Annotated in this window: 37 protein-coding genes, 2 tRNA genes and 1 pseudogene; 12 read left to right on the forward strand and 28 right to left on the reverse strand. The window is 43.5% G+C overall.

Annotation, left to right across the window (positions count from 1 at the left end; translation table 11 throughout):
- Window positions 1-43 precede the first annotated feature (43 nt).
- Together ACG95_RS14540 and ACG95_RS14045 are read left to right on the forward strand one after the other, a co-directional pair.
- Window positions 44-220, forward strand: coding sequence for a hypothetical protein (locus ACG95_RS14540; RefSeq protein ID WP_160300366.1), 177 nt, complete (start codon window positions 44-46; stop codon window positions 218-220).
- An 11-nt stretch (window positions 221-231) separates the two neighbouring features.
- Window positions 232-831, forward strand: coding sequence for a TetR/AcrR family transcriptional regulator (locus ACG95_RS14045; protein WP_053072781.1), 600 nt, complete (start codon window positions 232-234; stop codon window positions 829-831).
- A 181-nt stretch (window positions 832-1,012) separates the two neighbouring features.
- Here ACG95_RS14045 and ACG95_RS11110 read toward each other — a convergent pair whose 3' ends face one another.
- Together ACG95_RS11110 and ACG95_RS11115 are read right to left on the reverse strand one after the other, a co-directional pair.
- Window positions 1,013-1,834, reverse strand: coding sequence for an alpha/beta hydrolase (locus tag ACG95_RS11110; RefSeq protein WP_048000583.1), 822 nt, complete (start codon window positions 1,832-1,834; stop codon window positions 1,013-1,015).
- Entirely contained in the window at window positions 1,824-3,137 is a 1,314-nt protein-coding gene (locus ACG95_RS11115) for a PTS sugar transporter subunit IIC (protein WP_152668335.1), read from the reverse strand. Before ACG95_RS11115 ends, ACG95_RS11110 begins: the two co-directional genes overlap by 11 nt.
- 408 nt (window positions 3,138-3,545) lie before the next feature.
- On the opposite strand from ACG95_RS11115, the gene ACG95_RS11120 reads away from it, so the two are divergent.
- Together ACG95_RS11120 and ACG95_RS14050 are read left to right on the forward strand one after the other, a co-directional pair.
- Window positions 3,546-4,190 (forward strand): VTT domain-containing protein, encoded by a 645-nt coding sequence (locus tag ACG95_RS11120; protein ID WP_048000585.1) that lies wholly within the window; start codon window positions 3,546-3,548, stop codon window positions 4,188-4,190.
- A 422-nt stretch (window positions 4,191-4,612) separates the two neighbouring features.
- Window positions 4,613-5,233 (forward strand): TetR/AcrR family transcriptional regulator, encoded by a 621-nt coding sequence (locus ACG95_RS14050; RefSeq protein WP_053072783.1) that lies wholly within the window; start codon window positions 4,613-4,615, stop codon window positions 5,231-5,233.
- 330 nt (window positions 5,234-5,563) lie between these two features.
- On the opposite strand, the gene ACG95_RS11130 is transcribed toward ACG95_RS14050, so the two are convergent.
- The 3 genes from ACG95_RS11130 to ACG95_RS14545 all read right to left on the reverse strand — a co-directional run bounded on the left by ACG95_RS11130 (window position 5,564) and on the right by ACG95_RS14545 (window position 7,588).
- Window positions 5,564-6,508, reverse strand: a complete 945-nt coding sequence (locus ACG95_RS11130) for a glycosyltransferase family 2 protein (RefSeq protein ID WP_048000586.1) — start codon at window positions 6,506-6,508, stop codon at window positions 5,564-5,566.
- A 28-nt stretch (window positions 6,509-6,536) separates the two neighbouring features.
- A complete protein-coding gene (locus tag ACG95_RS11135) occupies window positions 6,537-7,202 on the reverse strand; it encodes a phosphatase PAP2 family protein (protein WP_048000587.1) in 666 nt (221 codons plus the stop codon).
- 239 nt (window positions 7,203-7,441) lie between these two features.
- Window positions 7,442-7,588, reverse strand: a complete 147-nt coding sequence (locus tag ACG95_RS14545; protein ID WP_160300367.1) for a hypothetical protein — start codon at window positions 7,586-7,588, stop codon at window positions 7,442-7,444.
- Between the two features lie 283 nt (window positions 7,589-7,871).
- Here ACG95_RS14545 and ACG95_RS11140 point away from each other — a divergent pair, with 283 nt between their 5' ends.
- The 3 genes from ACG95_RS11140 (at window position 7,872) to ACG95_RS11150 (ending at window position 10,475) form a co-directional block, all read left to right on the forward strand.
- On the forward strand, window positions 7,872-8,564 hold the full coding sequence (locus tag ACG95_RS11140; RefSeq protein WP_048000588.1) for a response regulator transcription factor: 693 nt from the start codon (window positions 7,872-7,874) through the stop codon (window positions 8,562-8,564).
- Window positions 8,557-9,930 carry a sensor histidine kinase gene (locus ACG95_RS11145; RefSeq protein WP_048000589.1) on the forward strand — a complete coding sequence of 458 codons (1,374 nt, stop codon included), beginning with the start codon at window positions 8,557-8,559 and terminating at the stop codon, window positions 9,928-9,930. Before ACG95_RS11140 ends, ACG95_RS11145 begins: the two co-directional genes overlap by 8 nt.
- A 104-nt stretch (window positions 9,931-10,034) precedes the next feature.
- Window positions 10,035-10,475, forward strand: a complete 441-nt coding sequence (locus tag ACG95_RS11150) for a nucleoside 2-deoxyribosyltransferase (protein ID WP_048000590.1) — start codon at window positions 10,035-10,037, stop codon at window positions 10,473-10,475.
- Between the two features lie 172 nt (window positions 10,476-10,647).
- On the opposite strand, the gene ACG95_RS11155 is transcribed toward ACG95_RS11150, so the two are convergent.
- Window positions 10,648-11,220, reverse strand: a complete 573-nt coding sequence (locus ACG95_RS11155) for a hypothetical protein (RefSeq protein WP_048000591.1) — start codon at window positions 11,218-11,220, stop codon at window positions 10,648-10,650.
- A 257-nt stretch (window positions 11,221-11,477) separates the two neighbouring features.
- Between ACG95_RS11155 and ACG95_RS14055 the strand changes: the two genes are divergently transcribed.
- Complete coding sequence (locus ACG95_RS14055; RefSeq protein WP_053072785.1) at window positions 11,478-12,392, forward strand: zinc-binding dehydrogenase; 915 nt, start codon at window positions 11,478-11,480, stop codon at window positions 12,390-12,392.
- A 101-nt stretch (window positions 12,393-12,493) separates the two neighbouring features.
- Here ACG95_RS14055 and ACG95_RS11165 read toward each other — a convergent pair whose 3' ends face one another.
- From ACG95_RS11165 to ACG95_RS11200, 9 genes and pseudogenes are all read right to left on the reverse strand, one after another.
- Complete coding sequence (locus ACG95_RS11165) at window positions 12,494-13,477, reverse strand: 3'-5' exoribonuclease YhaM family protein (protein WP_048000592.1); 984 nt, start codon at window positions 13,475-13,477, stop codon at window positions 12,494-12,496.
- A gap of 14 nt (window positions 13,478-13,491) precedes the next feature.
- Window positions 13,492-15,981 (reverse strand): ATP-binding protein, encoded by a 2,490-nt coding sequence (locus tag ACG95_RS11170; protein WP_048000593.1) that lies wholly within the window; start codon window positions 15,979-15,981, stop codon window positions 13,492-13,494.
- The gene (locus tag ACG95_RS11175; protein WP_048000594.1) at window positions 15,971-17,182 is read right to left on the reverse strand and encodes a metallophosphoesterase family protein; all 1,212 of its coding nucleotides are present in this window, start codon (window positions 17,180-17,182) and stop codon (window positions 15,971-15,973) included. The genes ACG95_RS11170 and ACG95_RS11175 overlap by 11 nt, the downstream gene beginning before the upstream one ends.
- Window positions 17,183-17,252: 70 nt before the next feature.
- Window positions 17,253-17,597, reverse strand: a complete 345-nt coding sequence (locus ACG95_RS11180) for a YlbF/YmcA family competence regulator (protein WP_048000595.1) — start codon at window positions 17,595-17,597, stop codon at window positions 17,253-17,255.
- A gap of 96 nt (window positions 17,598-17,693) precedes the next feature.
- On the reverse strand, window positions 17,694-19,811 hold the full coding sequence (locus tag ACG95_RS11185) for a PBP1A family penicillin-binding protein (RefSeq protein WP_048000596.1): 2,118 nt from the start codon (window positions 19,809-19,811) through the stop codon (window positions 17,694-17,696).
- A gap of 517 nt (window positions 19,812-20,328) precedes the next feature.
- Window positions 20,329-20,451 (reverse strand): hypothetical protein, encoded by a 123-nt coding sequence (locus ACG95_RS14920; RefSeq protein ID WP_152668336.1) that lies wholly within the window; start codon window positions 20,449-20,451, stop codon window positions 20,329-20,331.
- A 62-nt stretch (window positions 20,452-20,513) separates the two neighbouring features.
- Window positions 20,514-20,987: an arginine repressor gene (argR, locus tag ACG95_RS11190; RefSeq protein WP_048000597.1), complete on the reverse strand. Its 474-nt coding sequence runs from the start codon at window positions 20,985-20,987 to the stop codon at window positions 20,514-20,516.
- A 205-nt stretch (window positions 20,988-21,192) separates the two neighbouring features.
- Window positions 21,193-22,321: pseudogene (locus ACG95_RS11195) on the reverse strand (aminotransferase).
- Between the two features lie 66 nt (window positions 22,322-22,387).
- Complete coding sequence (locus ACG95_RS11200; RefSeq protein ID WP_048000598.1) at window positions 22,388-22,996, reverse strand: LysE/ArgO family amino acid transporter; 609 nt, start codon at window positions 22,994-22,996, stop codon at window positions 22,388-22,390.
- A 248-nt stretch (window positions 22,997-23,244) separates the two neighbouring features.
- On the opposite strand from ACG95_RS11200, the gene ACG95_RS11205 reads away from it, so the two are divergent.
- Both ACG95_RS11205 and dltC read left to right on the forward strand, forming a co-directional pair.
- The gene (locus ACG95_RS11205) at window positions 23,245-24,696 is read left to right on the forward strand and encodes an aminotransferase-like domain-containing protein (RefSeq protein WP_048000599.1); all 1,452 of its coding nucleotides are present in this window, start codon (window positions 23,245-23,247) and stop codon (window positions 24,694-24,696) included.
- Window positions 24,697-24,806: 110 nt separating this feature from the next.
- Window positions 24,807-25,043 carry a D-alanine--poly(phosphoribitol) ligase subunit DltC gene (gene dltC, locus ACG95_RS11210; RefSeq protein ID WP_048000600.1) on the forward strand — a complete coding sequence of 79 codons (237 nt, stop codon included), beginning with the start codon at window positions 24,807-24,809 and terminating at the stop codon, window positions 25,041-25,043.
- 111 nt (window positions 25,044-25,154) lie between these two features.
- On the opposite strand, the gene ACG95_RS11215 is transcribed toward dltC, so the two are convergent.
- Entirely contained in the window at window positions 25,155-25,538 is a 384-nt protein-coding gene (locus ACG95_RS11215) for an NUDIX hydrolase (protein WP_048000685.1), read from the reverse strand.
- A 164-nt stretch (window positions 25,539-25,702) separates the two neighbouring features.
- On the opposite strand from ACG95_RS11215, the gene ACG95_RS11220 reads away from it, so the two are divergent.
- Window positions 25,703-26,314 carry a L,D-transpeptidase gene (locus ACG95_RS11220; RefSeq protein WP_048000601.1) on the forward strand — a complete coding sequence of 204 codons (612 nt, stop codon included), beginning with the start codon at window positions 25,703-25,705 and terminating at the stop codon, window positions 26,312-26,314.
- Window positions 26,314-27,465 (forward strand): MFS transporter, encoded by a 1,152-nt coding sequence (locus ACG95_RS11225; protein WP_048000602.1) that lies wholly within the window; start codon window positions 26,314-26,316, stop codon window positions 27,463-27,465. Before ACG95_RS11220 ends, ACG95_RS11225 begins: the two co-directional genes overlap by 1 nt.
- Before the next feature lie 52 nt (window positions 27,466-27,517).
- On the opposite strand, the gene ACG95_RS11230 is transcribed toward ACG95_RS11225, so the two are convergent.
- The 12 genes from ACG95_RS11230 to ACG95_RS11285 form a co-directional block, all read right to left on the reverse strand.
- Window positions 27,518-28,174, reverse strand: coding sequence for a hypothetical protein (locus ACG95_RS11230; protein WP_048000603.1), 657 nt, complete (start codon window positions 28,172-28,174; stop codon window positions 27,518-27,520).
- A gap of 437 nt (window positions 28,175-28,611) precedes the next feature.
- Entirely contained in the window at window positions 28,612-30,300 is a 1,689-nt protein-coding gene (gene argS, locus ACG95_RS11235) for an arginine--tRNA ligase (protein WP_048000604.1), read from the reverse strand.
- Window positions 30,301-30,571: 271 nt separating this feature from the next.
- Window positions 30,572-31,018: a GNAT family N-acetyltransferase gene (locus ACG95_RS11240; RefSeq protein ID WP_048000605.1), complete on the reverse strand. Its 447-nt coding sequence runs from the start codon at window positions 31,016-31,018 to the stop codon at window positions 30,572-30,574.
- 30 nt (window positions 31,019-31,048) lie between these two features.
- On the reverse strand, window positions 31,049-32,542 hold the full coding sequence (zwf, locus tag ACG95_RS11245; protein WP_048000606.1) for a glucose-6-phosphate dehydrogenase: 1,494 nt from the start codon (window positions 32,540-32,542) through the stop codon (window positions 31,049-31,051).
- 24 nt (window positions 32,543-32,566) lie between these two features.
- Window positions 32,567-33,019: a heme-binding protein gene (locus ACG95_RS11250; RefSeq protein ID WP_237756501.1), complete on the reverse strand. Its 453-nt coding sequence runs from the start codon at window positions 33,017-33,019 to the stop codon at window positions 32,567-32,569.
- A 283-nt stretch (window positions 33,020-33,302) separates the two neighbouring features.
- Window positions 33,303-35,177 carry a subtype A tannase gene (locus tag ACG95_RS11255; protein WP_048000607.1) on the reverse strand — a complete coding sequence of 625 codons (1,875 nt, stop codon included), beginning with the start codon at window positions 35,175-35,177 and terminating at the stop codon, window positions 33,303-33,305.
- A gap of 512 nt (window positions 35,178-35,689) precedes the next feature.
- On the reverse strand, window positions 35,690-37,483 hold the full coding sequence (gene lepA, locus ACG95_RS11260; RefSeq protein ID WP_048000608.1) for a translation elongation factor 4: 1,794 nt from the start codon (window positions 37,481-37,483) through the stop codon (window positions 35,690-35,692).
- Window positions 37,484-37,485: 2 nt separating this feature from the next.
- Window positions 37,486-38,154, reverse strand: coding sequence for a TetR/AcrR family transcriptional regulator (locus ACG95_RS11265; RefSeq protein WP_237756502.1), 669 nt, complete (start codon window positions 38,152-38,154; stop codon window positions 37,486-37,488).
- Window positions 38,155-38,451: 297 nt separating this feature from the next.
- Window positions 38,452-38,526 (reverse strand) — tRNA-Asp (locus tag ACG95_RS11270).
- Between the two features lie 62 nt (window positions 38,527-38,588).
- A tRNA-Gly gene (locus tag ACG95_RS11275) sits at window positions 38,589-38,659 on the reverse strand.
- 55 nt (window positions 38,660-38,714) lie between these two features.
- On the reverse strand, window positions 38,715-38,966 hold the full coding sequence (locus ACG95_RS11280) for a hypothetical protein (RefSeq protein ID WP_048000610.1): 252 nt from the start codon (window positions 38,964-38,966) through the stop codon (window positions 38,715-38,717).
- 120 nt (window positions 38,967-39,086) lie between these two features.
- The gene (locus tag ACG95_RS11285) at window positions 39,087-40,478 is read right to left on the reverse strand and encodes an MATE family efflux transporter (protein WP_048000611.1); all 1,392 of its coding nucleotides are present in this window, start codon (window positions 40,476-40,478) and stop codon (window positions 39,087-39,089) included.
- Window positions 40,479-40,765: the final 287 nt, after the last annotated feature.

Genomic DNA, 40,765 nt, shown 5'->3' on the forward strand with positions numbered 1-40,765 from the left:
CTCTTGAAAAGATTCTAAACACGTTCTCAGTCCTTATCTACCAATGACTTATCTCATTGATGGCTTGCGGAACGCCATTTCACTAGGTGGCGGTATTAGATACGATGTTATCCTATTAGCGATTTTTATTGCAGTTGCCAATATTATCGTCATCCTCAAGTTTGAACTCGATATTCGCAGAGAAAAATTCGCATTCTTAGATGAACCAGATAAAGACTAAGAGGTGCACTCATGCTTACTAACTCAAGATCAGAACTCACTAAAATTCGCATTCAACATGCCTTATTCACATTACTCAAGCAACAAGCTTTTAGCCGCCTAACCACCAACGATATTTTAAGCGTTGCGCACGTCTCACGGGGCACTTTTTATCGCTACTATCATGATAAATACATGCTATTAACCTCGTGTGAAAGCCACTTAATCCATGATGTCAAAGCGATATTTACTAAGGATGGCAAACCTAACTTATCCAAGTTAACAGCCGCTAACCATCACAACGCCTTCTACGACCTGTTCCAGTACATTTACACACACGGAACGGAGCTAGCAGTATTACTCAACTGTTCTGAATCGCAAATCACCACTCGCATCCACGACTTGTTGGACGAAACGGTGAGACTTAGAAATCCACAACCGCTTAAACTACCGGAAACACCAAAAATCTGCCCCGCACTAGCAGAAGAATTAATTGATCAAAATATCATTACGATTTTAAAATTTTGGATCAATAGTGACTTTTCAGTCAGCCCGTCTAAAGCCTATCAGGATTTCTTAGAAAGTCGATCACTCTCACCACTCAACTTATCAACACTTTTAAATGCCAGTTAGTCTGAAGTCGATCAACAACTGTCTAAAAGGACCTTTAAAGATTGAATCATAGTGGTAACATTGTGACTTCACTTTAAAGGTCCTTTTACTATGACTTCAATAATAATTACGGTTAGCTCAACTACTCGCTTGCTTCAGAAAACAATCATCAAATACGACAGTCATAGACTTATCTGCTGGTCTAATCTTCATCAACAATGAAGTTTTTAATCAATTGAATGATCTGGCTATTCTGCGGTAATTTTGAATGTTCCGATTGACTACCGGTGACCGTCAACTCCGTAAAGTGCCGGACTTGACCTTGATAGACGTAGCGGCCAGCTAAAACGCTATATAGTGGTACTAACCCATCCGTATTGAAGTTCTGTGACCCCGCAACCGAATAAACTGTTAAATCACGCGGAATTCTAGTTCGATACGTCACTAAACTCCTGAGCATGGCTGTCTCACCATGACTATTGGCATCATTTAAATTATAAGGGGCTGCAATTGTCATAAGCTTCTTAATATGCAAATCACGTGATTTCAACGTATGTTCTAACGCATACGTTGAAATCAGACCACCATTAGAATGACCCACAATTTTGACATTTTTAAATCGATAACGGACCATCAAAGCCTGCATCGCATGATTGAACCATCCCGCTTGATGTTGAATATTATTGAAGCCATCCTTATTATCCTGAAAGCCAATCACAATAATTGGCTCATTATCATTTGCACGGATCGCTCCCGAATAGCTGAGTGAGTTATCCTTGTGTACCAACACTCGCAACAGACTGTGTTGCTCTTGCGACGTCTGATTAAGCTCTGTAACAAGCTGATTAAACCTATTTTGACTAGCGTTACTACCAGGTACCATAATAATGGGCGACAATTTGGAAGCTTGTTGTGTTTCCAATGCCTGCACATTTCTTTTGGCCCATTGACCAGACATGACGGCTAACAGGACAATCACAACACTTAAACTTCCAATCAATAAGATTTTTCTACTAATTTTCATGTTGGTTTACCTCAGCTAGTGGCGTGCCCATGTGAAACTCATCTAGCAGCTGTTCCTCCAGTTTTAGAAACGGGTAATAAACTAGCATTGACGTGCCAAAACAGACTAAGCTAAAAATTAAAGTGCCCCAATCTCCCCCAGTACTGATGAACGCCATTAGGATTCCCGGCGTTCCAGCAGGAATCGGATAGACTGGCGCCGGTATCAGATGCAGCGCTAACACGATCCAAGCAAGCATCATGTTAACCACTGGCGCAAAGACAAATGGAATTAAGTATGTTGATAGATACAATATTGGGAAGCCCACCATGATTGGGCCATCGAGGTTAAAAAAAGCTGGCAGTAACGATAGTCGACTAAGGTTACGTAAATTTTTATGCTTGCCAACAAGCAGAATCAGTACGACTAAGCTCAATAACATACCCTGACCCCCAACGTTGCCAAAAATCACAAACAAATTATGAAAATTCTCACTATTCGGAACATGTAAGGCACTGTGTTTGCTCAGCGCTGCATTCAGATTAATAATTTGGGTACTCTGATCAATGTTGTTCCATAAATTACCACTAAAACCTAAGAACTCTGCTAACTGCGAAAAGACACCCATTAATAACAGCCAAATAACTTTAAAATGACTGTTAGCAATCAATTGCTGCACTTGACCAGTGAGATGAGTACCGATGCTTGCAAAGTTGAGTTGTCCCATTCCAATTTTCAATAACACGATGATGATCACAATCATCGCAATCGGCAATACCTCACTCATGGCTTCCTCGACAACGTCCCCCGGCTTTAACTTAGCCCTTCTTGCTGGTCGACCAAGGAACCGAAACCCAATACCAACCGCAAAGCCAAGTATCATTGCCCATGTCAGACCTTGCGTAGTCAGAATTAGCCCATAAAATCTAAATTCATCATCCGTATAATGCGCTGCTAAGAACAACAGACTTAGTGCTGCCGTCCCGCCACTCAACCGCGATTCACAATGATGCACTTGGGTGTATTTTTTAGCAACTAAAAACGCCGCCATCACTACAGTTGTTGCGTTAATCAGCTTGGTTAAGCTCAACATCAGTTCATCAATGCCACGATTGGTCAACGCCCAATGTTGCAACCCCAACACACTGACCAAGAAACCGTTACTCGTGAATAGATTCAACCGGATCATCTGACAGAAACTACCTAATAATACGAAGGGGAAGATACTAATCAGTGTCGGTTTAACCAATTTAAAAAATTCAGTCTGTCTCAACTTGATAAGCATGGCAATGAACATATTCAAGTTATCTGCTTTTTTTATCAATATATCCCCCCACTATAAGAAATCACCTCATTTTGATTACACTAGAAGAGGCTTAATACGCTGCAAACTTGTCTACTGATTTGCGGATGAATTGCAAAGCTAGCCCTAGCGTAACGTACCCCTAAAGGTAAAAACAATTATTTAAGCATTGTCGAATAAGTACCGGTATATAACTAATTAAATCCGGCTCATCCTATTTAGAGCCCTTCAAAAACATTAGCTTCCATAGTTTTTTATCAATTGACAAGCATCCATTTGCTAGAGCTGGCGCTGATTAACCACCGATTTAACCGACCAAGCACACGCACCATGTGCCAAAATGAGAATTTTTCAGGATTCTTTCAGCGAACATAGGGGGCGTCACCTCGGGAATTCCCTTATGATAATAAAAAAAAGTGAGGTATCGACATGACAACTTTCTTCGCCCTATTCTTTCATTTAAACACGGTCCTGCCCCAATTAATCGCTAGTTTCGGCATCTGGATCTACGTGCTTCTATTCTTAATCATCTTTATCGAAACTGGCTTGGTGATTTTTCCATTCCTACCCGGTGATTCAATACTCTTCCTATGTGGCTCATTAGCCGCTATGGCAGCACAAAGTCTTAACTTTTGGGCCTTACTAATAACTTTAATGATTGCCGCCATTCTGGGTGATCTATGTAACTTTGAAATCGGTAAACGCTTTGGTCACCACGTTCTGCATAGCGAACGCTTAAAACGCTTTATCAAGCCACAATACGTTGAAGAATCACAAGCATTCTTTGATCGCCACGGCAGCCTAGCAATCTTCCTTGGTCGCTTCGTTCCAATCATCCGTACCTTAGTACCATTCACAGCCGGGATGAGCTCAATGCACTATCCAACTTTCGCCCGTTACAATATTTTAGGTGGGATCACTTGGATTTTGGTCACATTAGGTGCTGGCTTCCTCTTCGGTAACATTAGCTTCGTACAACAACATTTTGAATTGATCATGCTCGCTATCGTCTTCATCTCCCTAATTCCAGTTGGAATCGGTGTCCTTAACCGTCGGCGGTCATCAGTAGACTAACATAATTGAATCCAGTCAATCAGGAGCCCCTTCACAGCAATTGTGGATGGGCTTCTTTTTGCTATCATCCGCTGATACTTGGCATTAGCCATTGAAACCAATTAGCTACCTTCTAAATCTCCCGAATGTTAGGCAGGTGTCCTAAGCTTGAACCACGTCGCTTGTATTAATAGGTCAACAAATACCGTTATCTCCGTATTTATACCTAAATTAGCCGCTAAGCAAATACAAATCGGATCACCTTATTCCTTGAACTACTCTAATTACCACTTTACACTGGCGTTAAACAGCTACTTCAGACGCTTTTAGTCAGCCCTATATCCACCTAAAAGGTCGTGCACCTCATAACTTTATACTCAATTTCTTTAGTAAACAGTTGGTCTTTATAGACAAGCCAATTCAAAAAGTCAGGAGGAACCTAGATGTTAAGCCAATCCAGATCAGATGCAACTAAAGTGACCATTCAGCACGCGCTATTCACATTACTCAAACAAGATGACTTTAGCCGCTTAACCACACAAAACATCCTGTCAGTTGCCCACATCTCACGGGGAACGTTCTACCGCTACTATCATGATAAATACATGCTATTAAATTCCTGCGGAGACCAACTGATTCGTGACGTCAAAGAAATCTTTGCAGAAAACGGCAAGCCTAGCTTATCCCAGTTAACGGACACCAATCAGCACAATGCCTTCTATGAGCTATTCCAATATACTTATTTACACGGCTCAGAGCTAGCTTTACTGTTAGACTGCCCTGAATCCACAATCAACGAACAAATCCATAACTTAGTAAGTGCAACGGTCATGACTGGTATCTCTTCAGCACCCCAAGATACTGCTACTAACCTCATGCCATCACTAGCAAAAGAGCTCATCGTTCAAAATGTCATGACTATTTTGACCTTCTGGATTGACCATGATTTTCCAATCGGGCCAACCAAAACATACCAACTCTTCGTAGCTAGTCGATCACTATCTCCAATTGACTTATCACAAGTATTAACGGTTTCTCAGTCCTCATTTGCAGTACACAATTAATTAGAAAGGCCCTTTGAAGCACAGATTTACGCTTCAAAGGACCTTTTAGGATGCTCTCGTTTCAGCGGGCTACTAGCCTGCTTAAAAGCTAATTGCATCATACAACAAATGGAAACAACTATGATTTTAACAAGCTCTTACGACTAGACTGACAATCTTGATGACTACAGACGTTTAAACTCGTCACTATTAGCCGTATCTCTGAAATCGTTCTTAACGCTGACCTATAAATCAGCACATTGAATCGTTATTTTACGCCCAAATCACACAATCATTTAGCCTCAAAAAAAGCAGTTATCCGAATCACTTCAGATAACTGCTTTCCATATTCTATCGTTCCTGCTTGCTAATATAAACTGGCCGGTGCTTCGTCTCCAAGTAAGCCTTGCTGATGTACTTGCCCACAATCCCCAGGCAGAACAATTGTAATCCGCCCATCATCAAAATAATAGTGACTAATGATGGCCAGCCCCCGGTTACATCTCCGAAGACTAGTGCACGTACCACAATGAAAATCATGGCGATAATGGCTAATACAAATGCCCCAATTCCTAGGAATGATGCTGCAGCTAATGGCTTATCGGAAAAATTGATAATGCCATCAATCGAATAGTTGACAAGGTCTAAAAAGGACCAGTGGGTTTCACCCGCTGCTCGATCACGATTCTGATAGCTCAAATACTTGGTCTTAAAACCAACCCAGCTGAACAACCCCTTTGAGAAGCGGTTAGCTTCAGGCATACTCAATACGGCATCCACAACTTGACGCGTCATCATTCGATAATCACGCGCACCACGTTCGATCTTCGTTTCTGAAATTCGATTAATGAATCCGTAGAATGCATTGGAGAAGAAGGAGCGAATAATGGGTTCACCCTTGCGATCAACACGTTTAGTTCCAATTACGTCATAGTGTTCCTCTAAAATGCCACTGATCATCTGTGGCAATAATGTTGGTGGATCTTGTAAATCAACATCCATTACAACGACTAAATCACCAGTTGCATGCTGCAAACCAGCATACAAAGCAGCTTCCTTACCAAAATTACGCGAAAACGAAACGTAGTGGACATGTTCTGGGTCTGTCTGTGCTAACTTTTGTAGCGCCGTTAGTGTTGCATCCGTTGAACCATCATCGATCAACCAGTACTCTAACTGATATTGGGGCCACAACGGTTGAATCTTAGTCTGATAAACCTGTTGAACCGCCTCATAGAATAGTGCTACGGACGCTTGCTCATTGTAACAAGGCACAATAATTGATATTTTTTTCATCGTTGCAGCTCCTTTCAGCTGGTAATGACTAACGACGTGAACGAAGACTCCAGTTCAATAAGCGCTGAGCCTTCTCTTGCCACCGTGCATACCATGCCTTAGCTTGATACCAGCAACCACTGGCTAGAAAAACACTGCCTAACGTATCTGTTGCATAATGATCACGCAAGTAAACCCGTGATACCATGACGATCAATACCCAAATAATCCCGAAGAATACTAACCCTACTCGCAGTGACTGAGAAGAAAGTAATTGCAAGCTAATGCCAACGACAATAATCACCAACAAGACAGTGCCGAAAACATGCCCACTGGGGAAACTGAAGCCAGTATCCGGAACTAATTGCTGACTTGGACGTGCGCGACGCACAATATTCTTCATAATAAAGGCGACAACATCACCACCGAACATCGTGCTGATTGCCAGCAGACCTAACGTTTGATGATGGGTGACGTATAATCCAATACTAAAGATCAGTGCAATGACGAGCGTTACTGCTGGACTAGCCAGGGTAGCAACTAATGTAAAGATTGAAGTTAAGCTTGGGCTTGCGACTAACGTTAAGCCGTTAAACACCCCGTTATCTAACCCTTGAATCAGACTAGCATTGATCATCACTAAAATTGCAAGAATACCAAAGATTCCAAAAAACGACCATGCTAAGCGGGTCTCATTACCTGTACGTTGTAACATGTTGTTCACTCCTCAAAAATTTCAATTTAACTTAGCTCGCTAAATGATCACCGACCATCTAAGCTTAAAGTTTGAGCGCTACTGCTCATTGATAACTAGCATACTGATTACCTTGTTATTCCGCCCCTCACCCGAAATGAATAATCACTGAACTTTTCTCAGAAAGACGATTTGAGTTCAATTATCTGGGCAATTAAAGTAAAAGGATTTGCTAATTTTTTTCAATCTAATTAAAATAATTATTTTTGATGATGCTGTTTGTGGCGACTAATTACGGTGATGTAAGTAATTCCTAGTACGACCATCAAGATCCACCAGAAAATTGGTTGTAGTGTTCCTGCCCGCATCGCGACGAGTATTGCGGTTTGATTCACAATTGACATCATTTTGATCATCCTTCCTGATTAACTAATTGATGCCTATTTTACGCAGGATACGACAGAGAAAAAGTCCTAGCAAACTAAAATCATCTGAACTTTTCTCATTTATGTCCCTAAGTTCGCTTTCTGAGAAATCCTCAGAATATTTTCAGGTGGATTATGGCGCCGATTCATCATTTGTTTTGTATACTAACTATATAAGAACTTTTAATTTCAAAAATACCTATGTAAGCCTATCACAATCAGATTACTATTAATCAAAAACTATCGTTTGAAAGGTCGTTACCCAATGCCCAAAATTTTACTCGTTGACGACGAAGCCAGTGTCGTTGATTTTTTACAACAGGAATTAACCTTTGAAGATTATGAAGTCATCACCGCTATGGACGGTCAGGCCGCCTATGCGACCTATCAGGAACAAAAAGACGATTTAGACCTCGTACTCTTAGACTGGATGCTGCCTAAGATGGATGGTCTCGAAGTACTACGTCGGATTCGCAAACACGATAATATCCCCGTTATCATGATGACCGCACGGGACTATGTCAGTGATAAAGTCGCCGGACTAGATGGCGGTGCCGATGATTACATCACAAAACCTTTCGACACCGAAGAACTACTTGCACGGGTGCGTGTGATTCTGCGCCATGCTGAACAGCAGCATGATACACAGGAAGTTTATAAGTATGCTGATCTGGAATTGAATACCAAATCACGCCAAGTCAAGCGCCAACATCAGTTGATTCAGCTCACTCAACGCGAATATGAACTCTTACTAACGTTGATTAAGAATGCGCCAACTACCTTTACCCGTGATGAACTCTTAGATCAAGTCTGGGGCATCGACTTTGAAGGCCAACCCAACATCGTCGACGTGTATATCCGTTACTTGCGTCACAAAATCGACACTGAAGACCAACGTAAATTAATCCATACGGTCCGCGGTGTCGGCTACTGTCTGCGAGATGATGTGCATGCGTAATTTCCGAGGTCGGTCAAACGCTGCTCAAATGACACGTACCTTTACCGCAATGATTCTTCTAATTGTTTTGATTACGGGTGCTTCAATTGCATTCGTCGTTGGTTACCGGCTAACGCGTAACCGTATGGATGATTCCAGTGTTCTTGTCTCTAGTCTTGAACGCTCGATTATTGACGATGAACCGGACTGGCATCACTGGAAACAAACTAGTCCCATCGACACGGATGATACCTACGTCAAAGTCATTACTAAGATTCCCGGCAAGAAAAAGGAAACCTTCTATTCAGATAATGCCGAAGATTTCTTAGCCGCTAAGCAATGGGCAATCCCTGGCTTTTCTAGATTCTATTACAGTGACGACTTCGGCTTTTTCTATCGGTCAGGATCTGAGAGCCGCCACGTCTACTACGAAACCTGGACTGGCCTGCATGACGTTGTTCATATTTTTCGCTTAATTTTATTAGACCTCTTAATCGCCATGGTACTTTGTGGGATCTTAGGCTACTTCGTAACGGCCTGGTTAGCTAGACGATTGAATCAACCACTATCAGCACTGACTAACGCGGCTAAACAGATCAGCCACGCCGACAATATCTCGTATCATGAAACGTTACCCGTCCCAGAACACCCGGATGAGGTGCGTGACCTCGGTACAGAAATCAATCAACTGTTACAATCATTGAATGATCAGGCACTCCGTGATCACCAATTCGTGGCCGATGCTTCTCACGAACTACGTACCCCGTTAACGGCAATTCGCGGTCACATCAGCTTGATCAATAGACGCGGTCAGGATCACCCAGAAGTCATTCCACGTTCACTGGCCTTCATTGACCGCGAGTCGAGCCGGATGCAAACATTGGTTGAACATTTACTACAACTTTCACGGATGGATCACGCTGAAGTTCAGTTGAGTTACCAAGATATTGCTACTGCCGTTAAAGACACGGTCAACCGCTACCAAGGCAGTCTCCAACAAACGATTGAACTGAACATCGCAACCACATCGATGGCCTACTTCAATCCTGAAAGTTTGCAACAAATTTTGATTGCCCTACTGAGTAACGCTAGCAAGTATTCACCGGCTAACGCACCTATTACAGTTACCGTAACGACTCAAGCTGATCAGCCCGTAATCATGATTGCTGATCAAGGGATGGGCATCAGTGACGCCAACAAAGCGCACGTTTTTGAACGTTTTTATCGGGTTGACCAAGCTCGTTCGCAAGAGATTCCCGGTACTGGTCTCGGCCTAGCCATCGTTGCGCGGCTAGCAACCTTGAATCAAGCCAAGGTAACCGTTAGCGATAATCAGCCACACGGAACCATTTTTACGCTCCATCTGACAACTAATCTGGTTGATTAGCTTATTGGATTATTATTGACGCTTCCAGTTAAAGGCCGTACAATAAAATTTATCGTTTAAATTTTTTGTCGGTATTCACATTCGACATTAAGGAGTGTTCAAATATGACCCAAGTTTACGTTGCTAGCCCCTTTTTCAGTCCCGAACAGGTGACCCGTGTCACCCAATTGGAAGAAGCTCTAGCTCAAAACCCAACTGTTACTGATTTCTACTCACCACGTTTGCATCAAGATGCGCAGGCTGAACAATTTACTAAGGCTTGGGCAACTGAAATCTTTCACCGCGATATGGACCAAATCGCTGCAGCTGACGCAATCGTCACGGTTCTAGATTTCGAAGCGAAGAACTTGGATTCAGGAACGGCTTACGAACTCGGTGTAGCTACCATGCGCAACTTGCCAATTCTAGCACTTCAAGAAAAGCCCGAAGCGGTCAACTTAATGATTACCGAAAGCTTACATTGGTATACAAAACAAGTCGCTGACTTCGCCACTTATGATTTCAACCAGTTACCAAAGGGTGAATTCGTTGGGGAAATCCTTTAAATTTGGTATTAGCAACTAATTTAAAAACACCATTAACATAAAGAGGCCATGACAAAAAAAGTCATGACCTCTTTACTATTCTCAATAGTAATCTGAAACGGGAATCAAAAAATAGGTGTCACTTATCTATAAACAGCCACCACTAGCCAAACTTGAAGCCAAGTTCTGATTTTTATTTTTCAGCCTTGATCGGTACCCCGATGGCTTGTTGCCAGTCAAAGTACGGTGTATCCTTCGTTAGTTCTTCAAATTGTGCAGCCGTTAACTGCGACCAGTCTAACTCGCTTGTCATCAAATGTAACGGATCGCTCAACGCTAACTGGAATTCACGCGTCCAAGCTAGTAACGCTGGAATAACCGTTAAATTAGTATTCAACAGCTGATAAGTTGCCGTAGTGGTCGTCAGCGTCAACGCCACCGTGAATCGTGGGTCCATCTGGAGACCAAACCCTGGTTGGTCCATCAGTGATCGATACAAAACAATCTGAACCCCGGTAATCACATTAGATGTAGGTGCCAAGCTCTGGAATTCTTGCCCCTTTTCATCTGCAAAGCTCAGCCGTCCCGGTGTAATCGTCAATTGACCATGCATCGCAGCACCTTCATTCAACAGCTTGAACATTCGCGATACTGGTTTGGGCGCAGTTGAATACTGCTGATCCCCAATCTTAATCGACATAAACGTCGGTTGGTGTGCCAAATTATCAGCAATATCAGTCACCGTTACAGGCGTTATCTTTTTCATATAAATATCCCCCCGCATTCTTTCTCTCATAAACAAAGTATACGCTTTCATAAGTGCTACGGTTGACTTTTTTCGATTAATCATCAATCCAGATAAATATCGCACAATAGTTTGTTTTTCAAATTGGCATCAAATCATCATCTTCATTCTTAAAACCAATTATCCATAAATTTTAAATCTGAGATAATCAGTATTCTGATTTTTCATTCACCACGAATTTAAGTATGCTGGTCCTAATCACAAAGGAGATGGCCTACATGCAAGCAATTCTACAAGAAAACAATCAAGGTATCGACAGCATCAAAACAGCCACAATGACACAACCAACCGGTTCACTACTCGGCACCCTAGTTAACGTTAACTACGTCCCAGTACTGCCGTGGGATATGAAAGGTGAACGTGGCGAATTAGGCACCATTGAAAATCGCAATTTGCCTCATATTATTGGTTACGGGTTCGCTGGTACCAAATACCATTCAAATTCAGCCAACCAACAAAGTCGTCCACGTTTAATGGGCGCCGCCCCCCAAGGCAGCTATGCCGAAGTGATCAATGCTAGCATTCCCTTCTACACTTTTAAAGTTCCAGATAACGTGACGCTCCCACAAGCCGCAACGGTTATCGGCGGCGCGGACACCGCCCTGATGATGATTGAAGCAACCCACGTAACTCCCACTACTAAAGTTCTGGTACTCGGTGGCTCTGGTGGTATTGGAACTTACCTCATCCAACTATTAAACAACTTACACGTTCAATTCAGCGTTCTATCATCGGTTAGAAGTGTCGACTTCACCCGTACGATCCGGTCTGGAATTGACGTTCATACAGATTTAAACGAACTCAACGACGACGCCTTCGATCTTATTTTGGACACGACCGGTTCTGAAACATTACTTAATGCGGCAGCTAATAAAGTCGTTACGAATGGCCTAATCTTCACATCTGCCCTACCTTTTTACCGTTCCCCACGGCCAGATGTTAAAGCGGTCTTCAAGAATCGACCACTCAGCCCAGCGAAATATCAGCATCTACTCAAGCTGATTTCAACGGGCCAATTAACACCCATGATCGACAAGATTTTTCCGCTTGATCAAGTGCGCGAGGCTCAGCACTACGCTGAAGATGGCCCGTCGCGGGGGCGTGTATTAGTTGAAGTAAAAGCAGAAAACTAATTTAAAAACAGTCATTTAACAAAAAGCACCTGCACACCCAAACCAAATTGGTTTGGATGTGCAGGTGCTTTTTAGTATTAGTTCAAATCTAAAACAATCAACTAATCATGATCTTCATCCGGTAATGCTTCCTTCGTCTTATCCGCTGCTGGCCGGTAGAAATTGCGGCCATCCATCGCGAAGATCCGCTCCGTGTACGTCCCTGGTTCTGCATGCCCCAACGATGTCTGCATCATTTGAATCGATGCATCCAGTTCGTCTAAATCATGCAAAATTTCTGCTTCCATGATATGTGGACGCACTGGTGAACCGTATTCGAGCAAACCGTGATGCGCTAAGATCGTGTGTCGCAAGACCAAGACTGATTCCGACTGTTCGTCGATTTTCAACTGCTGGCATGCTTCAACAATCTGTTCATCAATCAAGACGATGTGCCCAACTAAGTTGCCGGCTAATGTATAAGTCGTCGATACTGGACCGGACATTTCAATAGTCTTACCCATATCATGTAAGATAGCGCCAGCGTACAGCAATGCTCGGTTAACGTGTGGGTATTGATCCGCAACCGTCTTAGCTAAGCGTAGAATCGACAACGTATGGTAAGCTAAGCCACCCACAAAGGCGTGATGATTCTTCTTGGCTGCGGGATAAGTGAAGAAACTGTCGTGGAACGTTGTCAATAGATGACGCACGATGCGGTTCCAGTTAGGTTCGGTAATTTCAAACACGAACTGATTCACTTCATCAGCCATTGCATCCGTCTTTAAAGGTGCGTGTTCAACGAACTGATTCACATCCTGAGGTTCACCCTCATGCGTCAAACGCATCTGTTGAATCTTGATCTGTGGATTGCCCTGATAATTTTCCCGTTTACCCTTGAGGTGAATGACCCGACCAGCCTGGAAATTTTCAACGTCGGTATCACTAGCGTCCCAAAACTTACCAGAGATTTCACCCGAAGTATCTTGAAAGTTGATAGCTAAGAATTTCTTGCCATTTTTAGCCATCCGTACTTCAGCATCTTTCAGTAAGAAATAGCCTTCAACTGGTTCGTCTACTTGGTAATCAAATAATTTTTTTGCCATCTTCTGGCCCCCATCTAAGTTAATTGTTGGACGGTCGCAGTCGGTAATTGCGTTAACGCCGCCGTTTCATTCGTAAAGTAAATCACTTGGTGTTGTTGTGCGACTTCAGCTAGCTCTTGCCAAGCGGCCTGACGTCGATGTTCATCAAAATTAACAAAACCATCGTCGATCATTAATGGCAATCGTGCCTGATCACCCAAATGGTTAATCAAAGCCAAACGCAATGCTAAGTAGAGTTGCTCCTTAGTAGCCGTTGACAATTCTGCCACGTTAAAACGGGCGCCCGTGGTCGTAATCGCCAATAATTCTTCATCAGCTAATTTGATTTCATTATACCGCTTCCCAGTCAGTTGCGCGAAAATCACGGCGGCCTGAGCTAAGACTTGCGGTAACTGCTGCTGCGTCAATAATTGCAGTGCTTGGTCAATCCAGTTTGCACCTAATTGTCGAGTCATCCACTGACGGGCCAAGACGGTGATTTCAGTCTGCATGTTAGCTTGTTGTTGACGTAAAATAGCGTAACGCCCATCTTCAGTTAACTGTTTTAGTTGCGCCTGTGTCGTCACAAGGTCCGCAGTTTGATCGGTTAATGCTTGTTGAACGACAGCTTGCTGGTTACGGCCCGTAGTAATGGCAGCTTGTAAGTCTGCTAACGTCGCGTAGGCCTGTAGTGCAGCTAAATCCGTTGAACTCAACTGTTGCTGTAATTGCTGTGCACTCGCCGTGTTAGCGACCTGCGCCGCATAAGTCTCGATTGCGCGTGCCAATCCGTCAGCATCTGCAAGGCCATTGGCTGCTGCTAATTGTTGCAACTGCTCTGTCAACTCATGAACTTGCTGAGTTAACTGTTGGACTTGTCGTTGCGTAAAGGCAAAGTCGGGACCCGTCATCGTTTGTTGCTGCATATTTTGACGAACCTGCTCATAGAATTGAGCCACGCGAGTAACACTAGTCGTCAAATGCTGTTCATCGACAGGAATCCAGCCAGCCGCAAACTGGTATGCTTGCAACTGTTGCCAAACGACCATTGCTTGCGCTGCAGCCTGCTGTTCAGCAGACGTGACTGTATTCTGTGCTCGTTGTAACGCTGCTACTAGCTCCAGTTGCTGAAGGGCTTCACTAGCCGTTAGATTAGGGGCTAGGCCTGCTGCAACCAATTGCTCCTGAAACTCATTTTCAGCAGTCGTTGCCGTGCCACTTAATTCTTCCCAGCCAAACCACCCTAATAATCCACAGCCCGCCAAGATGAGTAGCCATTTAAACGCCCCCAATGGTAGGAATAGACCAGCAACAAGCCCCACACCACCAGCGACTAATCGCCAATCTACGTGATGCTCATTAGCAGACTGCTGCTGTCCGCGTGAAGTCGGCACATTCGTTAATGCTTGTTTCAAGTCGACAATCGCATCCCGCTTATGTGGTGACAAACATGACAGTAGTTCTGGATGCGCATTACTCTGTGCTTGGTAGTCAGCCTTAGCTTCCGTCACTTGTTGCGTTAAAGTTTGATGTTTGCCTAATGCCTGCTGCAACGTCGGTAATTGCTGCTCTAATTGTTCAAACTGATCTTGATGCTGCACATAGAATCCAATCAAACCTTGTGATTGTGGATCCACCGGTTGCTGGCTCAACTGCTCACGAGCACTGGCTAGTGCGTGCTGTAACTCCGTCTGCTTCGTTGTTAGTGTTTGATACTGTTGAATCGTTGCTTCCGACAGTTGATCCGTATGGTCATCCGCGGATCCTGATTGTAGTTGCTGCAATTGCTGGTATAACGGCCACTGGTTCCGCAAATTGGCCAACCGTTGTTGTTCAGTATTCAGCCGTTCTTCTTCCCGTTGCTGACGGGCCTGTTCTGCCTGCAGTCCTTGTAGCCGATCCTGCAACGACACGTACTCCGGATAGCGCTGTTTAGCTGTCTTGACCTGTTCGCTCAACGCATGATAGCGTTGTAACGCCTGATTAAGTTCAGGCTTGCGGCCACGGGGCTTGTAGAGTTCATCGGCATTTTTCCGTAAAGCGGTTGCCGTATCGCGCCATGGTGCACTGCCTACTAGTCCTGCCTGTTGCAGTTGCATATTGAGATCACTTGCGCGTAACGTCTTTAAAGCCGTCAATTCAGCTTGATTGAATGTGAATAATTGTAAATACTGACTCCGATCATACGGTGCTAACCATTTATCTAGCAAAGATAGTGGTTGTGACGCCTGATTCGTCAGATTAATTAACGTGGCGGGCTGCTCGCTCAGACGCGTCAATCGGTAAGGCGTCTCGTCAACGACTAAATCCAATGAACCACCATACTGACTAGTCGCCTGCGGTTCATAGCGCTCTAATTGATGGCGCCGGGAAGGAAAGTCGAATAACATTCCCAGTATAAATGCCCGTAACGTTGATTTACCACTCTCATTAAGGCCGTAAACAACTTGTAGACCATCGCCAAAGTCAAATTGCTGTTGCTGGAACTTACCAAAACCCGCAATCTCAACTCGTTTAATCCACATCGTCGTCCACCCCCGTTGTTAAATGATATTGGTCCGTCAATAGCTGCATAACTTGTTGTTGCCAAACCGTCGTTGAGACGTCATCCAATAATGCTGTATTCAAAAAATCTTCATCCAACAAGTGGCCTGCTAGTTCAGCTACAGCAGCATCCGTAACCACCGTTTGTCCGGCATGCTGCCAAGTTGTTGCATTTAAACCAAATAGTGGCACTGAGTCTGTCGTCACGACCTGCTCAATCGCAACTGGCCACCAATGTTCACCAGCCAATTCTTGTAACTGTGTCAATAAAGCACCCTGAGTTAAAGCTAGTTCAGTACTAGTCCCCAGTTCGACCGTTGCTGGCAAACTGACCGTTACAAGTTGATAGCCAGTCGTCATGCTAGCAGTTAGCTGGTCTGCCAATTGTTGAACAAGTGATTGTCGTTCCCAATGGCCGGTTAAGTCAGCCGTCCAGTCGGTCCACGTAATTGAAGTCAAGTCATGAAAGACTGGTTGCAACGTATGATCCGCCTGACTCGTCACGATTAGGCATCCTTTAGGCCCCGTTTCACCACGGTGACGGCCTTGAATATTACCTGAATAGATCACTGGTGGCTGTTCATTGAGTACTTGCCGTTGATGAATGTGACCGAGTGCCCAGTAATCATAGTGTTTCGCCAGTAGCTCACTCAGACTAAACGGTGCATAGTGATCGCCAGCAACCCCCGTTTGACCGTGCAACGTACCAATATGATAGTCGGCTTGCGCTTTAGCTGGATAAGTTGCAACTAGGTCATCCGTCACCCAACGCTTCGCATAACTAAAGCCGCTGATGGCGACTCGTGTCTGATCCGCAGTGGTCACCGTCACAGTCGTCACTTGTGGCCCAAAAGCGTGCACGTTCGCTGGTAAATGCCAGTTCGTTAAGTCTGGCTGAAAATCATGGTTCCCGAATGACAAGATAACTGGGATCTGAGCTTCATTTAATTGTTCTAACGCAGACATTAGAGCTGCCTGCGCCTGAACACTTTGACTCTGTTGATCGAATAAATCCCCTACTAATAAGACAAAGTCCACGTGTTCGGCTATTGCTAGCTTGACCAACCGTGTCAAGGCCATTAAAGGTGCTGTGATTAGCCGTTCCTGTAATGCTGGAGTCAGCCCACTTAATCCTTGAAACGGCGTATCTAAATGCAAATCAGCTGCGTGTAAAAATTTCATGCTATCCTCCATAAATAAAAAAGGGCAATCACGAAACGCTTTTCGCCATTGCCCTTAGTACCTTAAATTACTAGTTCCCGTATAATTCTTGAACTGGTTTCGTAATGATTTGGTTTAAATCATTCATCAACTGGTTCAAATCACGTTCCTTACCCATTAAGGATTTGATCTCATCAACATTGCCAACTTTATCCGCTAACTCATGGGCTTTTTGAACTTCGTCATCCGTTAATTCTTCACCATTCATTTGCTTTTGTGATAATTGCATTTGAATTTCCTGGAAGTCTTTGAACAGTGCAAATGCACTGTCATTAGTTTTCATCGCTGCATATGCTGCTTGTAACGCTTTGAATTCTTTGGTTTGACGTAACTCTTGTTCCAATTGGTTCGCTGTATCGTAGATATTTACGGCCATTGTGAGTTCCTCCTCGAAATAGATATTGTTATTATTTTAGCATTTTTACGTAGACTTGAATAGCATTCTCTATCCATAGTTTAAATCTAGTTCAGCTTAATTACCGAATAAACTCTTCGCCTTAGAAAACCAGTTCTTAGCGCCACTCTCCACGTCACTCCAAACTGAAGAGGAGCTGTTATTAGAACTGCTAGAATCACTGCTAGCATTGGCCGCTTCAGATGCCAACGTTGCCGCATCTTTAGTCCCAAAACTCGTGTTATTCGTATTCGGTAAAATGCCTTGCAATTCAGTCTTAAATAGCGAAGACAATTGGTTTTCAGATAAGCTCTTCAAGTAATGCGTACTATTAGTGGTATCAAAACCGATCCAAGTTGTCACAACAATATCCGGCGTGTAAGCAATCATCCACTGATCCTTAGTACCAGAGCCACTGCTATAATCAGCTTGCGTACTACCCGTCTTACCAGCTACTTGATAGCCGTATGGTTTAGCTGCGGCACCGGTACCACTGTTATAGACACCAAGCATCATACTGGTCATTTTCTTCGCAGTGCTAGCCGACATGACTCGTTTGCTGGTTGTCTTAGTATTATCCACGACGACATTGCCGCTAGCATCCACAATCTTTGTGATGAAGTGAGAAGTTGTCTTCTTACCACCGTTAGCAAACGCCGTGTAGGCACTCGTCATCTGTGCCGGTGATACCCCAGTAGTTAAACCACCAAGCGCTAAGGCCAAGTTATCATCTGATTTGGTTACTGGCAACCCAAACTTCTTAACTGATTTATAACCCTTATTAACACCGATTTTGTTCAGTAACCAAACGGCTGGAATATTCATACTCTGTGATAACGCCGTGTACATTGGTACCGAAGTGCTATAGATATTATCATAATTCTTTGGTGCGTATTTATTTGCCCCAAAGGTCTGTTGCTTATTCGACAGGTTGGAATCATAGGTATAACCACTTTCTAGTGCTGGCGTATAGACTGCCAGTGGTTTGATCGTCGAACCTGGTTGTCGTTTAATCTGCGTTGCCCGGTTGAACCCCCGGAAAACGTGTTGACCACGACCACCAACCACGGCAAGAACACCACCAGTTGAAGGATCAACGGCAATCGAAGCCCCTTGTACCTTCGTGCCGTCATCCGCATTAGATGGGAATAAGCTACTGGTCTTAAACGCCGTCTGCATCTGCGTCTGATCATCCTGATCCAGTGACGTGTAGATCTTATAACCACGATTCATAATATCTGATTCCGTTAAACCATACTTGTTGATGGCTTCATCAATCACCGCGTCAAAATAGTAAGGGTAGTTATAGCCACTTTCATAGTGGTAATTATTCGTTAACGTCATTGTCTTCTTAGAGTACAAATTATACTCGCTCTGCGATAACTTCTTGTTAGCGACCATGTTACTTAGGACGACGTTACGACGTGCTGTGGACGCCTTCGGATGACTGATTGGGTCATAACCACTTGGTGAGCTCAGCATGCCGGCTAAAGTTGCGGCTTTATCCACACTCAAGTCCGAAGCGTGAACCCCAAAGTAACGTTCCGCAGCGTCTTCTGCGCCCCAAACACCATGGCCAAAGTAGGCGTTATTCAGATACATCGTCAAGATTTGTTGTTTAGAGTAGACATTCTCTGTCTCAATTGATAAGAAAATTTCTCGCAGTTTACGTGAAAAGGTCTGTTGCTGCGTCAAAAAGGCGTTCTTCACTAGCTGTTGGGTCAAGGTACTCCCACCACCGCTAATGTAATCACGACCGATCATCTTATTGAACACTAGCAACACGAAAGCGCGACTCATCCCTTTAATCGAAAAACCGTGTTCCTTATAGAAATTACGATCTTCAGTTGAGATAACGGCATTCTGAAGGTTCTTGGATATCCCACTCAGGTGAACGTAAGTCCCCTTTTGCGAGTATAACGAACCAGCCTTCTTATTATCCTTGTCATAAACGACGGTTGTCTTTTCCAGTTCGGCTTGTAGATTACCGACCTTTGCCGTTTTGGCTTCAAAAGTTAAATAGGCACTACCAACTAAGACGATGGCCAAGATAATTACAATCAACCAGCGTGTGATCTGCCGGCGATGCCATTGATAGCCCAGTACCGCAGCGAATCGCCGCCAATACGGTGCTAACCAATCGCCAACGACATGTAAGCCGTCTTTGATCGTAGCCCAAAAACCATTTTTCTGCATAATCTTCCCCTTGTTCAGCCAGTATCACACTCACGATACCCGCGTTACTTGTTAGTATTAACAATTGTATCATAAATCCTGATTAACTCAGTATTTCGACTAAACCTTGAAAAAATCTTCAACAATCGGTGATTAACTACAAAAGTTACAACCACAGTTTCCGCCTCCGGTAGTCAGTACTAGACTCGTTAACACCTGCAGCAATGATCGTTAACTTGCATTTTTTATAAACTGACCGCCATCCAAGATAGTAATTAAATCAAATTTAAGTAGCGTTATTCAGGAACGTAGAGAGTAACCTTTATACAACAACCAACAAGTAGCCACCATTATTTTCAGCCCTTAGCCATATAAAAAACGGTCCCAAAACAATTAACAACTGCAGTGACTCAGATAACGGCTGACTAAACCAAACATTATCTGATCCAAGCATCTATTTGTTGCTAATTATTTCGGGTACCGCCTTGCAACGACTGATTATCGCTGCCACTTCAGCCACCGTTTGACCGCAAGCTCATTACTTACGGCGAACACCACGACGACTCGCATTCAATTCATTTTGTTGTTTCTTAAACTTCTCAAAGGTTGCGTCTCGTTGTTTTTGCTGCTTACGAGGCGTTTCTTTTTTCGTATATTTCATAATTAACACCTCTTCATCATCTAATCATAATGGGCAAGTCAGCTAAAAGCAAAGAATTATCCCTAATCTGCGACATCATTGTCATCAGCAACGTGACTAATAAACAAATCATGCAGCTGTTTAGCAACCGTCGCATTGGGACTAATAATAAAGATCGTATCATGTCCAGCCAAAGTACCACTGACTTCTGGCAAGTGCAAATCATCAATAATAGCCGCCAACAGATTCCCATTACTAGGTAACGTATGAATAATATTCATAAATTCAACCCGATCAATACTGATCACAACATCGTGGAGACTCTCAAATAAACGCTCTTGCTCGTTCTTATTCGTTTCTTTAAAAATAACGTACCGCGTCTGACCATGGTCATCCGGCGTTTTAACGATCTGCATTTCTCGGATATCCCGCGAAATGGTTGCCTGGGTCGCAGTAATATCTTCCGCCTTTAACTTAGCCATCAATTCTTCCTGAGTCGCGATAGGGTATTCCATAATTAACCGTTCAATAACCGCTTGACGTTCAGATTTTTTCATTTTGCGGGACCTCCCCTAAATAATTATGAGTATATTATAGCAAATATCCACTTCGCAAACTACGAACAACACTGCAAAAAGCACACTTTCCGCAATCAAACCGGAAAGTGTGCCTTATCTTCATTGAATAATTATAAAAAACAACCTAAGCTACTCAGCGCTACCAATTCTCACATAACACCTTGAACAGCGATACGCGTCGAAACTAGTCAACTTCATCAAAACGACGTAAATACTGGCTTACCAGAGTTAATCCCCGTTTTAGCGTCTCAGTATCCGTGCAATAACCGACCCGCGCATGTCCTGGCAGATCAAAACGTGAACCGGGTACCAGTAACACCCCAGTATCCGCCAACAGCTGGCGACAAAAAGTCTCGTCATCTAGTGGAATCGTTAATTTAATGCACGATACCGAAATGGCATGTGGCGCAATCAAGTCGACCCGCGGCTCTTGAACCACCCAATCCGTCAGTATTTTTAGGTTGCGTTCAACAATCATGCGATTGCGTGCCAGAACAGTCGCCCGGTGTTGCAAGATCGTTACGGCAAGTTGATCGTTCAGTACACCACTACAGATCATCGTGTAGTCGCGGTACTTCCGAAAGATTTCAACTAAGGCAGTATCCGGTGTGGCGACCCAGCCAATTCGAAGTCCCGGTGCCGAATACGTCTTGGATAGACTATTAACTGCAATCCCGCGTTCGTATATGTCAGCAATCGACACAAATGGCGTATCGTCTAATGGTGCGTAGACTTCATCCGCCAATACGTATGCCCCAACTTCGCGCGCTAAAGCGACAACCTGTTCCAACAACGCTCGATCCAATAAACTACCAGTTGGATTGACCGCATTATTCAGTAAAATCATCTTAGTCGTCGGTTTGATCAACGTTTTTAATTCATTAATGTCCGGTAACCAAGCCTGATCCTCATCAATATGCCAGTAGTCCACTTCGGCACCTAACGACTTAGGAATGTCATACAGCTGTTGGTAGCTCGGATACAACGCGATAACGTGATCTCCGGGTTCCACTAAGCTGTAGATGGCCAAGTGATTCGCGCCAGTTGCGCCGTTAGTCTGTAAAATATTATCCGCTGGTACTTGGTGGTATAGCCCACTCACCGCTTGCTTGAAATCCGGTGAACCCCCCGACCCAGCCATAATCCAGCCGAGCCGCTGCTAAGTCTTGATAAAAGTGGTCTTCATCACGGCCGTCAAGCGCTGCAATTTCTGCCATCGTTAACGCCGCAATCGAGCTCTGACTAATATCCGTGGTGGCTTCTCGTTCGTGGGCATTTAACCACGCCTCAACACCAAAACCGGCAATTTTCATTCGTATCGTTCCTCTCTCAAAAAAGTCCAATACGACTAGCATACCGATTGTCAGCGGTGACCGCAACTATATTTTAGCGATAAAAGTGGCTAGTAATTTAACGCCGTACAGAATAATAATCAGGCCGCAGATGCGATTGATCCACAGCAGCACACGTGGTTGCATCAGGTGCTTAAACTTGCTAACAAGGGTCGTCAAACCCATAAACCAGATAATTGAAGCGACGATGACCCCAATAATGAAAAAATGTGCCAATGCTGCTGGAATCGACACCCGAAAAGCCGCTAATAGTACTGATCCATCGATCAAGGCCTGTGGGTTCAGCCACGCCACTGAAAAGGCCGTTATAACTGCAGTTCGGTAGGAGAAAGCTGCATCCATGGTCCCCATCGCCGATTCTTTTTGTCGCAATAAAGTCCAACCAATATAGAAGACTAGCAAACTACCGACTAGTAGTACCGTCAGTTCTAGCCACGGTGTTGATTGCAAAAGTTTGCCAACGCCATAAAAACAGGCCAATGACAGCGACGTATCAAACGCAATCACAATAAATGCAACGCGGATCGCCCGCTGTAACGGCTGTTCAATTGCCGTTGAAACGACAAATAAGTTTTGCATCCCGATCGGTGCGATGTAGACAATTCCAAATAATAATCCTTGTAAAAACACTTGCATGTTTATACCTCCCTTATACCAACCAATTAAGTTGATCACCCAACCAATTATTAGGTTTCATAGTGCGGTTAAACTTAACTAGCTTTTAATCCAGAGATGATTATAATAGAGATAATTCATTTTGTAGCCAACCAATTCAGACTTTTTCACCCAACCACTAACTCAGTTAGCTGCTATTAAAATTAAATCAACTTATCATGTTCATCATTAAAACAGTCGAAAACCAACGGCTATAAGGAGTTGTCCCTATGCAAACACTTCAAATCAACTGGCACCCAGATAAACTAGTGTCGACACCAATTTACCAGCAAATTACGGACTACTTTCAACAACAGATTGCCAGTGGTGACTGGCCAGTTGGGGCCAAGCTCCCTGCCCAACGCAAGCTAGCCGAGCAATTTGACGTTAATCGTAGCACCTTAATTACCGCGCTTGATGAACTAATGGCGGTCGGACTGATCACCAGCAATCCAGGTTCCGGCATGGTCATCTCAGGTAATCACTGGTCAAGCCTACTCGCCGAACGTGTCAATTGGTCGCAGTACGTTAAAGCCGGTCAGTTCAAGCCTAATTCGCACGCTTTGCAGAAGATCAATCAGTTTGAAACCGATGCGGTGATTCGTCTCAGTACCGGCGAGCCCGCACCCGAACAATTCCCACGCGAACTCTTCCAGCGTGCCTTTGAACACCTTGGCAATAACTTAACTAGTCTGAATTACACCGAACCAGCTGGTATTCTAGCGCTTCGACAACAGATTGCCCGACACCTCGAAAAAGTCGGCATTCACACACAACCGGAGAATATTTTGATTACGTCTGGATCGCTACAGGCCTTACAACTGGTTTCGATGTCGCTATTGCCGGAAAATGCCACCATTTACACGGAGGCCCCAACCTACGTCAAATCGCTGCACGTCTTTCAGTCTGCACACACGCACCTTGCTGGCGTACCGATGGACAGTCAGGGACTATCTTACTGGCAGATGACACCACCCGCCAAGGATCAGCACGCGATTCTCTATACGATTCCGACTTTTAACAATCCAACTGGTATCGTCATGAGTGCTGAACGGCGGCAACAAGTCCTACAGACGGCGCAGGATCACCGGATTCCAATTCTTGAGGATGCGGCTTATCAGGACGTCTGGTTTGATCAGCAACCACCTCAGCCACTCAAGGCTCTAGACACCACGGGGAATGTCATCTACTTCGGCAGTATTTCCAAATCGCTGGCCCCCGGATTACGAATTGGTTGGACGGTTGCCAGTCAACCCGTCATTGATCGTTTAACTGACGTTCGGATGCAGACCGATTATGGCGCCAGTTCACTTTCACAACTCGTTTTAGCTGAAATCTTGGCTGATCCTGAATACGACGTGTATCAAGCTAGTTTCCGAGCAGTACTGACCAAAAAGGCTGCTGCTGCTCAACAGATTTTGCACCACTACTGGGACGACTTCGCCACGTGGCAGGCTCCCACCGGTGGCTTCTATCTCTGGATTCGGCTCGCTGATAGCATCAATATTCCTAAATTATTTGATCTGGCGACCGCTCACAACGTGCTTTTCAACCCGGGTAGCATTTACGACTTTCAACCTAACCAGTACATCCGCCTGAGTTTTGCGTACGAATCGAGTGACCGCTTCGAACGCGGTATTCAAATCCTAACCAAACTGATTCACGACAACTTCAATGTTTAATCATTTGCTTAACAATTTGGTTAATTAAGACAGCTAAGCCATCATTAAAACGTAAACTATGCTAAACTTATCTCGTTTAAACAAATCAAACTATTAGGGGAGTTTTTATTATGGACGAAACACAAGCAACAGTTTTATCAATTTTACAAGATTTAACCGGGGAAGACGTCTCTGGCAACATGGACGCTAACTTATTTGACGAAGGTATCTTAGACTCAATGGGTTCCGTACAACTCTTATTGGAATTACAAAACCAATTAGGTATCGAAGTTCCCGTCTCAGAATTCGAACGTTCTGAATGGGAAACCCCTGCTAAGATCGTTTCTAAAGTTATGAGCTTACAGTAAATAGTTATTAAAATGATTAGTACAAATAGGAGCAAAACCAAATAATGGTTTTGCTCCTATTTGTTATTTAGTCTAAATTAACGCGTTTAAACTGGACCGGCTAACAATCCCCTATTCAAAAATATCAGCGTGCTCCTGCAAAGCAACCATGACAACCGGGGCAATCAGTGGTGCATCTTCTAACGTACACCACCGGTAATCGTGTATTTCCATGCCGATATGTAATTCAGTTGGTGTAGGCACCGAGAAACAGTTCAAAGTGACCACGTGTTGTGGCTGATTATAAGCCGGACCAGTGATAGTAAAAATCGGTTCCATCTGGCTAGCCGTTACTTGTAAATCCAATTCTTCCCGTAATTCACGATGCAAAGTCTGGCGTAAGCTTTCACCATCACCCACCTTACCACCTGGGAAATAGTAACGTTTATCCGGTCCCTCCCGCGTCAACAAAACCTTCCCCGCTTTGATCATAATTGCATTGGCACAAATAATCATTGCCACCGTTAACCACTCCCTTAATAACGTTATGACATTAGCTTACCATCGAATTCTGGAATTTACAGAAACTATACATAATCTTTACGTGATTTTGATAATAAAACGTTTGTTCAACACCTAAACTAATAGCTATCATTTAAAGACGATAAAGGAGTTCTAAAATGCAATTTCAAGCAAGGAAAGTGCTGTGGTTAACGATTAGTGCCAGTAGTCTGACCATTTTTGCTGGCTTTGGTCATTTAGCTGTCAGTCATCACCGTTTACAGGCTAGTACCGCCCACCCTGTTAAAACCACACCTACGACACATCGCAGCAAACCAGCTAAGGTCGTTCCAATTGATTGGCACGCGCCCTCAATGAAGAAAAGTTATCCTAATCTCACTCAATACCCCGACCTCAAGATTCGCGTCTCAATTGCAGATCAGCGCGTTTACTTAGAAAGTCATTATCAGAAACTATATACAATGCTGGCTTCAACAGGTAAAACTGGCGATGACACCCCCAAAGGTAGCTTTGAGATTCAACCCGAACGCGGCCTGAATTTCTATAACAGCCAATCCGGCGAAGGCGCCAATTACTGGGTCTCATTCAAAGATCATGGCATCTACCTCTTCCATTCCGTCCCCGTTGATGCGCAGGGACATTACGTTGTTCGTGAGGCCGAACAACTTGGTAAGGTCGCAAACTCACACGGCTGCATTCGCCTAACAATCTCAGATGCTAAGTGGCTCTATGAAAATATTCCAACGCATACCCCCGTAGAGGTCAGTTGATGAATTTGATGAAAAATCGGTCCATTGCTTTTCAGCATAACTTTTATCCCTACTTTGGCAGTATGATCATTACGTTCTTTGGTTTCTATGGCTTCACTTACTTAGTAACGTGGGTCGTTAGCCACCATTCCAATAATCCACAATTACTTGGCACAATTTTAGCCCTCACCATGCTACCCGCAATCTTTTTAAACTTGATTGCTGGCCGGGTTCTCCAATACTTTTCCGCCCGTAGGATCATGTTCATTACTGATTTACTGACAGGATTACTATTCATCATTGCTTATTTTCTACTTCAATTCAGTCCCTGGGAGACCCTCTGTTTAACCATTGTCGCTGTTCTCAACAAATCAATCGGTGTTTTTTATAAGCTCAGCAATAAGACTATTTTACCGGCACTCTTCGCACCTAACGAGCTAGCAACTGTCAATGGTTATCAAACTCAGATTAGGCAACTAGCTATCGTCAGTGCCACCATGTTGGTTACCCTAGCATTGCTCTGGTTGCCACCAGCAGTTCTGATTCTACTGATGGGCATTGCCTTTCTGCTATCAGCCGGCTTAGATCTCCAATTACAGACCACATCGATCTCAATTTCACAGACTTCAATTACTACTCAAGCCCCCTTTCGTTTGCCATGGGGGCTGCTAATAAATGCAATCAGTGGCTGCTTGATTGATGCGACTATTGCCGTCACGATTCCCTGGTTGACGGTAACTTATTTACATCGTGGTTGGGAACTAAGCTGGTTATTGACCGCTGCCGCACTTGGCATCATGAGCGCTCCCATTATTTCAAAACGGCTACCGACTCAGTCACTACTCAAATTAACACAAATTACTAGCCTCTGTTTATTAGTGATGTGGCCTGTATTTCCCGTACTCTTAGGCTCCATGTATTTATTGGGCTTAACTCGTGGTCAATTCAACATCCAATTCTTTACGACCTTACAGACCACGACTAACGTTAATCAAACGATGATGTGGACCTTAGCTATCCTTGATGGTACCACAGTCATTGGTAACTTAGCGACACCGTTCTTAATCAATTGGCTTGGACCGTGGAGTCTGCCATCACTAGGATTAAGTTTATTACTTCTCGGTTTACTTCAAAAACATCCTGGTTTTCGACGAATCCTAACGCCTGACTGAAGCCTCTTCACCAACTAAATATCTATTGTCCAGTCAACTCATCAGCTTGCATTCATGCGGCTAGTTTTTCCAATAAATTTTCAGCATCGACTAAAACAGATTCCGGATTGGTTCGTGCATCATTAATCATACCCAGTGGTTGTATATCTAGCGCTTCAAATTCAACATGCCGTTGTCGAAATTGTTGATGAAATGGAATCAATTCACTTGGTGCGAACGCTGGCTTCATCATCGCCGGAACCGAATAACGATTTAGTACGGTATAAATTTTCGGTTTCGTTACCGTATATTCCATACTGAATTGGAGCGCATCCAAGTCTTGGCAGAGCACCTTATTAATATCAGTCGCCGCAGAGTAAGTCAAAATAAAGCGATCTGCTAAGGGTAGCCAACATTCATTCAGTAACCACGTATAATTATCATGCGTCGGACCGGCTGAACCAAGATCTACTAATAAATAATCTGTTTGAACGCTCTGTAGCGCCAACGAGAAATCAATCCGCTCATCTGGCGTCTGCAGATCAGATTGCCAATGGTACCGTCGTTCTTTGTCAATGGTCGTCCAAGCTGCCGTCTGATAGTCACAGCATACGATCGTAACGGTTGCCTGCCAAGTTGTCAGCACGTTAGCAAGTGCCAGCGTTAACAGGCTTTTCCCACTAGCACTCTGGGTGCCACCGACGACGACTGTTTGTGTTTGTCGCTTCAATTCATCCGCCTCCTTAAAATAATCATCCACAGCATAACCGGCACCCTAACCAATTACCAGCGTTTTATGGCTAACCGCAATCGCATGATCAACGTTAATGAGAAATTACTCATGACTAGACCCTTCTGTCTAAATGGCCCAACAATTCAATTGATTACGTCAACCGAACAATGCCCAACTGACTGGTAGCCGTTTATATTTAATGATTAATCATTAAATATATGTTTACCGATCAACTAACCAAACCAATTTTTTGATAACGCTTTAAATTGGTCAAGACCACTTTAAATTAATTTTCACTGATAGCATTTGTTCAAAAGATTAACTAACTAGTCATGCAATTTCTTCATCAAAAAAAGCCCGCGTCCATTACTGAACGTGAGCTCTCATAACCCACTACTAACAACTGTTAGCGTGGATCAGATTAATTCATTTAATTACATTTCATCTGGTGCTTTAACACCCAATAAGCGTAAGGCTTCTTTCAAGACAACACTGACACTCTTAACCAATGCCAAACGTGCGTTGAGTTCATCGTCTTCAACTAAGACCTTGGTATTACCATAATACTTGTTAAAGGCTTTAGCTAAGTGAATTGCGTACTTCGCAACGATTGATGGTTCGTATTCAGTACTTGCACGTACCACCGTCGCTGGGAATTCGCTAAGTAACTTCAACGTATCCCAAGCAGCTGGATCACTTAAAGCTTGACCAGACGTTGCTAATTCAGGGCTACCAGCTTTACGCAAGATACTTTCAGCACGTGCGTGAGCGTATTGAACGTAAGGGCCAGTTTCGCCTTCAAAACGAACCACTTCTTCTAAGTTAAAGTCAAAACTGTTCATCCGTTCATTCTTCAAATCATGGAAAATAACGGCGCCGATACCGACTGCATCCGCTACTTCATCCTTGTTAGGAAGATCAGGGTTCTTAGCTTCAATCTGTTGGTGTGCCAAGGTGACTGCATCATCCAGCACCTTGTCGAGTAAGATGACCCGACCACTACGAGTAGATAATTTCTTACCGTTAGACGTAATTAAACCGAATGGAATGTGGTGAATTTCGTCTGACCAGTCAAAGCCCATTTCTTTTAAGACCGCTTTTAATTGCTTGAAATGGTTAGTCTGTTCGTTACCAACCACGTAAAGTGACTGAACGAATTCATAAGTCCGCTTCCGGTAAATGGCTGCTGCCAAGTCACGGGTGATATAAAGCGTTGCACCATCAGACTTCTTGATCAAAGCTGGGTTCAAGTCGTACTTACTTAAATCAACAACTTCAGCGCCCTGACTTTCATGTAAGAGGTCTTTGGTTTCTAAGATATCAACAACTTCTTGCATCTTATCGTTATAGAAAGCTTCACCATTGAATGAATCGAAGTCAATATCCAAGCGTTCATAGATCTGCTTGAAGGCCTTCAATGATTCAGAACGGAACCATGACCACAAGTGGGTCGCTTCTTCGTCGCCATTTTCCAACTTCTTGAACCAGTCACGGGCTTCATCGTCCATTTCTGGATGTTCAACGTCTTCTTCATGGAAACGCACGTAATACTTCAGTAAATTATTGATAGGGTCAGCCTTAACATCGGCTTCACTACCCCACATCTTGTAAGCCGTGATCAACTTACCGAATTGGGTTCCCCAGTCGCCTAAGTGGTTGATCTTAACGGGTTGGTAATCTAATTTACCTAAGATATTAGCTAATGAATTCCCAATAACCGTTGAGCGTAAGTGCCCCATTGAGATAGGCTTAGCAATATTAGGTGAAGACATGTCGATTGGGACTTGACCCTGTTCGCCAAGCTTGCTGTCCCCAAAATGACCGCCGTCAGTCAAGACTTGACCTAAAATGTCAGCTGCAAAGGCATCCTTCTTAAAGAAGAAGTTGACATAAGGTCCCATCGCAACGACTTGTTCGAAGTCACTGTCATCGATTTGTTCAACGATGTCACTGGCAATCATTTGAGGTGCCTTGTGTAAGGTTTTAGCTAACGTAAACGTTGGGAAAGCTAAGTCACCCTGCTTTGATGTCTTAGGTTGTTCAATCTTAGTGATGATGTCATCACTGGTTAAATCTGGTAAAGCGGGCGCTAAGGTTGCCGCTACAAGTTGTTTGTAATCCATAAGTTCCTCCTGATATGGTGGTCACGGGACAAAAAAAGTCCCCTACATATTTCAAAAACATGTAAGAGACGAGATATTCCCGCGGTACCACTCTAATTGATATTACATCCACTTATTATCGAATTGTCGTCTTCAAAAGCGCGCTTCCGACTACCTTAGATTCGGCTTCCATCATCCCGAACTCGCTATTCTATGGCGGTGTCGTACTCTTCTTTCTCATTAGACGTGTAAATTTTACTTGCGTTAGTATAACAGAATTTGACCGTTTTGACTAGTTTAACCTTAATACCATGTCCTGATGAGGAATGTCATCTTCCAAATAAATGGCCGATACCGGTTGAAAGCCAAAGCTTCTGTAGAACCGATCCAAGTAGTGCTGAGCCTGAATATTAATCTGAGCCGTATCCGGCCAAAGCACTTGAATCTGCTCAATTGCCTGCCGCAACAGCTGCTGACCATTACCTTGCCCCCGCGCTTCCGGATTAGTCACCACCCGACCAATGCGGGCCTGATGATGATCTTCACGCATTAACCGGGCATACGCTAGCAACTTCTGATCATCATCAGTTCCAAGTAGATGCTGTGCTGTCAAATCCACATCATCAACATCTTGAAACGGACACTGCTGCTCAACGACGAAGACAGCAATCCGCAACCAGTAGATTTTTTGCAGCTGTCGTGGCGTTAGTTCATCAAATGAAATCGTCGTAAATTGCATTTTAACGCTCCCTGGTTAGTCAACCAAAAACTATTTTTTTAATAAACCGCGTTCAACAAACCAACTATCTGGTTGCCAAATCCACTGATTACCGTCATTTTCAACGAGATCAAACGCTTCTTTTGGTCCCATCGTTCCCGCTGAGTACGTTGGTAAAGCACTCTGATCAGCATCCCAAGCCTGACGAATCACATCAACGATCTTCCATGATTGGGCAACTTCATCCCAATGCGTAAAGTTAGTGGCGTCACCGACAATCACATCATTGATCAAACGTTGGTATGATTCTGGCGTGTTAGCCATCATCTGGCTATCGTGACGATAAGATAAGCGGATTGGTGCCGTTGCAGCTTGTGCATCTAAGGCTTTTCCGTTCAAGCTTAATGAAAATCCTTCAGTAGGTTGGATATAGATCGTCAAAATATTTTTCGTTGCAATATCTGAATTATTGGTCAAGTTCTTGAAGACCACGTTGATTCGTGTGCCCTTTTCCGTCAACCGTTTCCCAGTTCGAACGTAGAAAGGTACCCCACGCCAACGATCATTGTCAATCTGGAACTTACCAGCAACAAACGTTTCCGTCCGTGATTCTGGATCGACATCTGGTTCGTTACGATAAGCTTGGAATTGATCATTGTTCAACTCACCGTCAACGTATTGCCCCCGCACAAAGTTCTTAGCAACTTCATCAGGATTGTAGATGCGAACTGATTTTAAGGCCGCAACCTTACCTTCACGAATGGCTTCTTCAGACATTTGCTTTGGTAATTCCATTGATAGTAAAGATAAGACCTGCAAAATATGATTTTGAACCATATCTTTTAAAGCCCCAGTTTGGTCATAATAACCGCCCCGTTGTTCAACACCTAAGGATTCCGCAAACGTAATCTGCACATTCTCAACGTACTGGTTGCGCCATTGTGATTCTAATAAGCTGTTAGTAGACCGCAACGTTAAGATATTTTGAATCATCTCTTTACCCAAGTAATGATCGATTCGGAAAATATCTTTTTCAGGGAAGACGCTGGTTAATTGTTTGCTCAACTCATTAGCGGATTCATAATCCGTTCCGAAAGGTTTTTCAAGCACAACTCGGTTGAATCCAGCCGTTTCGATAATCGCAGCAGCCTTTAATTGGGTGACGATTTGACCAAAGAAACGTGGGGCCATCGCTAGGTAATACACGCGGTTGCCAGCTAATTGATACTTGTCATCTAGCTTATCTGCTAATTGATTCAACGTTTGGTAATGTCCGGCGTCACCGACATCGTGTGATTGATAATAAAAGTGACTTAAGAACGCACTCTGTTCCGGTTCAGTAGGATTTTGATCCGCAATGGCCTCGGCAACGACCTCACGGAAATGGTCATCACTCCATGGTCGGCGTGCGGTTCCAATAACGGCAAAATGGTCATTTAAGACTTGTTCCCGGAATAAGCGGAAGAAAGCTGGATAGAGCTTACGTTGTGCTAAATCACCGGTTGCCCCAAATAACATCATTAATACTGGTTCAGAATTATTCATTAAAATCACCCTTCTATAACATTTTTATTCAGTAATTTTTTGTAGGACGGTTTGAAGCGCGTTAACCACGACTTCATGATCATCTAAATGATCCAAGCCCGAAACACAAATGGCTCCTGTTATTTTACCATTTTCAATGATTGGAAAGCCACCTCCGCAAACCGCTTGTGTCGAATCTTCTATCCAATCATGATAGGTCGGATTCTGATCACGTTCTGCATAAACGTACAACGAACTGTGACTACTAGCGATAACAGTCTTCACTTTCCGCTGTAACCAAGGGCTTTCCTTGCGATCATTCATCAAAAAATGCAAGACGACTAGGCCGTTATGGACAATGCGAATGCCGACTTTTTTCGGATAATGTTGCTTAACATCTTCATTGATAATTTCTGCCAAAGCTAAAGCCGTATCGTTATTAAAGCTTTTAAACGTCAGTTTCGCTTCTTGCGCCAAAATTTCATCTTTATTCATCATGATTGCTTGTCCAATTCCTTATTTTAAGTTTTTACCGTACTTTTTCAACTATTTCAATCTTTAGTTTGCGACTGCTTTATCTGTATTCAGTATACTAGCCCTAGTCATACCAATTAAGCATTCTAGCTAAAGTTGGTTTAGAAGTCCTATTATCAGGGATAGGCCATTAACTTTTTGGACTTAGTGTCCAGAAATTAAAATAGGCAGGAGCTACTCAACAACGAGCAACTCCTGCCTATTTAGTCAAAAACCAACTTAACTCTCAAAACTGGTTTTGATTAAGCTATTTCAAACTCTGATTAACCCATTTAATAAAGTTAGTTTCATTATTACCGGTACGTTCTGCTTCGGTATGCCCTTGACCCCAAACTGTTGCAAAATCAACGTTTTTGACTTGCTTATTTTGTTTTAAGGCTAAAGCAAGGTTCGTTTCAACTGTCAAAGCAGTATCAGACTGATTGATACCCGTCCGAATTCGCCAGTATTTCGCAACTTTACTAGTATTAACACCGTTATAGTAACTCGTTAAGTAATATAACGGATTATAAAGATCGAGACGTGACTGAACCGAACTTCCTTGCGCATCAGTCTTCTTCAAATCATTTTGATAAGCTTGCGCATAACTCGACTTATAGTTCTTCAGCTTCGCATATTTACTACCATTTTGTTTCAACAACTTGCTAATCGTCGAATCAAAATGATTTGCACTGCTACCACTCGTTGCAAACAATTTGTTTTCTGTTTGTTGTCGTGTCAATCCATCAAACGCGCCAACATCTTTGGAAGCCTTTTTACAATGCTTAACGAAAGCTTTCATACTACTAATCGTGGCCGTATTCTTTTTCGAATTATATGTGATCCACTTGCCGTTCTTGTTGAGTGAATTAATATAGGCTTGCGCTGTTTTATAAGTTTTTCCGCTAGTCGTGGTTTGACTTCCCATCGCACTACTACCTGATGGCATGGCACCACCCTTTGCAGTGCCAGAAGGCTTCGATCCAGTTGGCATCTTACCAGTAGTTGAACCCGTCTGCGTGGCAGCGCCACTTGGCCCCTCTGTACTGGTAGCTTTGTAAGGGAACGTCGTATCTTTTAAGAAGTTGTTGAGTGATTGTTCAACTTCCTTCTTTAAATAAGTGGCATAACTACCAGAAGTGTAAATCCCGGTCGATGATTTTGACAAACTCAAAGTCTTGCCATTACTATCTTTTAGGCCCAGCTTATTAATATATTGAGCATACTGAGTCGCCATGTCATTCGATAATGCATTGGTCCATGTTCCTGATTTCCGAGTACCTGAATTTGAATACTGCCCCATATTCCACTCATAAGCCTCATTAGCAGTATCCAAACTCGTAATTGGACACCAAGCCATGGCACCGTCAATCGCATCACTAGTCGATTTACCGGCAGTAGTTGCCATTGGAGCTCCGATTTTTTTCAAATACTTAGTATACTTTTTACTGTCACCAGTAGCACCCATTAACGCACTTTGAGCACCACCGCCACTATGACCAAAGGTAAAAATCCGATTTGTATCTCCGGCAATTCGCGTTTTATTCAATCTTAGCGTTCTCACCGCAGACTTCAAATCAGTGACTCCCCATGGTGAAGATCCATTTGATTTATCCGTTTGGTTTAAACCGCGACATCCAGCAGCTACGTAAATAAATCCGGCTTTAGTATATTTAGCCGAACTGCTATCATATCCTGTTGGTGCGGTTTGTGCTGCATATCCTGGGGTATTCACCGGCATTACAATTGGTGCTGTCTTAGATGTATACCCCTTGACCTTGGCCTTCTGATTAAATTTAATACGATAAGTTTGGTTACCGTCAGCTTTAGCGGTAACGTATTTGGCAGGGATAAAAATTCCCATTGATTCATAAGTCTTACTGGTCGTTTTCGTGCCGTACTTAATACCAACTTGATAATAAACTTTATTCGTCGCATTATAACGCCATTTTTTTGGGTTGATTAACAGTTTCTTGGCATTAGTAACATCATCCTTAGTTACTGTTTGCTTAGTCGCTTTAGCAACTTTGGCTGCTGTACTTTGATGTTTAGTCGTTGTTTTTGAACTCTGACTACAAGCGGTCATTAAGGCGGTAGTTGCTAGTAAACAACCCGCCAACGGTAGAAAATGCTTCAACTTCATGATAAAAATACCCCTCTGCAATGTCTGACTTTATTGTATTTAATTTAATCCTCCTAACTGGCCGCCAAAAAATCAGTGCAAAATAGCGTCACATTAATCGTCAGTGCCATGTACAAAACTGAAAAACAAAGTCAAAAAATAATTGATCAGTTCTAAATCGCCACTAACGCTGGTAATAAAGGGTTTACGCACCCTTATCACTAGCGGATTCATTGTACCATCATCTCAGAACCACTCGCAACTAGCTCCCTATTAAATCATTAATTTAGTTATCATTGCACCTGGAATAAGCCAGCACTCTGAAAATTAATGATATCTACGCATTACTTCTACATTTTCGAATATTAAATAGCAGATTATCTTCTGACATTCCCCAACAACAACAATCAAAATGCACGCCAACAGACACTTAGCTCCATTTAACTAAAAACCAGCACCTATTCCAAAGAACGGAATAAGTGCTGGCTTCACAATAATGCTCACAAACTAACCAAATTATATCTCACTCCTAGTTAGAGTGATAATTCTAGAACTGCATTGAAAACTTCCTGTGATAATTTAATGTCGCTAGAAGCAGCCTGCCGCTTATTGGAACTCTGCCGACGTAATAACGCCTGTTTCTTCGACGTACTACGCTTTTCACCGTTAACGGCCGCATTCTTACGTAATGGTGGCACATCAACTCGTGCCATTGGCTTACCCTCAACGATAGCTTGCGCTGGCATGGGGTATAGTTTACGTGGAATAGTATATTTCAATTTTTCAACCAACTTCTGTGACATCAACGGTGCGTCATCGCGGTGGATTACGAATGATAAGGCGTCCACCTTAGCGTAGTTGACATTCACTTCAACTTTGACGACATCCGCAATATCGTAATCGGCAAACGTCGTCTCTAAGGTAGCATATCCGTGTGAAATCGACTTCAATGCATTGAAGAAGTCATACGCGATCTCAGAGATTGGCAACCGGTAGTGCAACTCAATCAAGTCACCCTGATTCGCCATATCAATCAGTTGTCCCATGTGCTTATCCGCCAACTTGATTACGTCACCGAGCACGTCGTTGTTAGTGGTGATCGTTGCGTTAGAGAATGGTTCTTCCACGTAGTCAATGTCGCCAAAATATGGGAACTTAATCGGATTGTTGACAATCAAGGTCGTCTCATCCTTCATGTGCACCCGATAAGTCACATTTGGCGCCGTCGTCAGAACGTCTAAATGGTACTCATCCTGCAGCCGTTCGCGAATAATTTGTAGATGGAAAATCCCTAAGAAACCACATCGAAATCCAGGTCCCAGAGCGTCTGAAACTTCCGCATCGTATTGAAATGAAGAATCATTTAAGGCGAGCTTTTCAATCGCCAGCTGTAAATCATGATAACTCTCATCCTTAGGGTAAAGCCCCGCAAAGACCATTGGCTGCGCTGGTTCATATCCTGGCAATGCCGTGACAGTCGGGTCAGCTTGATCCGTCAACGTATCCCCAACGCGCAATAACTGTGGATCTTTGAGCCCAGTGACTAAGTAGCCTACATCACCAACGTTCAACGACTCGACCGCCGTCATTTGAGGCGTAAAACTCCCAATTTCTTTATTCTGTAATTTTTGTTCATTAGCCATTAACATGACGGGCGTTTCCGCCGTTAATTGACCGTCAAAAACGCGCACATAGGCGATTATTCCCTTAAAAGGATCATAGGCCGAATCAAAAACTAACGCTTTTAGTGGTGCTTTTGCCTCACCAGCTGGTGCTGGGAAGTAATCCTTAATGGCTTCCATTACTTCATGAACACCCAGCCCGGACTTTGCTGAAATCTTTAATATCGGACTATCGATAAATGAATCGTCTAGTTCGCGAATCTGCTGCTCCGTCTTGTCGACTTCAGCCAACGCGCTATCGATTTTATTAATGACTGGTAAGACTTTTAACCCGTTTTTAAGAGCTAACCTTAAATTGGCCACAGTCTGCGCTTGAACGCCCTGAGTGGCGTCTACTAGTAGAATAGCACCATCGCTAGCTGCTAGGCTCTTCGAAACTTCGTAAGAGAAGTCGACGTGTCCGGGAGTATCAATCAGATTGTACTCATACTCTTGACCATCATCGGCCGTGTAGAAGTTGCGAACCGTCCGTGACTTAACAGTAACACCGTGGGCTTGTTCAACGCCCATATCGTCTAATAATTGTGCTTTACTTTCACGTTGGCTAATCGTTGCCGTTTCTTCCATAATCCGATCAGCTAAAGTCGACTTACCGTGATCGATATGTGCAATAATTGCAAAGTTACGAATGTGACTCATTTTCATGATTATAACTCCTCTGATAGTTGTATTGTCGGATAGCGGCCAGCTAAGTAATAGCTAAACGTTGCGACCGCATCTTTTTTCAAGTTGATTTTAAAATGATCGAAATCCTGTTCGACTAGTGGCTGTTGCTGGAATTCATCCAGTGCGGATAAATTCATTAACCCACTAATAATAGCGCTTTGAACCAAATACAACTGGCTAACTTCTGATACACTCAAACTGATCACTCGCTGACAGATTGTCTGTGCGAGCCGCTCATTAGTCTCATACAGAGCCTTTCGGTGAGTGACCGTCTGTTCCAGGTCAGCGCCCTGCTCCAAGATGGGTCCTCTGAGCGCATTGAGCCGTACTAGCGTTGCGTGCGTCGTAATCAATTCAGCCGTTTCGCCCAATAATAGGTTGATAAAATCAGCCAGTTCAAACGTCTTCGCTTGTACCACCTTGGTGATGATACTTTCAAAATAAGCACAATAACCATCCAGCAAGAGTGTCATGAATAGACTCTCTTTACTCTCATAATAGTTAAAGAGTGTTCCCTTAGAAACGCCGGCCTGCTTGGCAATTTCAGCCATTGTAATCTGATTAAAAGATTTCTTCTCAAATTGTTGTTGCGCAGCCATCGCAATCAGTTGTGCTTTTGCGGCTTTTTGGCCGACAGTTAAGCTATTCATAACCATTCCTCCGTTTTTAACTACTGGTCAACTTAACATCAAATTCAAAATTGACTGACGGTCATTAATTAAATTAACACCACTCTTATCACTTGTCAAACTTTCTATGACTTAGCCTCAGACACACCTGAGATAGTCTAAGCTCAACTAACAGCTAGCCTTCAAACTACACAAGCCTATCCCAATCAAAGATGTGCAGTCCGGCATTCAACCTATGGCGTCCCCGTTAATCACTATTAATGCATAAAAAAAGAATGTTTAACCAGTCTGGTTAAACATTCTTTACCGTAATAATGACGGTCCGTACGAGACTCGAACTCGTGATCTCCTGCGTGACAGGCAGGCGTCCTAAACCAACTAGACCAACGGACCATAAGTGCAAGGAGCTTGTATGAGCGCTCCGTTATTAATTTATCATCTAAATTAATTCACTAAGCGGGTGACGGGAATCGGACCCGCGACGCAAGCTTGGGAAGCTTGAATTTTACCACTAAACTACACCCGCAGTTAACAACAGAAATTAGTATAGCATACATCCTTTCTGTTGTCATGGTTATTTATTAATTTTCTTCGTCTTCTTCTGGTGCCTTTTCTGGTTCTGGACCGGCTTTTAATAACTTAGCCTCATCCTTACGCACAACCGCACGGTGATTGTATTCATTCACGATGGGTTCGTCTTCTTTGTCAAACTTCTGAATCAGAACTAAGACTGAATTTTCATACACTTTTTCAATTTCACCCTCAAAATCATGTTCGAGTGAAGCAAACTTCTTACCCGCGACGTAATCGCCAATTTTTAATTCTACGGCCATGTGTAAACTCCTTATCGTGTGTGAAGGTCAACTACTTATTGAGTCTACTGTTCATCAGACTTTTTAAAATAAAATGGATAACAAATACTATCAAAAAATCGCCGTAGTTGCAAGTCAAAATTATGATTTAATAGGATTTTCGCTGATAATTGGCTCAGATGCTGCCGTCCGCTCTTCCATTCGGGCTCGCTGCCGTAAATCATGGACAGCTTTAACGTATGCCGGCAATAACACGGCACACGATCCTAACCAAGCTAATGGTTCAGAACTACATGCTCCAGCATAACCTAAAAGCCGAACCAAAATCAACGCTGCGAAGACCCGCATGATTAGTTCTGCGGCCCCGGCTAAGGTTGGAATGGCACTCCGCCCTAATCCCTGCAGCGTATTTCGCATAATGAATAGCATCGATAACAGGATATACGTACTCCCGATAACGTTGAAATACGTCTGCGATAAGTTCAATACGGCCATATCTTGATGACCCACAAACAAACCGACTAATTGTTTGCCCCAGATAATTTCAATTAAACCAGCAGCCACACTAAAGCTACCCGATAACCACATCGTCTGTTTGACACCCTTAACAATTCGTTCATATTTATGTGCGCCATAGTTCTGAGCAGCAAAAGTGGCCATCGTCACCCCAAATGACATTAACGGTTGTGTTGCCACTTGGTCAATCTTTTGAGCAGCGGTCGGCGCCGCCACCGAATTCGTTCCCAAACTATTCAACGCAGCTTGGAGGACAATCGTCCCAATCGCAATAATCGACATCTGAAAAGCCATTGGTAGCCCAACGTTTAAATGGGCCTTAACTTCAGACCAGACCAACTTAAAGTGGCGCCGACCAATGTGTAGGATCGGTACTTTGACCACGATATAAACCACACACATCAGGGTCGCAATCGTCTGAGCTAGAATGGTTGCCCAACTGGCCCCGGCGATTCCCCATTTAAAGACTAAGATAAATAGTAATTCCAAGCCGATATTGATCAACGCACTAATGATCAAAAACCACAGTGGCGTCCGGCTATCTCCGAGTGCGCGAATGACGTTTGACAACAGGTTGAACCCGATCGGGGCTAACATCCCGCCTAACATGATCTGTAAGAAGGTCCGGGCATCATCGATGATATCCGGTGGCGTCTGCATCAGAATTAAGATGTGATCGACAAAGATCAATGACAGGATCGTTAAGATAATCCCGACGATCAGACTAACCACAATACTAATGGCAAAACTGCGCCGTACCGCCTTAAAATTGCGACCGCCAAAGTGTTGCGCGGTCAAAATAGCCAGCCCAGCGGTTAATCCCTGAGCGAAGCCGATAATCAAAAACTGGACACTCCCCGTTGAGCCAACAGCCGCTAAAGCTTTAACGCCTAGTGTTTGGCCAACGATCAATGTATCCGACAAACTATAAAATTGCTGAAAAATGTTACCGATCAGTAACGGAATCGTAAACCAAAAAATTAGTTTTAACGGGTTCCCCTTTGTTAAATCGTTCATTTTCGCACTCCTTTCATTCCTTGAAATAGCAAGCTTGTAATCGATTTCAAGTTCGTTAGATTACTAAGCAAACTTTGCTAGTATATCAACTTTATTGGTTGAATACCAGTCTTTGGTATCGAAATAGTTATTAATTGGTGTTTAATCCTTAACAGTTGGTACTTTGTTGGCGCGCTCAAAAAAGATCTGGGGGATTGACCCAGATCTTTTTAATCACAAAGTATATACACGCATTGTACTAGTTAAGCTTATCTAAGTAACGGGCGCTTCTAATTTCGCCTACCGGA

It is taken from the genome of Lactiplantibacillus herbarum (assembly GCF_001039045.1).
Taxonomy (GTDB): Bacteria; Bacillota; Bacilli; order Lactobacillales; family Lactobacillaceae; genus Lactiplantibacillus; species Lactiplantibacillus herbarum.

Excerpts from the sequence above, each read along its gene's own strand:
- dltC (WP_048000600.1), top strand. The coding sequence starts at position 24,807 with ATGGACGAAACACAAGCAACAGTTTTATCAATTTTACAAGATTTAACC.
- argS (WP_048000604.1), bottom strand. The coding sequence starts at position 30,300 with ATGGATTACAAACAACTTGTAGCGGCAACCTTAGCGCCCGCTTTACCA.
- zwf (WP_048000606.1), bottom strand. The coding sequence starts at position 32,542 with ATGAATAATTCTGAACCAGTATTAATGATGTTATTTGGGGCAACCGGT.
- ACG95_RS11130 (WP_048000586.1), bottom strand. The coding sequence starts at position 6,508 with ATGAAAAAAATATCAATTATTGTGCCTTGTTACAATGAGCAAGCGTCC.
- ACG95_RS11215 (WP_048000685.1), bottom strand. The coding sequence starts at position 25,538 with ATGATTATTTGTGCCAATGCAATTATGATCAAAGCGGGGAAGGTTTTG.
- argR (WP_048000597.1), bottom strand. The coding sequence starts at position 20,987 with ATGAAAAAATCTGAACGTCAAGCGGTTATTGAACGGTTAATTATGGAA.
- ACG95_RS14050 (WP_053072783.1), top strand. The coding sequence starts at position 4,613 with ATGTTAAGCCAATCCAGATCAGATGCAACTAAAGTGACCATTCAGCAC.
- ACG95_RS11155 (WP_048000591.1), bottom strand. The coding sequence starts at position 11,220 with ATGAAAAAGATAACGCCTGTAACGGTGACTGATATTGCTGATAATTTG.
- ACG95_RS11150 (WP_048000590.1), top strand. The coding sequence starts at position 10,035 with ATGACCCAAGTTTACGTTGCTAGCCCCTTTTTCAGTCCCGAACAGGTG.
- ACG95_RS14545 (WP_160300367.1), bottom strand. The coding sequence starts at position 7,588 with ATGATGTCAATTGTGAATCAAACCGCAATACTCGTCGCGATGCGGGCA.
- ACG95_RS11180 (WP_048000595.1), bottom strand. The coding sequence starts at position 17,597 with ATGGCCGTAAATATCTACGATACAGCGAACCAATTGGAACAAGAGTTA.
- ACG95_RS14045 (WP_053072781.1), top strand. The coding sequence starts at position 232 with ATGCTTACTAACTCAAGATCAGAACTCACTAAAATTCGCATTCAACAT.
- ACG95_RS11110 (WP_048000583.1), bottom strand. The coding sequence starts at position 1,834 with ATGAAAATTAGTAGAAAAATCTTATTGATTGGAAGTTTAAGTGTTGTG.
- ACG95_RS11200 (WP_048000598.1), bottom strand. The coding sequence starts at position 22,996 with ATGCAAGTGTTTTTACAAGGATTATTATTTGGAATTGTCTACATCGCA.
- ACG95_RS11185 (WP_048000596.1), bottom strand. The coding sequence starts at position 19,811 with ATGCAGAAAAATGGTTTTTGGGCTACGATCAAAGACGGCTTACATGTC.
- ACG95_RS11255 (WP_048000607.1), bottom strand. The coding sequence starts at position 35,177 with ATGAAGTTGAAGCATTTTCTACCGTTGGCGGGTTGTTTACTAGCAACT.
- ACG95_RS14540 (WP_160300366.1), top strand. The coding sequence starts at position 44 with ATGACTTATCTCATTGATGGCTTGCGGAACGCCATTTCACTAGGTGGC.
- ACG95_RS11205 (WP_048000599.1), top strand. The coding sequence starts at position 23,245 with ATGCAAACACTTCAAATCAACTGGCACCCAGATAAACTAGTGTCGACA.
- ACG95_RS11165 (WP_048000592.1), bottom strand. The coding sequence starts at position 13,477 with ATGGCAAAAAAATTATTTGATTACCAAGTAGACGAACCAGTTGAAGGC.
- ACG95_RS11140 (WP_048000588.1), top strand. The coding sequence starts at position 7,872 with ATGCCCAAAATTTTACTCGTTGACGACGAAGCCAGTGTCGTTGATTTT.
- ACG95_RS11225 (WP_048000602.1), top strand. The coding sequence starts at position 26,314 with ATGAATTTGATGAAAAATCGGTCCATTGCTTTTCAGCATAACTTTTAT.
- ACG95_RS11285 (WP_048000611.1), bottom strand. The coding sequence starts at position 40,478 with ATGAACGATTTAACAAAGGGGAACCCGTTAAAACTAATTTTTTGGTTT.
- ACG95_RS14920 (WP_152668336.1), bottom strand. The coding sequence starts at position 20,451 with ATGAAATATACGAAAAAAGAAACGCCTCGTAAGCAGCAAAAACAACGA.
- ACG95_RS11265 (WP_237756502.1), bottom strand. The coding sequence starts at position 38,154 with ATGAATAGCTTAACTGTCGGCCAAAAAGCCGCAAAAGCACAACTGATT.
- ACG95_RS14055 (WP_053072785.1), top strand. The coding sequence starts at position 11,478 with ATGCAAGCAATTCTACAAGAAAACAATCAAGGTATCGACAGCATCAAA.
- ACG95_RS11145 (WP_048000589.1), top strand. The coding sequence starts at position 8,557 with ATGCGTAATTTCCGAGGTCGGTCAAACGCTGCTCAAATGACACGTACC.
- ACG95_RS11170 (WP_048000593.1), bottom strand. The coding sequence starts at position 15,981 with ATGTGGATTAAACGAGTTGAGATTGCGGGTTTTGGTAAGTTCCAGCAA.
- ACG95_RS11120 (WP_048000585.1), top strand. The coding sequence starts at position 3,546 with ATGACAACTTTCTTCGCCCTATTCTTTCATTTAAACACGGTCCTGCCC.
- ACG95_RS11280 (WP_048000610.1), bottom strand. The coding sequence starts at position 38,966 with ATGGCCGTAGAATTAAAAATTGGCGATTACGTCGCGGGTAAGAAGTTT.
- lepA (WP_048000608.1), bottom strand. The coding sequence starts at position 37,483 with ATGAAAATGAGTCACATTCGTAACTTTGCAATTATTGCACATATCGAT.
- ACG95_RS11240 (WP_048000605.1), bottom strand. The coding sequence starts at position 31,018 with ATGCAATTTACGACGATTTCATTTGATGAACTAACGCCACGACAGCTG.
- ACG95_RS11175 (WP_048000594.1), bottom strand. The coding sequence starts at position 17,182 with ATGAAATTTTTACACGCAGCTGATTTGCATTTAGATACGCCGTTTCAA.
- ACG95_RS11220 (WP_048000601.1), top strand. The coding sequence starts at position 25,703 with ATGCAATTTCAAGCAAGGAAAGTGCTGTGGTTAACGATTAGTGCCAGT.
- ACG95_RS11135 (WP_048000587.1), bottom strand. The coding sequence starts at position 7,202 with ATGTTACAACGTACAGGTAATGAGACCCGCTTAGCATGGTCGTTTTTT.
- ACG95_RS11250 (WP_237756501.1), bottom strand. The coding sequence starts at position 33,019 with ATGATGAATAAAGATGAAATTTTGGCGCAAGAAGCGAAACTGACGTTT.